Consider the following 49,389-nt stretch of genomic DNA (forward strand, 5'->3'; position numbering starts at 1 on the left):
CCGGCATCGGCATCCGGCTGCGCAATGCATCGGGTCAGCCCATGACCAACGCAGCCGGCGTGAACTGCGATACCCGCAGCGCAAACCTTGGCAACCTGGACGCCAGTCTGAACTATTCGGTGTCGGTATCGGTGGAATTCGTGAAGACCGGGCCGATCACCTCAGGCAATCTTGATCCCACCCAGACCCGGTTCGGCTTCGGCGTCTACAAGGGCAGCACGGCAGGGGGACTGGGTGGCGTCAGCAACTACATCGGCTTCAGCGGCAACGTGACCCCGCGGGAAATTGCCTGCAACACCAACTACCCCCCCGTGGTCAACCTGCCTGTCATCAGCGCCGGCACGCTCGCAAACCAGGGTGCGGGCGGCAATACGCCCTTCGCCATCCAACTGACCTGCAGTGGCGCGGCGATTGTTGGCATGACACTGGACGGGGCCATAGGCACGCCGGTAGCCTCGGCCGCGAATGGCATCCTTGGCATTGGCAATGCCGGGACGGGCGGCATGGCCAGCGGCGCAGGCGTGCAGATCGTCAATGCGAGCGGCACCGCGCCCGTACCCCTGCAGGTGCGCAATGCGATGCGCAACATCGCGCCCAACGTCCCCGCCACGTACCGCTTCGGCGCACGCTACGTCGGCCTGGGCGGCACGCCCTCCCCGGGGACGGTGTCGAGCGCGATGGTCTTTACCATGGATTATCAGTAGCGCGCAGGGAAGCCGCGCGGCGAAGGACTACAATAGGCGGTTGCAGTCCTTGAAGGCTTTCGCCATGTCTGACCATCCCCGCTTCACCATCAACCGTTCCATGGTCGCCCTGGTCCCGGAACAGCCGTTCCTGGACTGGATCCAGGCGGTCGATCCCCAGCCGGTGGCCGGCCTCACGCTAGAGCAGGTGCGCGAGGACCAGAGCGTGTTCCTGCTGCCAGAAGAACTTGCCGATACGCACGACAATGCCTTGCGCTGGGTCGAGAAGCGCTGGCAGGAATTCTTTGAATTCATGCTGGGCGAGTGGTTCGACGACTCGATGTGGCCCGAGGAACTGTCGCTGCAGATGTTCCGCGAGTGGTTCAGCGTGCGCTACCACTCGATGGTGTTCGACATGGCGCCTGACGTGCCGGTCATGCACGATGACTGGGACGACGAAGACGACGCGTCCGAGATGCTGCACTAGGAACACGGATCAGGAACCCGGCCGGCAGAGCTCCGGCCCGGGTTTCAGCGTCGCCAGGGACGCCTCAGAGGAAGCGGTCGAGGATCTTGCGGCTGTGCTTGTCCAGCGCCATCAGGTCGCGGATCAGATAGTGGATGCCGTGCGTGTCCGATATCAGCAGCGTGCTGCCGGCCAGGCGCCGGATCGCCTCTTCGCCGCGCAGCACCAGCTCGGTCTGGCCGCGATCGGTCTGCACAGTCCACACGCTGGGCGTGGCGTAGGTCGACACGCTGACGATACGCTGGATCTCCGGCATGAACTCGCGCGAGGCGAGTTCTTCTTCGATCATGCCGCGCTCGGCCGCCGGCAGATCCTCCAGCCGCGGAATCCACACCACTTCATGCCCGTCGGTGCTCATCAGGCCGATGCCGCCCTGCGGTGCGGAAATCGGGAAGGCGCGCACCGGCACCACGCCTTCGTGGACGGTGCCGTCCTCGGCGATCAGGACCAGGCGGCCAAAACGATTGCGATCTAGCGTAAACATGGGCGTCGGCGTGGTGGCGGGGATGTCATTGGGCATTGGCGGCCTCCGGCGTTTCGACCGCTTCGTCTTCGCCGTCACCGTCCTCGGTGTCGACATTGCGCGCCTGCGCCTGGTACAGCTTGTAGTACGCGCCTTCGCGCAACAGCAGCTCATCGTGGCTGCCGACTTCGACGATCTGGCCGCGGTCCATCACCACCAGCCGGTCGGCCTTGCGCAGCGTCGACAGGCGGTGCGCAATGGCGATGGTGGTACGGCCCTGCACCAGGTTGTCGAGCGCCTTCTGGATTTCCTTCTCAGTGGCGGTGTCGACCGACGAGGTGGCCTCGTCCATGATCAGGATACGCGGGTTGATCAGCAGCGCGCGCGCGATCGAGATGCGCTGGCGCTCGCCGCCCGACAGCGCCTGGCCACGTTCACCGACCAGCGAGTCATAGCCGTGCGGCAGGCGCAGGATGAACTCGTGCGCATGCGCGGCGCGCGCGGCGGCGATGATCTCTTCGCGCGTGGCGTCGGGCTTGCCGTAGGCAATGTTGTCGGCAATCGTGCCGAAGAACAGGAACGGCTCCTGCAGCACCAGGCCGATATGGCGGCGGTACTCCGACACCGGCAGCGAGCGGATATCGACGCCGTCGACGCGGATCGCGCCCTCGGAAACATCGTAGAAGCGGCAGATCAGGTTGACCAGCGTGCTCTTGCCCGAGCCACTGTGTCCCACCAGGCCAATCATCTCGCCCGGCTCGATCGACAGGTTCAGCCCGCGGATCACCGCGCGGTTGCCGTAGCGGAAGCCCAGGTCGCTCATGTCGATGGCGCCTTCGACCTTGTCCAGCTTCACCGGGCGAACCGGCTCCGGCACGCTCGACACATGGTCGAGAATGTCGAAGATGCGCTTGGCGCCGGCCGCGGCCTTCTGCGTCACCGAGACGATCCGGCTCATCGAATCCAGCCGGGTATAGAAGCGGCTGATATAGGTCAGGAACGCCACCAGCACACCCACCGTGATGGCGCTGTGCGACACCTGCCAGATGCCGAACACCCACACGATCAGCAGGCCGATCTCGGTCAGCAGGGTGACCGTCGGCGTGAACAGCGACCATACCGCGTTGACGCGGTCGTTGATCGCCAGGTTGTGCTTGTTGGCCTCGCGGAAGCGCGACACCTCACGCTTTTCCTGGGCAAAGGCCTTGACCACGCGAATGCCGGGGATCGTATCGGCCAGCACATTGGTGATCTCGGACCAGATCCGGTCGATCTTCTCGAAGCCGTGGCGCAGGCGGTCGCGCACCAGGTGGATCATCCAGGCGATAAAGGGCAACGGCACCAGTGTGACCAATGCCAGCCACGGGTTGATCGACACCAGGATCACCGCCGTCATGACGATCATCAGCACGTCGGTGGCAAAGTCCAGCAGGTGCAGCGACAGGAAGACGCAGATGCGGTCGCTTTCCGAGCCGATGCGCGCCATCAGGTCGCCGGTACGCTTGCCGCCGAAATATTCGAGCGACAGCTTTAGCAGATGTTCATATGTATTAGTACGCAGATCGGCGCCGATGCGCTCCGATACGCGCGCCAGCAGGTAGGTGCGCGCCCAACCCAGCGACCAGGCCACCAGCGCCGCGCCCACCAATCCCGCCAGGTACAGGCGCACCAGCCCGTAGTCGATCGGCACGCCGTTCTGGAACGGGATCAGCACCTTGTCCATCAGCGGCATGGTCAGGTACGGTGGCACCAGCGTGGCCGCGGTGGACAGCACTGTCAGCAGGAAGCCCGCCAGCAGCTGCCACTGGTACGGCCGGGCAAAGCGCCACAGGCGCAGCAGCGCCCAGGTCGACGGCGGGGTTTCCAGCTCCCGGCTGCATTGGGGGCACTGTTCCTCGTCCGGCGGCAGCGGCGCCTTGCAGGTCGGGCACAGCACTTCGCCCGCCTCGCCGGCCGGGCGCGCGCCGGCGGCATCGCGCTGGGCTTCGAACTGGTCGGCCAGCCGCAGCGCGGCCGGATTGTAACCAAGCGTATATCGCCAGCTGGCCAGCCGGCCCTCCGGACCGCTCAGTTCCAGCGCGCCCACCCCCGCATGGTCGGTGTGCGACAGGCGCAGGGTGGGCCCGATGTTCCATTCCCGCACATTTTTTTCACCGGGAGCCCGGGCAACGATGCGCTGGTCGGTCACAACCAGCCACCCTTGGGTAAAATGCAGCTTCGCGTCGAGGTCCAGAGCCAGTCCGGCCAGGACGGTCTCGCCGGGTCGGAGCCACGATCCGGATTCAGCCCGCCAGGGCTCGTCGGCAGCAGGGGCGGTAGGGACAGGCAGGGAGGACTGGGTCATGGATGGCGCGGCGTGCGTCCAGGGGGTACGGACATAACTTGAAACAAATTTAGGCCGGGCACGCTCTGGCGGCCCGCGAATTCGCCCGCAGTATACATAACGACGAACGCGCGGGTACTCCTGATGCACTGCACAATCACTTTTACACGAAGAAAGTCAACCCGCTCTGTGCTGTAACGTTACTGAAAGGTTAGGCTTCCATTTCTCGGGCGGTTCCGCCCACTGCCTCAAGCTAATTCAATGAAAAAGAAGGACATTGAGATTTTCGATGTCATGTCGCTGCGCGGCCCGAATATGTGGACATATCGGCCCGTCCTGGAGGCATGGGTCGATATCGGGGAACTGGAGGACTTTCCCTCCAACACGATTCCGGGGTTCTACGAGCGCCTGTCGGCCTGGCTGCCGTCGCTGATCGAGCATCGCTGCAGTATCGGCGAGCGCGGCGGCTTCCTGCAGCGCCTGAAGGAAGGCACCTGGCCCGGCCATATCCTGGAACACGTGACGCTTGAGCTGCAGAACCTGGCAGGCATGCCGGGCGGCTTCGGCAAGGCGCGCGAGACCCCGGTGCGCGGCGTCTACAAGGTGATCGTGCGCGCCTGGCACGAGGAAGTCACCCGCGTCGCCCTGTTCGCTGCCCGCGACCTGGTCATGGCCGCGATCGAGGACCGTCCCTTCGACGTCCCCGCCGCCGTGGACAACCTGCGCCGCCTGGTGGACGAGCATTGCCTGGGCCCCAGCACCGCCTGCATCGTCGATGCCGCGGACGACCGCGACATCCCGGCGCTCCGCCTGTCGGACGGCAACCTGGTGCAGCTGGGCTACGGCGCGCGCCAGCGCCGCATCTGGACCGCCGAGACCGACCGCACCAGCGCCATCGGCGAGAGCATCTCGCGCGACAAGGACCTGACCAAGAGCCTGCTGGAATCCTGCGGCGTGCCGGTCCCTGAGGGCCGCATGGTCGATTCCCCGGCAGACGCCTGGGACGCCGCCGAGGACATCGGCGTGCCGGTGGTGGTCAAGCCCTATGACGGCAACCACGGCCGCGGCGTGTTCACCAACCTGATGACCCGCGAGGAAGTCGAGACCGCCTACGGCGTGGCCATCGACGAAGGCAACGGCGTCATCGTCGAGCGCTTTATCCCCGGCAACGAGCACCGCCTGCTGGTGGTGGGCGGCCGCCTGGTGGCCGCCGCCATGGGCGAAACCGCCAGCGTGGTCGGCGACGGCAAGTCCACCATCGACGAGCTGATCGAGCTGCAGATCAATTCCGATCCGCGCCGCGGCACCACCGAGGACCATCCGCTGAACCGTGTGCGGCTGGACTCGGCCGCGCGCCTGGAACTGAAGCGCCAGGGCATGGACGCCAGCACGGTCCCGCCCGAAGGCCGCGCCGTGCTGATCCAGCGCAACGGCAATGTCGCCTTCGACGTCACCGACCGCGTGCACCCGAGCGTCGCCGCGCATGCGGCGCTGGCCGCGCGCGTGGTCGGGCTGGACATCGCCGGCGTGGACCTGGTGGCCGAGGACATCTCGCGCCCGCTGGCCGAGCAACGCGGCGCCATCGTCGAAGTCAACGCCGGCCCTGGCCTGCTGATGCATATCAAGCCGGCCGAAGGCACGCCGCGCCCGGTGGGCCGCGCCATCGTCAACCACCTGTTCCCTGAGTCCGATGACGACCAGGGCCGCATCCCGGTGGTGGGCGTGACCGGCACCAACGGCAAGACCGTGGTGGCGCGCCTGGTGGCGCGCCTGCTGCAGCTGTCGGGCAAGCATACCGGCCTGGCCTGCAGCGACGGGCTGTTCCTGGACCGCCGCCAGGTGGAAAGCGGCGATCGCGCCAACTGGGAATCGGGCCATCGCATCCTGATGAACCGCGCGGTCGAGGCCGCCGTGTTCGAGAACGACAGCGGCAGCATCCTCTCCGAAGGCCTGGTCTATGACCGCTGCCAGGTCGGCGTGGTCACCAATTTCGACCAGCCCGACCACCTCGGCGACTACTACGTCGAGGACGAGGACCGCATGTACAACGTGCTGCGCACGCAGGTCGACGTGGTGCTGGAGACCGGCGCGGCCGTGCTCAACGCGCGCGACGAACGCCTGGTGGAGATGGCCGGGCTGTGCGACGGCGACGTGATCTTCTTCGGCCTGACGCCGGAGCTGCCCGCGATCGTGTCGCACCGTGCCGCCGGCAAGCGCGCGGTGTACCTGCGCGAGGGCAAGATCGTGCTGGCCACCGGCACCAGCGAAACCGCGCTGGTGGACGTGGCCGCGGTGCCGCTGACCTATGCCGGGCGCGTCGCGTTCCAGGTCGAAAACGTGCTGGCGGCCGTGGCCGCGGGCTGGGCGCTGGGCATTTCCAACGACCTGATCCGCGCCGGCGTGGTGACCTTCGATGTCGGCCAGGTCGACGTGCCGGGCCGCTTCACGCTGTTCGAGCGCAACGGCGCCACCGTGGTGGTCGACGACGCCCACAACGCGCCCGCGCTGGAAGCCCTGGCAACCGCGCTGGACCGCTTCCCGGCCGAGCGCCGCATGGTGGTCTATGGGGCCGGCGTGCAGCGCCGCGATGAAGACCTGGTGCGCCAGGGCAAGGCGCTGGGCCAGCATTTCGACCGCGTCTTCCTGTGCGAGGACCGCAGCGTCAAGCGCGCCCTGCCCGATGCGGAGGCGCGCGCGCTGCTCAAGCAGGGCCTGTATGAAGGCCGGCGCGTGACCAAGATCATCGACGAAGGCACACGCGCCAGCGCCATTGAAACCGCGCTCGCCCAGTTGGTGCCGGGCGACCTGCTGGTATTGCAGTGCGACGAGGCCGCCACCGGCGCCACCGTCGACCTGGTGCACCACTGGATGGGCCAGCCTGCGCGCCGCGCCTGACGCGGCCCCAAGCTCAACCGCGCATAGAAGACACGGAAACCGTTCTATGGAAGTCTCACGTATCCGGGCCCTGCGGGGCCCGAACCTGTGGTGCCGCCACACCGCCATCGAGGCGATCGTGGCCTGCCAGGATGCCACCAACATGCTGTCGGCGCTGCCCGGTTTTGAAGACCGGCTGCGCGCCCGTTTCCCTGAGATCGGGCCGCTGCGCCCGGACGAGGAATCGGGTGAGCTGTCGCTGGCCCACGTGCTGGAAGTGACGGCGCTGCGCCTGCAGGCCGCCGCCGGCTGCCCGGTCACCTTCAGCCGCACCGCGCAGACGGTCGAGCCCGGCACCTACCAGGTGATCGTGCAATACAGCGAGGAAGAAGTCGGCCGGCTTGCGTTCGAGCTGGCCGAAGCCCTGTGCCGTGCCGCGCGCAATGACACCCCGTTCGATCTTATCGACGCGCTGCACCGCCTGCGCGAGCTGGACGAGGACGTGCGCCTGGGGCCCAGCACCGGCTCCATCGTCTACGCCGCCGTGGCGCGCGGCATCCCCTACCGGCGCCTGACGCAGGGCTCGATGGTGCAGTTTGGCTGGGGCAGCAAGCAGCGCCGCATCCAGGCCGCCGAGACCGACCGCACCAGCGCCGTGGCCGAATCGATCGCGCAGGACAAGGATCTGACCAAGACCCTGCTGCACGCCGCCGGCGTGCCGGTGCCGCTAGGCCGCTCGGTGCGCAGCGCCGAAGAGGCCTGGGCCGCAGCGCAGGAAATCGACGCCCCGGTGGTGGTCAAGCCGCGCGACGGCAACCAGGGCAAGGGCGTGGCGGTGCGCATCCGCACCCGCGAGGAAGTGATGACGGCCTATGAGGTCGCCTCGGACATCAGCTCGGACGTGATCGTCGAGCGCTATATCCCGGGCCATGACTTCCGCCTGCTGGTGGTCGGCAAGCAGCTGGTGGCGGCCGCGCGCCGCGATCCGCCGCAGGTCATCGGCGACGGCGTGCATACCGTGCGCCAGCTGGTCGAGGAAGTGAACCGCGACCCGCGCCGCGGCGAAGGCCATGCGACCTCGCTGACCAAGATCCGCTTTGACGACATCGCGCTGGCCACGCTGGCCAAGCAGAACCTGACCGCCGATTCCGTGCCGGCCAATGGCACGCGGGTGGTGTTGCGCAACAACGCCAACCTGTCCACCGGCGGCAGCGCCACCGACGTGACCGACGACGTCCACCCGGACATCGCCGCGCGCGCCGTGGCGGCAGCGCAGATGGTGGGCCTGGACATCGCCGGCGTCGACGCCGTGTGCGAGACCATGCTCAAGCCGTTCGAGGAACAGGCCGGCGGCATCGTCGAAGTCAACGCCGCGCCGGGCCTGCGCATGCACCTGCAGCCGTCATACGGCAAGGGCCGCGCGGTCGGCGAAGCCATCGTCTCGACCATGTTCTCCGATGGCGACGATGGCCGCATCCCGGTGGTGGCCGTGTCCGGCACCAACGGCAAGACCACCACGGTCCGGCTGATCACCCATATCATGGCCACCAGCGGCCTGCGCATGGGCATGACCGGCACCGACGGCGTGTATGTCCAGGGCGAGCGCATCGACACCGGCGACTGCAGCGGCCCGCGCAGCGCGCGCAACGTGCTGCTGCACCCGGACGTGGACGCCGCCGTGTTTGAAACCGCGCGCGGCGGCCTGCTGCGTGAAGGCCTGGCCTTCGACCGCTGCGACGTGGCAGTGGTGACCAACGTCGGCGAAGGCGACCACCTGGGCCTGTCCTTCATCAACTCGGTGGAAGACCTGGCGGTGCTCAAGAGCGTGATCGTGCAGAACGTCGCGCCGCACGGCATGGCGGTCCTGAACGCGGCCGACCCGATGGTGGTGCGCATGGCCGACGCCTGCCCTGGCAGCGTCACCTTCTTCGCCCACGATCCCAACCAGCCGGCCATGGCCACGCACCGCGCGCAGGGCAAGCGCGTGGTGTTCGTGGACGGCGCCGACATCGTGGCTTCCGAAGGCGATACTGAAGTGCGCATCGCGGTGGCCGAGATCCCGCTGACGCGCAACGGCACCATCGGCTTCCAGGTCGATAACGCGATGTCGTCGATCGCGGCCGCGTGGGCGCTGGGCATCGACTGGTCGATTATCCGCCGCGGCCTGGCCACCTTCGTCAACGACGCGCAGACCGCCCCGGGACGCTTCAACGTGTTCGACTACCGCGGCGCCACGCTGATCGCCGACTACGGCCACAACCCGGATGCCATCCTGGCGCTGTGCAACGCTGTCGAAACCATCCCCGCCAGGCGGCGCGTGGTGGTGATCAGCGGCGCGGGCGACCGCCGCGACGACGACATCCGCCGCCAGACCCAGATCCTGGGCGGCGTGTTCGATGAAGTCATCCTGTACCAGGACCAGTGCCAGCGCGGCCGCGCCGACGGCGAGGTGCTGTCGCTGCTGCGCGAAGGCCTGCAAGGCGCGCAACGCGCCGGCCAGGTCGAGGAGATCCGTGGCGAGTTCCTCGCCATCGATACCGCGCTGTCGCACCTGCAGCCGGGTGACCTGTGCCTGGTCCTGGTGGACCAGGTGGAAGAGGCGCTGGGGCATATTGCCAGCCGCATCGCGCAGGGCTGACCGGCCCGGCGATAAAAAAATGCCAGCTCCGCGGAGCTGGCATTTTTCTTTGCGGCACCGATCAGTGGCGCCCGGGCAGCGACAAGCGCCGCTCCAGCATATGCTGCACGCCCGACAGCCCCGTGCTCAGCACCCAGTAGATCGCCGCCACTGCCAGGTACAGCGGCAACGGCTGGTAGGTGGCCGCGATCACCTCCTGCGCCGTGCGCAGCAGCTCGGTCACGGTGATGACCGATACCAGCGAGGTGTCCTTGATCAGGCTGATCAGGCTGTTGGACAGGCTTGGCACCGCCAGCCGCAGCGCCTGCGGGCCGATCACGTAGCGCAGTGCCTGCGCCGGCGTCAGGCCCAGGCTGTAGGCTGCCAGCCATTGGCCGCGCGGCACGCCCAGGATGGCCCCGCGCATGCTCTCGGACAGGTAGGCGCCGACGTTCAGGCTCAGCGTCAGCACGCCCGCGGGCGTGGGCTCCAGCGCGATGCCGATGCCCGGCAGCCCGTAGTAGACGACAAAGATCTGCACCAGCAGCGGCGTGCCGCGCATGATGCTGACGTAGGTGCGCGCCACCGCCTTGAGCACACGGCTATGGCTGATGCCCATCAGCGCCACCACCGTGCCCAGCATCAGCCCGAACACCATCGACCACAACGCGAACTTGATAGTCAGCAGCGTGCCCTGCAGCAGCACTGGCAGGGAATCGGTGACAAGCTGGAGAGCGGACATGGGCGTGGCGGCGGAAAAGAATGAAAAAGAAAGCGGCGCGGCAGCCATGCAGGCCGCGGCGCCGCGACATGATACCGCCCGGCTTGCTGGCCGGCTTACCTGACTGGCTTACTTGATTGGCTTACTTGATTGGCTTACCGGCGGGCCTGGTCACGTCGGTGCCGAACCACTTCACCGAGAGCTTGCCAAGCGTGCCGTCCTTGCCCAGGTCATCCAGCGCGTGGTTGATGGCCTGCGCGAACTTGGGGTTGTCCTTGCGGAACGGGATGGCCACCTGCGTGGTGGCACCCGGCACGATTGCGCCCTGCCGCAGCGGCAGGTTGGCGGTCTTGACCAGGTAGGCGACCATCAGCCGGTCGTTCAGCGCGGCGTCGACGCGCTGTGCCGCCAGGTCGCGCAGGTACTCAGGCGCGCCGGGATAGGTCTTGACGTCGATGCCCGGCACCGACTTGGCCAGGTCGTTGAAATTGCTGCCCAGGCTGACGCCGAGCTTGTGGCCCTTCAGGTCTTCCAGCGACTTGAACTGGCGGTTGTCGTCCTTGCGCTGGATCAGCTGCGCATCCGAGTAGACGTAGGGCGTGGAGAAGTCCAGCACTTGCTGGCGCTGAGGCGTGACGTTGACCTGGTTGACGATCACGTCGAACTTGCCCGCCTGCAGGCCGGCAATGATGCCGCTCCACTCGGTGGTGACGAACTCCGGCTTCACGCCCAGCTTGCCCGCCACCGCACGCGCCACGTCCACGTCAAACCCTTCCAGCTCGTTCTTCGCGCCGCGGAAGCCGAACGGCGGATACGTGCCCTCCAGGCCGATCTTGAGCACGCCGGCCTGCTTGACAGTATCGAGCAGGTCGGCGGCCTGGGCCGCGGTGGACGCCAGCCCGGCGCCGGCAAGCAGCGAGGCAGCCAGCAGCGACTTGAGCCAGCCAGTACGAATCGATCGCATATGTTCTCCAGTGGATGCGGATAAGCAGTGTGGGGGGCAGACAGCGCCGGAGGCCGCTTGTGAGGCCCGCCGGCCAGTTGTGCTGCTATGAGCCTATATCGGGCTCAACACTACCGCAAACACTATCGAACGCTAAATATTGATTCATTATGGCTAAATAACCGCCGGACCTGACGCGTCTCGGCGGTGGCGCCCTGCCCTTACTGGTAGGCCTTGTCGTTGGGCGCCGCGAACAGCGCCTTCATGTCGGCCGACAGCGGGTAGTTCATGTTGATGCCGCGCGGCGGGATCGGCGCCATGAACCACTTGTTGTACAGCTTCTCGGCACGGCCGCTGGTCTGCAGGTCTGCGATCACGCCGTCGGCCAGCTTCTTGAACGAGGGATCGTCCTTGCGGAACATGCAGGCGTAGTTCTCGGTCTGCAGCGGTGCGCCGACCACCACCCAGTCGCCCGCGCTCTTGGCCTTGGTGCGCTCGCCGTACAGCAGCGGCTCGTCCATGACGAAGGCAGCGGCGCGGTTGGTTTCCAGGATCAGGAAGGACTGGCCGTGGTCCTTGGTGCTGATCAGGTTCATGTTCATGGCCTTCTCGCCGTTCATCTTGACCAGCAGGCGCTCGCCGGTGGTGCCGGCAGTGGTGACCACATTGCGGTCCTTCAGGTCGGTGAACTCCTTCACGCCCGAATCCTTCCTGGTCAGCATCTTGATGCCGTAGACGAACAGGCTGTTGGAGAACGCCACCTGCTTCTGGCGCTCCAGGTTGTTGGTGGTGCTGCCGCATTCGATGTCGATGGTGCCGTTCTGCACCAGCGGGATGCGGTTCTGCGAGGTGATCGGGGTCAGGCGCACCTGCAGGCTGGGCAGCTTGAGTTCGCTCTTCACCTTGTCGACGATCTGCAGCAGGATCTCGTGCGAATAGCCCATGACCTCCTTGCCGTCGGTGTACGAGAACGGGATCGACGATTCGCGATAGCCAAGCGAGATCACGCCGCTGTCCTTGATCTTCTTCAGCGTGTCGCCATCGGCGGCATGGGCGGCGCCGGTGGCCAGCAGCAGCGTGGCGGCCGCAAGCGCGTGGCGGGTGGCGGATCGGTGGGGGTGCAGTGATTTCATGTTCGCTCCTTGTAGTAGGGCTTGGTCAATGAGGCATGTTTCGTGAACGGCGTCGTGTCTTGCGCACGCACGGACACGGCATGAATCAGTACTTGCCTGCGGCGCTATGCGCGCGCAGCATCAAAATCCTCGGCTTCGATAGCCGGACGGCGCCCTGCCAGCCGGTCCGCCAGCAGCCCGGCGCTGCCCATTGCCAGCGTAAAGCCAAGCGCACCGTGGCCCAGGTTCAGCCACAGCCCGGACACCCGCGACGGCCCTACCAGCGGCAGGCTGTCCGGCGTGGCCGGGCGCAAGCCGGCCCACGGCTGCAGCTGCGCCAGCGGCAGGTCCGGCACGATGCCCTCGAACAGCTCGCGCGTCTGGGACACCAGCGTGCCGACCCGCTCCGGGTCGATGCGGGTGCCGCCGCGCACCAGGTCGGCCATGCCCGCCACCCGCAGGGTATTGCCGATGCGCGCGTAGACGATCTTGTTGGCAAAGTCCGTCACGCTGATATGCGGCGCGCGCGCGCCGCTGGCCAGCGGCACCGTGATGCTGTAGCCCTTGAGCGGCCACAGCATCGGCCGCACGCCCAGCGGGCGCAGCAGCGGCACACTGCCGATGCCGCCGGCCACGATCACCACGTCGGCCGGCACCACGCCGCTGGCGGTACGCACGCCGGTCACGCGCCCGCCCTGCTGCAACAGATCTTGCACGACGGTGCCGAAGCGCATCGACACGCCGGCGTGCGCCCCGTCTTGCAGCAACCGTGCCAGCGACAGGCAGAAGCGGTGGCAGTCGCCCACTTCCTCGCTCGGCGTGTAGATGGCGCCGGCAATCTCGTTGTGGATGCCGGCCAGCGCGGGCTCCAGCGCCACGCAGGCATCGCGATCCAGCGCCTGCTGCTCGCAACCCAGGCTGGCCTGGTAATCCAGCAGCCGGCAGGCCGCGTCGAACGCCGCCACATCGCGGTGCACAACCAGTTTGCCGCGCCGCGCAAAATCGAAACCGGCGCCCACATCATCATGCTGGTGCCGGGCCACGAAAGCCTGCATCAGGTCGCGTGAGTAGAACCCCAGCCGCAGCAGCTTGCGCGTGGTGGCTTCACTGGTGGCGGCATTGCAGGCGCCCATGAAGGCTGCCAGCCAGCGCCACTGCGCCGGGTCGGCCGCGGGCCGGAAGCGCATCGGCGAATCGCGCCGCAGCAGCCAGCCCGGCACCTTGGCCATCACGCCCGGCCCGGCCAGCGGCGCCACATAGCTGTAGCTTAGCTGCCCGCCATTGGCAAAGCTGGTCTCTTCGGCCGGCCCGTCGTGGCGCTCCAGCACCGTCACCTGGTGGCCGTCCTCGGCCAGGCGCCATGCCGTCGTCATGCCGACCACGCCGGCGCCCACGATCACTACCTGCATTGCCATCCTTTGATTGCTTCGCCCTGATCCGCCAAAGCGTAGTGCAGGCGGCGCGGATTGCCCAATGCGAATACGTGCCAGAATATGTCATCAGGCTATGGATGCCTGCCCGCTTCCCGGATTGCCATGCGCTTGCGCCAGATCGAAGTCTTCCGCGCCGTGATGCTGACCGGCACCGTCAGCGAGGCCGCGCGCCTGCTGCACGTGTCCCAGCCGGTGGTCACGCGCGTGCTGCAGCATGCCGAGGCCTCGCTCGGCTTCCGCCTCTTCGAACGGGTGCGCGGCCGGCTGCAGGCCACGCCCGAGGCCAACGCGCTCTATGGCGATGTCGAAAGGCTATATGGCGAGATCGAGCGCGTGCGCCGGGTCTCGGAAAGCCTGCGCCACAAGGGCGCCGGGCGGCTGCGCGTGGCCGCCACCCCCAGCCTGGCCAACCCGCTGCTGGTGCCGGCGGTGCGGCGCTTCTGCGCGCGCCACCCGGACACGCAGGTGCAGGTGCTGACCCACCATACCGACGAGATCGTCGGGGCGCTGCTGACCAACCAGATCGACCTGGGCTTTGCCTTTGCGCCGCCGGGCCACGAGGCCATCTCCAGCGAGCCGGTGGCCAGCGGCCGCATGCTGCTGGCGGTGCCGCGCGGCCAGCCGCTGCCTGCCGGCGGGCGCCGCCAGGTGGTGCCGATGCAGCGGCTGATGGAGCGCTCCTTCATCGGCTATGACGACAACAGCTCGCTCGGGCTGCTGGTGCGCCAGACCCTGGCCCGGCACGCGCTGGAGCCGCGCTCGACGCTGGAGGTGCAGACCTATTCGCTGGCGCTGGCCCTGGTCGATGCCGGGCTGGGCGTGACCCTGCTGGACCAGTACACCGCGCTCAGCGCCAGCCCGGAGCGGGTCGCGCTGCATGACGTGGCGCCGGTGCTGCCGTTCGAGATCCAGATGCTGCGCGCCAGCCACCGCGCCGGCTCCAGCCTGGCCGACGACCTGCGCGCGCAGTTTGCGCTGGCCGCCGGGGAACTGGCCGCAACGCTGCCGCAGCGGCTGGAAGCCCCGGCCGCCAGCTTTGACGCCGCGCCCCGGAGCCGCGATTGACAGCCGCGCTCGCCGTGCACCATCATCAAGCCGCCTGCAGGCACAACCTGCATGCGCCAAACCGCCTATGTTCGTCCTGACCCTGATCGCCCTTGTCCTTGTCAGCGCCTTTTTCTCGGTCTCCGAGATCGCGCTGACTGCCGCCCGCCGCACCAAGCTGCAAGTCCTGTCGGAGCGCGGCGATGGCCGCGCCACGCGCGTGCTGCGGCTCAAGGAAGAGCCCGGGAATTTCTTCACGATCGTGCAGATCGGCGTCAACAGCGTGGCCATCCTGGCCGGTATCCTCGGCGAGAAGCATGTGTCGGACCTGCTGCTGGAAACGCTGTCGCCCTATATGCAGGTGGTCCATGCGCAGCGCACCGCCAATATCGGCTCGTTCCTGATCGTGACGCTGCTGTTTATCCAGTTTGCCGACCTGATCCCCAAGCGCATCGCCATGACCTTCCCCGAGCGGTGCGCGCTGGCGGTGATCGACCCGATGCTGACGCTGCTGCGCGTGCTCAAGCCGCTGGTCTGGATCTTCAACGCCGCCGCCGATGCCACGCTGCGGCTGCTGCGCCTGCCGACCAAGCCGGTCGACCAGATCACTACCGAGGACATCGCCGCGATGGTCGATGCCGGCGCCGAGGCGGGTGTGCTGCACAAGCACGAGCTCCATCTGATCGAGAACGTGTTCGAGCTCGAGTTCAAGAGCATTACCGCGATCATGACGCCGCGCGACGACGTGGTCTACCTGAGTCTCGACGAACCCGCCGACAGCGTGCGCCGCAAGCTGGTCAACCAGCCGCACGCGCAATACCCGGTGTGCGGGCACGACCTCGACGACGTGCAGGGCTATATCGATTCCAAGGACATCCTGCAGCTGCTGCTGGCCGATGAAAGCGCCGCCGCGATCGGCAATATCGGCCGCCACCACGACAAGAACGTGCTGGTGATCCCCGACACGCTGACCCTGTCCGAGGCGCTCACGCGCTTCCGCGAGATGCACCAGAACTTTGCCGTGGTGATGAACGAGTACGGGCTGGTGGTGGGCATCGTCACGCTGGACGATATCGTCGGCGCGCTGATGGGAGACATCCTGTATTCCAGCGAGGACGAGCAGATCGTGCGGCGCGACGACAGCTCCTGGCTGGTCGACGGCCTCACGCCACTGGTGGACCTGAAGAAGGCGCTGGATCTCGACACCCTGCCCGGCGAAGACTATGTCGACACCGCGGCCGGGCTGGTGATCTACGCGCTCAAGCGCATCCCGAAGAAATCCGAGTCGATCACCGTGGCGGGCTTTCGCTTCGAAGTGCTGGACATCGACCATCACAAGATCGACCAGCTGCTGGTGTCGCGCCTGCCGCAAGCGCCGGAAGCTGAAGCGCCAGCGCCGCTGGCGTAGGCGCGACGGCCTGCCGGTAGCGCTCCAGCGTATCCGGCAGCCGGAACCACGCCACATAGCTGAACGCCACCACCACCGTTGCCGCCGCCACCGCGCCCAGCCGCCATGGCGCCACCGATTCCTTCGGCGCCGGCACATGCAGCGTGCGGTAAGCCGTGCCGAGCAGCGCGATCCATGCCAGCCCCAGCGCATAGCCTGCAGCGACATCCGACAGCCAGTGCATGCCCAGGTACAGCCGCGATACCCCGATCGCCGCCACCGCCACCACGGTCAGCGCCAGCACCGGGATGCGCACGCGCCACGGCTGGCGCAGGCACATCAGGAAGGCCAGGAAGCCATAGGTGACCATGCTGCTGGTGGCGTGGCCGCTAGGGAAGGAATACGATTCCAGGCCGCTGTAGATGCTGGCCGGGCGCACGCGCGCCATGCCCAGCTTGAGCGCCATCACGCAGGCGCGCGCACCCAGCAGCGCGGCGGCCCAGTACAGCGCCACCGTCCAGGCGCGCCGCCAGCACAGCCACGCGAACACCGCCACGCCCACCGCCACGGAAATGCGCGCGCCGCCCAGTTCGGTCACGGCCACCATCGCGATATCGAGCCAGTCGGTGCGCAGGGCACGCAGCCATGCAAACACGATCTGGTCGATGCGCACCACGCCCCCGCTTTCGGCGACCTCGCCGGCCAGCCAGAACAGCGCGCTGCCGCAGGCCAGCAGCACGGCGCCGGCCAGCAGCACCACCAGCAGCTCGGCCATGTCACGCTCGAGCACGCGCAGCGTGAGCGTTGTTACACGCCTGCGCCGCGGTTGTGCAGCCACGCGCGCGGACAGCGCGTCGGCGCCCCACACGCGCCACCGGTCCAGCCAGCGCACCACCGGCCGCAACAGCGCCACCAGCAGCGGCACCAGGCTCAGCAGCAGCACCGTCACCAGCGTGAACAGCGCAAGCAGCCCCAGCGCCGTGCCCGGCGTGAGCCAGGCCTCGGCGAAGGCGCTCGCGCGTGCCGGCACGTCAATCACGGGACGCGCCCGCCGCGCCGACGATGCGGGCGATATTGGCGCGAGCCGGCGCCTCGCAGTCGGCAAATGCGTCGGTCAGGAAAAGTTGCGGGCGCTGCGCCAGCTTGCCCAGGAACGCCGCGCGGCGGCGCATGAATTCAGTCTCCAGCGCCTCCCCCTGGAGACCGGTGCGCGCGGCCAGCAAGGCGCGGTTCTCGGCGAACACGTCCAGGCTATGGGCATCGAACATTGCCGGCGCCGCGGCCAGCCTGAGCAGGTCGAGATCGAGCACGGTTTCGGCGCCGGCAATGCTTGGGCCATGGCCGCGCGTATCGAGCACGATCTGCGCGGCACGGTCCAGCACCGCGCGGTCCTCGCCGGGCGCCACCGTTTCGATCAGCGCCGCCGACGCCGCCTCGTTGTGCTCGGACCCCGCCACATAGACCGCGTCGTGGCACAGCACCGCCAGCGCCTGTGCGCGGTCCAGCGCAATGCCGCGCGCGTGGGCGGTCTCGAACATCTCCAGGATATGGCGGCGGTCGTGGTAGTGCCGGTAAGGCGTGTCGTGCAGCGCCAGCACATCGAGCACCGCCTGGCGCGGCAGGAAGTCCAGGCACGCCAGCGCCGCGGGCCAGGCGGGCGCAAAGCGCGGCACCTCGCCCTGCGGCGTGGCCACCGGCTCGCTGAACACATCGGCGCGGCGCACCCACAGCAATGAGGGATCGCGCATCGCGCGATAGACCACCACCGGCGCGAGATCGGCCTCGAAGCGGCCGATGCCGACTGCCGTGTAGGCGCCGCCCTTGTAGTGCCGGTACGGCATGCCGGCGACCAGGTTGGGGTCGGCCGGCAGTTCGGCCAGATCGCCGTGGAAGACCGGTGCTGGGGGTTGGCTGGCGGGTGGCTGTGTCATGGTGCGGCATCCTGCGTTGCGGATCGCCATGATAGTGCACCCGGCAGCGCGTCCGGTATGGAGGCCAGTGCGGCAGCCCATGCCCGCCACATGAAAAACTGGCCTCGGAAAAACAAAACCGACGCGCACTGTCGTGGGTGTCGGCCGATCTCGCGTCTGTCTTGAGGCCAGGAACTGCGATTGCAGCGACGACCATATCCAGTCGGTCGACGAGGAAATCCAGCAGCACCTTTATCGGATCGAAATCCCACAGCAGATCCAACTGTCGATTCGCGGATTGTCTCACGCCCGTGAAAAGAGGACGGGGCCGGCCAGGCGCAGCCATCCTCGGATCGGCCGATCGTGCTGTAGCCGACGAAGCAGCGCTCACTCGAGACGCATCAAGTGACGCCATTCGGTACCCATATTGTCGTCGGTGACCTGCCTCAGCCCAATGGTGCGGGCCAGGATGCGCGGACAGGTTTCCATGGGATCCTCGCGATGAGAGCTATCACCGTGCAGCGAGGATTCCCACTGGGTCATCCAGGCATTTGCGACGAGGCGGTCTTGGCCGCGACCCACGTCGAGGATCGGCCGGCCATCGATGCGATAGGCTTCCAGAGTGCGGCGGAGGTGTTCGAAGTCCCAGGCCAGCGGTGCACGCGACACAACCATATGATTGCTGAAACGCGCCCCGTGGGGGAATGCCAGACAAGCCGTGCGCTGAACCCGCTCCGAATCGGTGGTGTTGTAGTAAAGGACTCCCCCTGGCGTCAAGTGGGCATCGGCCAGTTGAAGGAATTCGGCGGACAGCAGATTGGTGGCATTGGCCCTGAAATGCCAAGTCGTATTAGAGACGATAGCGTCAAAGCGCCGTTCGCGGTTCATGCGCAACCAGCGGCGTCCGTCGTCAATCACGAGAGTCACCTTGGGGTTGCTCAGTACAGATGCAACTTCCGCCGAACCCGCCACCAACTCAACGTAGCCGGGATTGATCTCCACGATTGTCAGCGATCGCACCTCCGGATTGTTGGCAATCACCTGCGCCCACGAACCGGATGAAAGTCCGATCATCAGCACGTCGCGCGGGTGGCGGTGGAACAGGTTCAGCGCATAGGGACGAAAGATGCCATTTGTGTCATGCCGCAGATCGACGTTAAAACGGCCGTCATACATACCGCCGCCATACACAGTACCCTCCCGGTCGACTGTGATGATGCCGCTGCGGTTTTCGATCACGTGGGCGAAAGGCCCCTTGGCGTCGGATGAACCTTTCCATAACAGCGTTTCCAGTACGCCGTTACTAAGCGCAGGCAGCGCCGCTACGGTCAACATGCCCATAGCGGCGGCCCAGCCGACATGCCAGCGCTTCACCACCGGTGGCAGAGGCAGCCATGCGTGCAGCAACAAGGAACATGCGACACCAGCCCCCACCAGCACCATGGAAATGCTGACCAGTCCGAGATGCTCCATCAGGACAAACCCGGTAAGGATGCTGCCCGTGACAGAGCCGACTATGTTGGCGAGATAGAGTAGCGCAATGCGCATGCCGGCATGGCCATCAGGGGACACGCCCCAATGGGCCAGGCAAGGTAGCAGCGCCCCCCAGTTGCGGGCCACCACGAACACCACCAGCAGCGAGACGCCAAACTGCGCGCCACCGGGCACGGGGAAATGCGCCAGCAGTGGAAGAAACAGCAAGCCCACCAGATTGGCCTTGAACAGCGAGCCTGCCAACTGCCGCATGCCGTCTTCGAGCGCCCCGCCGCACCACTCCCCCGCCTGGCGCGATCCCGACGCGATGCCGATCAAAAATGCTCCCAAGGTAGCCGCGAAAGCCGAGGCGCCGCTCCCGGAGGCATAAGACACCGTGCGGAAGAAGAAGATCTCATATGAGAGCGAGATCGCCCCGCCAGCACAAGCCAGGGCCAGCACCGCGCCAAAGGGCAGGGCCGGTGTAGCGGTCGGTAGAACCTGCGATTGTGCCGCGCCCGTATCGCCCCCACCACTGTCGCGCCAGTGCGCGACCAACGCCCCGACCGCCACCGCTGCATTGATGGCAACCGCCACGTACACCGCAGCCTGCATGCCGAGAAAAGGGAACAGCAACGCCGTACAGATTAGGCAAGCGACGCCAGCCCCCAAGGTATTGACGTAGTAGAGCAAGCCGACGGAGCTGCCCACGTTACCAGAGCGTCGAGCCAGATGACCGACCAGGACCGGCAGCGTGGCGCCCATGAGCAGCGTCGGCGCCAGCACCAGCGCCAACGCCACTGCCGCTGTCGCGCTTAACGGCAGACCCAGCGCAAGGGTGCCAACCCGGTCGAAAACATCAAGCGACACGAGGCCGAAGGCTCCAGTGAGAAGCTCGATGGCTGCCAGCAGCGGAAGCAAGGCAAGGCCGCGTCGTTTCGACAGCAACCCGCCCGCGAGACTGCCGAGCCCAAGCCCCAGCATGAAGGCGGTGACGACGATAGTCACCGACTCGATATTGACACCAAGAATCCGAAACAGAGCGCGTTGCCATATCAGCTGGTAAATAAGAGCCGGAAATCCGGAAAAGAAAAACAAGATGCAGAGGGTATGCTTCCAACGTAGCGCAGTGGCATCCGCCGGGGCTTTGCCGCCGTCTTGAACCCGTGTTGCCGTCGGCAATGCGGTTGCGATCAAGTTTCTCGATTTCATGGTTCCCCCCTCCAGCCGACGATTATTCTTGTCGGTCGTGCGTTCGTGGTTCGAACACATCCGAAACACACCTCCTCAGCCGCACAGCCAGCCAATGCAAAAAGGGCATGCGGCGCGCGCCGGCTCAGACCGGCTGAGGCGCTGCGGCTGGTTCCGCCCTTGCTGGCGCACCCCTGCCGGCAAGCAAGCGCAGCGCGCCTGCTGTCAGCACCCACAATCCCACGCCAGCCACAACATCGATAAGAAAGTGGCCACCCTCGGTGGGTGTTGACACGATCAACAACAGGTTAAGCAGGCCGATGATCACCACGCCCACCCGCGTCCAGCGCATCGCCTGCACAAAGAACAGCGCCATGGCCGTGTGATAGGAGGGAAGCGATACCAGGCCCTGCATTTGTGCGAGGTCGAACACCCGCATCGATCCTTCACGCAGCGCGCTGAAGTGTGAAACGGTGGCCATTTCTGCAGGACTCGCCACGCCGAAGAAAACGAAGGCCCCCGTGGCCGGCCACGGTGCCGCAATCAGCAGCAGCAGCACGGATGAGAGCATCAGATTGGAAAGGAACTCCCGCAAGTAAGCAGCCCGCCCAAGCAATCCGACTAGCATTGGCACCAGCACCAGTTGAGGCAGACCGCTGGCGTAGGCCAGCTGCAAAACGAAGTTCAGTGTCGACTGCGCCCGCACCCAGGCATAGGCACGCGGCCAATCAAAGCCTAGCATCGCATCCAATGCCGCCAGCCTGGCGTCCACCAATGGAGGGGCAAGCGTGACAAGCAAGTAGGACAAGACGCACGTGACACTGGTGAATGCGACCAACAACGCGCCACACTGCGCTACCAGTGCCAGGCGTCGGTAGTGCAATCCGCGCGAAGTCGTCGTTATGCGTGGCAGGCCCGCAATCAAACTCAGCACCAGGGAGATGGCCGCCAGCATGGCCACCGCCAGGCAACGCGAGACTAGACCGCTATGCGTCACCGAACGCCCGCTGGCCATCAGCCAGACAAAATCCAGCACCAGAATTACGAGCACAATCGCCCATCGAATAGCGTCGCTGCGGGTAAACACCCTAGTATCGATTGTCATTTTGCAGCTCCCCCCGGAACCGTACGACGGCAAACCTAGGCATGCTTGAGGACGCATGGTGCATCCACTCGCCAACCTTCGGCGAGCCGACCTGCCTGCACTTTCTCTGCTCCAATCTCGGCGTTGTGACCCCACACCCACCCCATAGCGTTCGCGGAGGGCCTTGTACTTGATCTGCTTGTGTCCGCGGCGAGGATGTCCTGGGAGAAGTTCTGGGCCTGCACGGTCTTGGACTGTGCGAGGTCACATTTCACGCTTTGGTAAAAGGCTTGCGCAGCATAGCCCTGCCGGAACTCGCGATGGATTGGCCCAATGGCCGTCCCGGAAGCGCCCGAACAGATGAGCTCTTTGCGAGAGTAATCGTCCGACATGGTTTGGGCTGTCTTCCAGCCGTCCGGCGAGTTAAGCAGTCCTGTCCAGAATCGCTGCCCGACGGCGCACCCATTCTGGTCGAAGAACATCTCGCTGCCGGTGGACGTTGTTGCCTCCCGCCCGACAACATATGACTTGTAGTCGTTGCGTTGACAGGAAGTCGTGGCGCACGCGCCCAGCAACAAGGTGGTGGCTGGAACCGCCACTTTTAAACGCCTCATGACTCCCCCCGGGTAAGGCTTCGCTAAATTTTGCGACAGTTCTGCCACGGGAGGCATCCGCCAAAAGTAGGAGGGCTGGCAAGTCTCAGGAGGAGGGGGCCCGTCATCAGCCTATCGTTTCAGCACGGCTTGATCGCTCGGGCATTTAGCAATAAGGACGTTTATCCGCTGGGCGTCTAGTCATATTCGAATTGGTTGCCAGCGAGTCGACGCACGTGCTGCACGAAACTAGGCCCGTATCGCCAGCCGGCGGCATGGATGGACTCCCCATGCAGGAGTCTATCGCGTACGTCGGCCAGCGCTTGCGCCATCCCTCGGAGCGAGGGCGCGCCAGAAAAAACAAAACCGACGCGCACTGTCGTGGGCGTCGGTCTGAGTTTTACTACACTGTTGTTGCCTGCCGGTGGTCGATTCCGACAGCTTCTTGTTATGGCGGAGAGGGTGGGATTCGAACCCACGGTACCGTCGCCGGTACGCCTGATTTCGAGTCAGGTACATTCGACCACTCTGCCACCTCTCCGGTAACTTGTTGCCGTGTGGCGAAACCGAGATTATAGCCATGTCCAGCCAGCCGATGCAAGAGGCTGGCAGCGGATTTTTTCGGTTCGCTTTACAGCTCCGGCTCCAGGCGGGTGATGCCGCCCATGTACGGCTGCAGCGCGGCCGGCACCGTGACCGAGCCGTCTGCGTTCTGGTAGTTCTCAAGGATCGCCACCAGCGTGCGGCCCACGGCCAGGCCGGAGCCGTTGAGGGTGTGCACCAGCTCCGGCTTGCCCTGTCCCGTGCGCATGCGCGCCTGCATGCGGCGCGCCTGGAAGTCGCCCATGTTCGAGCACGAACTGATCTCGCGGTAGGTGTTCTGCGCGGGGATCCACACTTCCAGGTCATAGGTCTTGGTGCTGCCAAAGCCCATGTCGCCGGTGCAAAGCACGATGGTGCGGAACGGCAGTTCCAGCTTCTTCAGGATCGCCTCGGCGTGGCCGGTCAGTTCGTCCAGCGCATCGAACGATTGCCCGGCCGGCACCACCTGCACCAGCTCGACCTTGTCGAACTGGTGCTGGCGGATCATGCCGCGCGTGTCCTTGCCGTACGAGCCGGCTTCCGAGCGGAAGCACGGCGTATGCGCGACATAGCGCAGCGGCAGCTTCTCGCCGGCGACAATGGCGTCGCGCACGATATTGGTCAGCGGCACCTCGGCGGTCGGGATCAGGTAGAAGTTCTCGATGCGCTCGCCTTCCTCGCTGCCGACCTTGCGCGGCACCTTGAACAGGTCTTCCTCGAACTTGGGCAGTTGGCCGGTGCCGCGCATCGAGGCGGCGTTGACCATGTACGGCACGTACATCTCGGTGTAGCCGTGTTCCTGCGTATGGGTGTCGAGCATCAGCTGCACCAGCGCGCGGTTCATGCGCGCGAGGCCGCCGCGCAGCATCGAGAAGCGCGAACCGGTGACCTTGACCGCGGTGTCGAAGTCCAGGCCCAGCTTCTCGCCCACGTCGACGTGGTCGCGCACGGCGAAGTCAAACTGGCGCGGCTCGCCCACGCGGCGCACTTCGACGTTCTGGGTTTCGTCATTGCCCACCGGCACGCTTTCATGCGGCAGGTTAGGGATCGACAGCATCAGCTCAGCCAGGTGCGCCTGGATCTCGTCCAGCCGCGCGGCCGAGGCCTTGAGCGTGTCGCCGATGCCGCCCACTTCCGCCATCACGGCCGAGGCGTCCTCGCCCTTGCCCTTGAGCATGCCGATCTGCTTGGACAGGCTGTTGCGGCGGGCCTGCAGTTCCTCGGTCTGGGTCTGCAGTTGCTTGCGTTCGGCCTCAAGTGCCTGGAACGCCGCAACGTCGAGTTGGTAGCCGCGCGTGGCAAGGCGTTGCGCCACGGCGTCGATGTCTTTGCGGAACAGCTGGATGTCGAGCATGTTGCTAGGGTGAAGTGCAGGGCCAGCGACATGCCGGCGGACCCGCCATTTTACTGCACCGGCCCCGTCCGGCGCGAACTGGGCGATGCCAGGCCACCGCCGTGTTGCCGGCTCACGCCACCGCTCACTCCCCGCCCTTGCCGCCGTCCTTTGCCTTGGCCACGCGCTGCTCGCGATGCCAGGCGGCATCCAGCTCGCGCAGGTGGCGCAGCTTCTCGGCGATCTTGCCCTCCAGCCCGCGCGGCACCGGCTGGTACCAGCCCTGGGCCTTCAGGTCGTCCGGGAAGTAGTGCTCGCCGGCGGCGTAGGCCTCGGGCTCGTCGTGCGCGTAGCGGTACGCGTGGCCGTGGCCAAGCTCCTTCATCAGCTTTGTCGGCGCGTTGCGCAGGTGCACCGGCACCGCGCGCGACTTGTCCTTGCCGACGAAGGCGCGCGCCGCGTTGTAGGCGTTGTAGCCGGCGTTGGACTTGGGCGCCACGGCCAGGTAGATCAGCGCCTGGCCGAGCGCCAACTCGCCCTCGGGCGAGCCGAGGCGCTCATAGGTCTCGGCCGCGTCCAGCGTGATGCGGGCGGCACGGGGATCGGCCAGGCCGATATCCTCCCACGCCATGCGCACGATGCGCCGCGCCAGGTAGCGCGGGTCAGCGCCGCCGTCGATCATGCGGCAGAACCAGTACAGCGCCGCGTCCGGGTCCGAGCCGCGCACGGACTTGTGCAGCGCGCTGATCTGGTCGTAGAAGGCATCGCCGCCCTTGTCGAAGCGGCGCAGGTTTTCCGACAGCGCGCTGCCCAAGAGCGCGGTATCGATCTGCGCGGCACCGGCGGTGCGCGCCGCACGCGCCACGATCTCGATATTGTTCAGCAGCTTGCGCCCGTCGCCATCGGCCGAGGCCACGATCAGCTGCAGCGCTTCGTCCTGCCAGGTCACTCCGCCAAGTTCTTCGCTGGCGCGCAGCGCCAGCTGGGTCAGCTCGGCATCGTCCAGGCTCTTGAGCACATAGACCGCCGCGCGCGACAGCAAGGCGCCGTTGACTTCGAACGAGGGATTCTCGGTGGTGGCGCCGATAAAGGTGAAGAGGCCGCTTTCCACATGCGGCAGGAACGCATCCTGCTGGCTCTTGTTGAAGCGGTGGACCTCGTCGACGAACACCAGCGTGCGCCGCCCGTGCGCGCGGAACTGCTCGGCGCGCTCGACCGCCTCGCGGATGTCCTTGACCCCCGACAGCACCGCCGACAGCGCGATGAACTCGGCGTCGAAGGCACTGGCCATCAGCCGCGCCAGCGTGGTCTTGCCCACGCCCGGCGGGCCCCACAGGATCATCGAATGCGGCTCGCCGGACTCGAACGCCACGCGCAGCGGCTTGCCCGCACCCAGCAGGTGCTGTTGCCCGATCACCTCGTCGATGGTGCGCGGGCGCAGGCGCTCGGCCAGCGGTTGCCGGGAACGGTCGGGAGTATCGGAAAACAGCGTGTCCGCCACGGTATTCAAGCCTTGTGAATGCAGAACGCCACAGTGTAGACCATCGGCGCCCTGCCCTTGCGTGGCGCGCTAGGCGGCGAATGCGACCACGTCCTCGATCTCGACACGGATGCCGATGCGCTCGCCCACGGCATGGTTGTGGTGGGACGGCACCAGCGCCAGCACGCGGCCGCCGCTGGCCAGGCGCAGTGTGTACAGGATCTCGGCGCCGCGGAAGGCCTTGTGGACCACCTCGGCGCGCATCGGGCTGGCGTCGTCGTGGATGATGTCGTCGGGGCGCACCAGCACGTCGACGGCTGCGCCCGCGGGCAGCGCCAGCGGCGCCGCGGGGCGCAGCAGGCCGAGTTCCAGTTCAATCTCCGCAGTCCCGCGCAGCCGCCCCGCCATCAGCACGCCCTGCCCGATAAACCCCGCGACAAAGCGCGATGTCGGCCGGTGGTAGAGGTCGTGCGCGCTGCCCCACTGCTCGATCACCCCGTCGTGCATGACGCCGATCTCGTCGGCCATGGCAAAGGCCTCGTGCTGGTCGTGCGTGACCAGGATCGCGGTGGTGCCCTGCGCCTTCAGGATCGCGCGCACCTCCAGGCTCAGGCGTTCGCGCAGGTCGACGTCGAGGTTGGAGAACGGCTCGTCGAGCAGCAGCAGTTCCGGCCGCGGTGCCAGCGCGCGCGCCAGCGCCACGCGCTGCTGCTGGCCGCCGGACAGCTCATGCGGATACTTGCGGCCCGCGCCGGCCAGGCCGACCAGCTGCAGCACCTCGTCCACGCGCGCCGCGCGCCCGGCGCGGCTGGCCCGCACCAGGCCGAAACCCACGTTGGCCGCCACGTCCAGGTGCGGGAACAGCGCATAGTCCTGGAACACCATGCCGATGCGGCGCTGCTCCGGCGCCAGCATCGCCCCGGAAGACGACACGACCTGCCCGTCCAGCACGATGCGGCCATCCTGCAGCGGCTCGAAACCGGCGATGGCGCGCAGCACCGTGGTCTTGCCGCAGCCGCTGGGCCCCAGCAGGCAGGCGATATTGCCGCGCGCCACCGAGAACGACAGTCCCTTGACCACCGCATGGCGGCCGAAGGCGTGACGGATATGGTCCACCTCGATGACAGCGGCGCCAGCGCCAGTGACGTCAGCAGCGCCTGCGCGGGTCGCCGGCCGGCTGCGGGCCTGGGCGCCGGGCAAGCGTGAATAGGAATCGGTTCGCATGTGCGCATTATAGGGATGCAACCGGGGCCGGGACCGCCTTTCGGGGCGAAAGCGTGCCCCACATTGCTAGAATGCGGCAGCCCGCACGCTGTGCGTGGCACTTCCGCCCACTTTCCGACGCATGCTCCTGTCCAGCCGCCGCCGCTTCCACCCCCTGACCCTGGCCACCCTGGCGATGGCGCTGCTGATCGCCGTGCCGGTGCTGGTGATCGCCTCGGCCGTGCTGCTGCCCGCCGGCGACACCTGGCGCCACCTGATCGACACGGTGCTGGCGGAATACGTGCTCAATACCGTCTGGCTGCTGTGCGGCGTCGCCGTGGGAGTATTGCTGCTGGGGGTGACCACCGCCTGGCTGGTATCGACCTACCGTTTCCCGGGCCACACCGTGATGGAATGGGCGCTGGTCTTGCCGATGGCGATGCCCGCCTACGTCATCGCCTATGCCTACACCGATGCGCTGCAGTTTGCCGGACCCGTGCAGGGCTGGCTGCGCGAGCTGACCGGCTGGAAGGCGCGCGAGTACTGGTTCCCCGATATCCGCTCGCTGGGCGGCGCCATCGCCCTGTTCTCGCTGGTGCTGTACCCCTACGTCTACCTGACCGCGCGCGCGGCCTTCCTGCAGCAGACCCAGAACACGCTGGAGGCCGCGCGCCTGCTCGGCCACGGCACCTGGAGCCGGCTCTGGCGCGTGGTGCTGCCGCTGGCGCGCCCCGGCATCGTTGCCGGCACCGCCCTGGCGATGATGGAAACGCTGGCCGACTTCGGCACCGTCGCCTACTTTGCCATCCCGACTTTCTCCACCGGCATCTTCCGCGCCTGGTTTTCGCTTGGCGACAAGAACGCCGCGGCGCAGCTGTCAGCGTGCATGCTGCTGTTCGTCGCCGCCATCCTGCTGATGGAGCGCGCCAGCCGCGGCCGCGCGCAGGTTTACGGCAACCAGCGCCGCGCCGTGGCCTGGGCGCTGGACGACGCGCGCGGCTGGCTTGCGCTGGCCGTGTGCATGGTGCCGGTGCTGCTGGGCTTCCTGATTCCCGCGCTGATGTTGTGCCGCATGGCCTTCACCGACGGCGATGCGCAGTTCGGCCCGCGCTTTGTCGGGCTGGTGCGCAACAGCTTCCTGCTGGCCAGCGCCACCGCGCTGGCCGCGGTGGCGGTCGCGCTGGCGGTGGGCTACGCAGCGCGCGCGGCCAACGGCAAGCGCAGCTGGCTGATGCGCGGCCTGACGCGGCTGTGCGGCATGGGTTATGCGCTGCCGGGCTCGGTCATTGCCGTGGGCGTGCTGGTGCCGGTGGCGCGGCTCGACAACGCGCTGTCGGCCTGGCTGCAGCAGCAGTTCGGGCTCTCGGTGGGGCTGCTGCTGACCGGCGGCATCGCCGCACTGGTCTATGCGCTGCTGGTGCGCTTCCTGGGCGTGGCGCTGCAGACCGTCAATGCCGGGCTGGGCAAGATCACGCCCAGCATGGACGCCGCCGCGCGCAGCCTGGGCCACGGCCCAGGCGCCACGCTGCGGCGCGTGCATTTCCCGATGCTGCGCGGCAGCCTGCTGACCGCGGCACTGATCGTCTTTGTCGACGTGATGAAGGAGTTGCCGGCCACCTTCGTGATGCGCCCGTTCAACTTCGACACGCTGGCCGTGCAAGCCTACAACCTCGCTGCCGACGAGCGCCTGGCCGAGGCCGCCACCGCCTCGCTGGTGATCGTGGCCGTGGGCCTGCTGCCGGTGATCGTGCTGTCGCGCACGATCCGGCGCGAAGCACAGCGCTGAACTTCCGCCCCTTGCCGTTCCTGCCCTAAAGTCGCGCTCCCGCGCGCCGATAGCCTTTTATGGCCCGGCGTTCGCCCGGGAGCGAACAGCGGCATGCCTGCCGCGCAAGAACCTATGCTGCGATATCACATCCTGCTGTTCAAGTTGAACCGGCTGAGCCGCAACAAGCTGAGCGGCGTGGAAGAAGTCTCGCTGGCCGGTCAGCTGGCGGAGATGGTCGATTCGGCCGACACGGCCGCGCGCGTCATCGCTGACCTGTTCGATCACGCCAACCCGCAGGTGCGCCGCGTCGCCCTCAACGCGATCCGCCGCGCGCGGCAGTTCTCGTCGCCCGAACTGCAGCCCGCGCTGGTGCGCCGCATGGCCGATGCCGAAGCGGTGCTGCGCCATGACGCCGTCTGGATCGTGCAGGAAACCCGGATGGATGGCGCCGAACTGCGCGCCGCGCTGCGCCGCCTTGCCGGCAAGGTGCAGCTGCCGTGGGACGCCGAGCGCGCCCGCGCCAATCCCGGCGACACCGCGCTGGCGGCGCAGGTGCGCGCGCGCATGGCATTGGACAAGCTGCTGGAAAAGAGTGCGGCGGAGCGCAACCAGGCGCTGGCCGCGATGACGCTGGGCGGGACGCCGGACCAGCCCTATGCCGAAGGCACCGTCGGCCACAAGGGCGTGCTGCACCGGGCACTGGTGCGGCGTCAGGCGGGGCGGCGGCTCCACAGCAGCGTGAAGCTGACGTTCCGCAAGCTGGAGCCCACGCAGGTGACGGGGAACAAGCGGTTCCTGCTGTAGCAGGAACCGCGCTACTGCAAAGACCGTGGCGGCTTACTTGAAGCCGGCGCGGTCCACCAGCTTCTGTGCCTGCGGCTGGTACTTGCCCAGTTCGGCCACGTTGATGGTGTCGGACTTGAACGTGCCCAGCGCTTCCAGCGCCGGGTTGCTGACCTTCACGCCCTGCACCACCGGCCATTCGTTATTGCCATCGGCAAAGTAGCGCTGCGCCTCGTCGCTGGCCAGGTACTCCAGGAACTTGACCGCCGCTTCCTTGTTGGGCGCATGCTTGAGCATGCCGCCGCCCGAGACGTTCATGTGCACGCCCTGGCTCGACTGGTTCGGCCACAGCACGCCCAGCTTGTCGGCCACGGCCTTGTCTTCCGGCTTGGTCGACTTCAGCAGGCGCGCGATGTAGTAGGTGTTGGCGATGGCCACGTCGCACTCGCCGGCGGCAACCGCCTTGAGCTGGTCGGTGTCGCCGCCCTTGGGCACGCGCGCCAGGTTGGCGGCCACGCCGCGCGCCCATTGCTCGGTGCGTGCCTCGCCATCGTGGGCGATCAGGCTGGAGACCAGCGACAGGTTGTAGACATGGCCGCTGGAACGCGTGCAGACCTTGCCCTTCCACTTGGGATCGGCCAGGTCTTCATAGCTGGCGATATCGCCGGCCTTGACCGCGGTCTTGTTGTAGGCGATCACGCGGCCGCGCGCCGAGAAGCCGAACCATTCGCCATTGGCGTCCCGGTAGTTGGCCGGGATGCGCGATTCCAGCACCTTCGACTTTACCGGCGCAAACACGCCAGCCTGCTGGGCGCGCCACAGACGGCCGATATCCACCGTGATGAACACGTCCGCCGGGCTGTTGGCGCCTTCATTGCGGATGCGCTCCAGCAGCGGGTCTTCCTGGCCTTCGATGCGGTTGATCTTGATGCCGGTCTGCTTGGTGAAGTTGGCGTACAGCGCTTCGTCCGTCTGGTAGTGCCGCGCGGTATAGAGGTTGAGCACCTTTTCCTGCGCCGCCGCGGCGAGCGGCAGGGTCAGCAGGGCCAGCGCCGCAGCGCGCGGCAGCAAGGTTCGGATAGTGGTCTTCACGCGGATGGCTCCCCAGCATGGTTTGGGCAGCCGCCGGGGACTCCGAGGCCGCCCGGTTATTGGATTCCGGTCAGCGGGAAACAATATTGATTCTTGTTCAGGCGGTCAAATTACATTTCTGTAATGTTGGCCGCCGCTCCGGCCTCAGCCGCGGCGCACCCAGACTACCTTGCCGGCCTTGACGCCCAGGGTGCGGCGCTGCGGGTTGTAGTCCATGGTGCCGGGGAACTGCTGGCCGTCGCGCTCGCCCAGGCGCCACGCGCAGCCCTGCAGCAGGCCGATGACCTCGGCCTCGGTCTTGCCGACCAGGGCATCGTCGGCCAGCTTGTCGGCGGCGCAGCCCTCCGGCGTGCCACGCGCGCCTTGCGGGCCGGTCGGCGCGGGCGCCGGCGGCTGCGCCGCGCAAGCGGCCAGCAGGGCCCCGCCCGCCGCCAGCGTGGCGGCCTGGCGCGTCCAACGGCGGATGGTTCGCATCGCAATCATGTCGTTCTCCTGATGGGTATGGCGAGTATGAGGATGCTGGGACACGCGGCATACCGCGGCGTTCAGCTTCTTTGCACACCGATGTGAGACTTTTACCGCATTGCAACGTATTGCGCACATATTCCGTGTGGCGTCGGCTTGATCTGGATAAACCGGGCTACAACCCATGCGTGCTATCAGTGAGCAAGCGGGCCGGCAACGTCCCGCACCACTCCACCCAACGCGCATCCCCTTGCGCCTTCCCTGGGAGCAACGCATGACCGCAATGATGAAAGCCGCCGTTTTTGTCGAGCCTGGCCGGATCGAACTGGCAGACAAGCCCATCCCGGATATCGGCCCCAACGATGCCCTGGTGCGCATCACCACCACCACCATCTGCGGCACCGACGTGCACATCCTCAAGGGCGAGTACCCGGTGGCGAAGGGCCTGACCGTGGGCCATGAACCCGTCGGCATCATCGAAAAGCTCGGCAGCGCGGTGACGGGATACCGCGAAGGCCAGCGCGTGATCGCCGGCGCAATCTGCCCCAACTTCAACTCCTACGCGGCGCAGGACGGCGTGGCCTCGCAGGATGGCAGCTACCTGATGGCCAGCGGGCAGTGCGGCTGCCTCGGCTACAAGGCGACCGCGGGCTGGCGCTTCGGCAACATGATCGACGGTACCCAGGCGGAATACGTGCTGGTGCCCGACGCCCAGGCCAACCTGGCGCCGATCCCCGATGGCCTCACCGACGAGCAGGTGCTGATGTGCCCTGACATCATGTCCACCGGCTTCAAGGGCGCGGAAAACGCCAATATCCGCATCGGCGACACCGTGGCCGTGTTCGCGCAGGGCCCGATCGGGCTATGCGCGACCGCCGGCGCGCGGCTGTGCGGCGCCACCACCATCATCGCCATCGACGGCAACGACCACCGGCTGGAGATCGCGCGCAAGATGGGCGCGGACGTGGTCCTGAACTTCCGTAACTGCGACGTGGTGGACGAGGTCATGAAGCTGACCGGCGGGCGCGGCGTCGACGCCTCGATCGAGGCGCTGGGCACGCAGGCAACCTTCGAGCAGTCGCTGCGCGTGCTCAAGCCCGGCGGCACGCTGTCCAGCCTGGGGGTCTATTCAAGCGACCTGACCATTCCGCTGTCGGCCTTCGCCGCGGGGCTGGGCGACCACAAAATCAACACCGCGCTGTGCCCCGGCGGCAAGGAACGCATGCGGCGGCTGATCAATGTGATCGAGTCGGGCCGCGTCGACCTGGGAGCGCTGGTGACGCACCAGTACCAGCTGGACGACATCGTCGCGGCCTACGACCTGTTCGCCAACCAGCGCGACGGCGTGCTGAAGATCGCCATCAAGCCGCACTGACGGCGGCGCCTCAGGTTCAGCCCTTGGCCCGGTCGGCCAGCGTCTTCATCGCATCGGCCGGCAACGGGCCGTGGCAGGTGCGCTCGCCGCCGGACTCGCTGACCACCAGCCATACCTGGTCCGGCTGGCCCTTCGGATGCAACAGCCAGGCCGGGCCGCGCGCATTGCTGCTGGGCGGCAGGTCTTCCAGCACGCCGGTGCTGGCCGATTGCAGCATCACCGCGCACTCGGCGGCGGGAACGCGCGTGGCCTTGAGGAAGCCGGGATTGCCCAGCACTTCGGGCAACCCCGAGTCCGGTGCGCGCAGGAAGGAATCGACATCGAACTTGCTGGCGCCGCCGCCGCTGCTGGCACATGCCGCCAACAGCAGCGCGCCGGCACTGGCCAGCAACACGGCGCGCTGGCGGCGCCGGGAACGGATGGTGACTGCGGGACCTTCCTGCGGATCGTTCATGGCGGGCCTCACTGCTTCATCACATCGGCGCCCTTGGGCACCGTGAACCGGAATGCATCGGCCGCCAGCGGCGGGTTTTTCTGCATGCCCGTGAAGGTCAGCAGGGTGGTGTTGCCGAAAGCGTCGCGCAGTTCCATGGCTTCAAGGTTGCCCGCCTTGAAGCCGATGCCGATGCGCTCGAACTGCGTGTCCTTGGCCTTGGGCGTCAGCTCCAGCCACTCTACGCCGTCGCGCGTCGGGCCGTTCTTGACCACGAAGTTCTTCTCCAGGTCGTTGCTGCCGAACAGGATCGCCGCCGGGCTGGAACCAAGCGCGCCGTCGAGCTTGCGCTCGGTAACCTGGTTCAGGTCCTTGTCGTAGATGTACAGGGTCTGGCCGTCGGCCTGCAGCAGCTGGTCGTAGGGCTTGGTATAGCGCCAGGTGAACTTGCCCGGGCGCGAGAATACAAAGGTGCCGCTGGAGGTGCCGGTCACCTTGCCGTTGGCGCCCTGCCCCTTGACCTGGCGCTGCGTGAACTCGCCGCGCGCGCTCTTCACGCCGGTGACAAAGCTCTGCAACTGGTCGGTGGCGGCGGCGTGGGCCGGCGCCTGGAGGGCAAACATCGCCAGCGCGGCGCAAGCCGACACGAGGATGCGATTTCGCATGGTTCGGGTCCTGGTAGTTGTAGGGTGCGTTGCCTGCGCCGCGTCGGGCACGGGCAACCTGTCCTTTTAGAGCCGCCGGCAGCCCGGGGATTCCGCGCGCCGCAAGCCGGCGGGTAACCGGATATTACGAAGGCTGCGCGAGCGGCGCTCAGTCATCTTCGCGGGCGGCACCGCCACCCTGCACCAGGATGTCGCGGTTGCCATTGCCCGACATGGCCGATACCATCCCGGCCTTTTCCATGTCTTCGAGCAGCCGCGCGGCACGGTTGTAGCCAATGCGCAGGTGGCGCTGCACCAGCGAGATCGACGCGCGCCGGTTCTTCAGCACCACCTCGACTGCCTGGTCGTACAGCGGATCGGCCTCGCCGCCGCCACCGCCAATGCCGGCACCGCCGCCAAACCCGTCGCCGCCGCCGGCGTCATCGGTCAGGCCGCCTTCGAGGATGCCCTCGATGTAGTTGGCCTCGCCGGATGCCTTGAGCTTTTCCACCACGCGGTGGACTTCCTCGTCCGAGACAAAGGCGCCGTGCACGCGCACCGGCAGGCCGGTGCCCGGCGCCAGGTAGAGCATGTCGCCCATGCCCAGCAGCGCTTCGGCGCCCTGCTGGTCGAGGATGGTGCGCGAGTCGATCTTGCTGCTGACCTGGAACGCGATCCGGGTCGGCACGTTGGCCTTGATCAGGCCGGTGATCACGTCCACCGACGGGCGCTGCGTGGCCAGCACCAGGTGCAGGCCGGCCGCGCGCGCCTTCTGCGCGATGCGGGCGATCAGCTCTTCCACCTTCTTGCCGACCACCATCATCAGGTCGGCCAGCTCGTCGATGACAATGACGATGGTGGGCAGCCGGTCCAGCGGCTCCGGGGCGTCCGGGGTCAGGCTGAACGGGTTGGGGATCTTCTCTTCGCGGGCCGCGGCCTCGTCGATCTTCTTGTTGTAGCCGGCCAGGTTGCGCACGCCCAGCTTGCTCATCAGCTTGTAGCGGCGCTCCATCTCGCCGACGGCCCAGTTCAGGGCATTGCCGGCCTGGCGCATGTCGGTCACCACCGGGCACAGCAGGTGCGGGATGCCCTCGTAGACGCTCATTTCGAGCATCTTCGGGTCGATCAGGATCAGGCGTACGCTTTCCGCCTTGGACTTGTACAGCAGCGACAGGATCATCGCGTTGATGCCGACCGACTTGCCCGAGCCGGTGGTGCCGGCCACCATGCAGTGCGGCATGCGGGCCAGGTCGGCCACCATCGGCTTGCCGGCGATGTCCTTGCCCAGCGCCATGGTCAGGCTGGACGCGCTCTCGTTGTAGACCTGCGAGCCGAGGATTTCCGACAGGCGCACCGTCTGGCGCTTCGGGTTGGGCAGCTCCAGCCCCATGTAGTTCTTGCCCGGGATGGTCTCGACCACGCGGATCGACACCAGCGACAGCGAGCGCGCCAGGTCGCGCGCCAGGTTCACCACCTGGCTGCCCTTGACGCCGGTGGCCGGCTCGATCTCATAGCGGGTGATGACCGGGCCCGGGTAGGCCGCCACCACCTTGACCTCGACGCCGAAGTCCTTGAGCTTCTTCTCGATCAGGCGCGAGGTGAACTCCAGGGTCTCGGCGCTGACGGTTTCCTGGTGCGGAGGGATCGGGTCCAGCAGCGACAACGGCGGCAGGTCCGAATCCTGGATATCGGCAAACAGCGGCTGCTGCTTCTCGCGCTCGACGCGCTCATGCTTGGGCACCGCCTGCGGGCGCACGATCTGCACCGGCGCCGCCTCTTCGATGCGCACGCGCTGCACCTCGACGGTTTCCTTGCGCTCGGTCTTGGCGGCCTCGCCGATGATGCGGTCCTGCTTGCTCTCGCGGCGGGCCTTGAAGCCCAGGAACAGGGTCTCGACAAAGCCGCCGACGTGCTCGGCCACGGTCAGCCAGGAGAAATGGAAGAACAGTGACAACCCGATCGCCAGCAGCAGCAACAGCAGCAGGGTCGCGCCGGTGAAGCCCAGCGCCACCTGCAGCCAGCCGCCCAGCAGGTCGCCCAGCACCCCGCCCGGCGCGCGCGGCAGCGCGGCGCGCAGCGGGTACATGCGGATCGCCTCCAGGCCCATGCTGGAGAACAGGGTCAGCCCGAAGCCGATCCAGCTGACGGTCACGCCCTGGCGGTGCAGGCCGTGGTCCGCGCGCTCGGGCAGCTCGGCGGTCAGCGTGCGCCAGCCGCGCCAGCAGCGGCGCACCAGCAGCACCGCCAGCCAGTAGGCGGAAAAGCCGAAGATAAAGAACAGCACGTCGGCCACCCAGGCGCCGACGCGCCCGCCCAGGTTGTGGATATCGGCCACCTGGTTGGCATGCGACCAGCCGGGATCAGTCTTGCTGTAGCTGGCCAGCACGCACAGGAAGCCCAGCGTGACGGCCAGCAGCAGGAACCAGCGGACCTCGCCCAGCAGTTTGCCGATGCGGGATGGCAAGGCTGAGGGATCGGTGCGGGTGGTCGTGGTAGCTCGGGCCATGCCTGGTTAAGACTCGCGTGTAAGGTGATTCCGGATGCGTTTCGGGCCGATGCCGGTATCGGTCAGTGGTCACTCACCGGGTGACTGACGGTCATCGTGGCGGCCATTTTAACGTGGCCCGAGACTATCGCACTCATTGGAATTTGCAACAGTGAGCAAATGCGGCTCCTCTTATAATGTCGCTTTCGAGCAATGCCGGTGGGCAGCATGCCGCACCGGCCACAGGAACGCATCATGGCAAAACACGCAAAAGTGCTGATTCTCGGTTCTGGTCCCGCCGGCTATTCCGCCGCGGTCTACGCGGCCCGCGCCAACCTGGAGCCGGTGCTGGTCACTGGCCTGGCACAGGGCGGCCAGCTGATGACCACCACGGACGTCGAGAACTGGCCGGGCGATGCCAAGGGCGTCCAGGGTCCGGAACTGATGCAGCGCATGCTGGCGCATGCCGAGGAATTCAAGACCGAAATCATCTTCGATCACATTCACACCGCCAAGCTGGTGGACGACAACGGCCAGCCGGCCCGCCCGTTCCGCCTGATCGGCGACGCCGGTGAATACACCTGCGACGCCCTGATCATCGCCACCGGCGCCTCGGCGCAGTACCTGGGCCTGCCGTCCGAAGAGTCCTTCATGGGCCGCGGCGTGTCGGCCTGCGCCACCTGCGACGGCTTCTTCTACAAGAACCAGGAAGTGGCCGTGGTCGGCGGCGGCAACACCGCCGTGGAAGAGGCGCTGTACCTGTCGCATATCGCTAGCAAGGTCACCGTGATCCACCGCCGCGACAGCTTCCGCGCCGAGCCGATCCTGGTCGACCGCCTGCTGCAGCGTGAAAAGGAAGGCCGCGTGGTGATCCGCTACGACAGCGTGCTGGATGAAGTGCTGGGCGACGATTCCGGCGTGACCGGCCTCCGCATCCGCGGCGCCAAGACCGGCCAGACGGAGGACCTGAAGCTGGCGGGCGTGTTCATCGCCATCGGCCACAAGCCCAACACCGACCTGTTCGAAGGCCAGCTGGCCATGGAAAACGGCTACCTGGTGACCAAGTCGGGCCTGCAGGGCGACGCCACCGCCACCAGCGTGCCGGGCGTGTTCGCCGCCGGCGACGTGCAGGACCATGTCTACCGCCAGGCCATCACCAGCGCCGGCACGGGCTGCATGGCCGCGCTGGACGCCCAGCGCTTTGTCGAAGCCCTGAAGTAAGCACAGCTCCCTCCGCCGGCCGGGCCGCCACGGCCCGCCGGCGCGTCCCCCCTGCGGCATCTCCTGCCGCCCCGCCAGTCGATATAATCTGCGCCGAGCCCCCGGAGATTCTCAATGACGCACGGCGCCCGCAAACCCGACCGACCGCCCCAACGTTTCGGCCTGAACGACCTTGCCAGGCTGCGCGACACCCTCAAGGCCGATACCGAGCGCCGCGAAGCCGAGCGCGTGGCCGCCGAGCAGGCCGCCCAGCGCGCCCGCGACGAGGCCGACGTCTTCCGCACCAGCGTGGGCCAGGTCAGCCAGCTGCGCGACCGCAACCGCGCCCCCGTGCCCGCCAGCAAGCCCGCCCCGGTGCCGGTGCAGTCGCGCCGCAACGACGAAGCGGTGCTGGCGGCCTCGCTGTCCGATGATTTCGACGTGGAAAGCCTGCTGGAAACCGACGAGACCCTGTCGTTCCGCCGGCCCGGCATCGGCATGGACGTGATCCGCAAGCTGCGCCGCGGCGAATGGGTGCCGCAGGACAAGGTCGACCTGCACGGCCTGCGCAGCGACGAGGCGCGCGAGGCGCTGGCCGAGTTCCTGCGCCGCTCGGTGCGCAACGGCGTGCGCTGCGTGCGCGTGATCCACGGCAAGGGCCTGGGCTCGCCCGACAAGCTGCCGGTGCTCAAGGGCAAGGTGCGCAGCTGGCTGGTGCAGAAGGAGGAAGTGCTCGCCTTCGTGCAGGCGCGCGAGGCCGAAGGCGGCGCCGGCGCACTGATGGTGCTGCTGCGCCAGCCGCGAACCTGACGCATCGCCACGGATGCACGTTCCGCTTGAGTTGCTGATGGGGCGGCTGCCCCTGATCCTCCACATCATGGAGGTGATCGGCGTGCTCGCCTTTGCGGTCTCGGGCGTGGTCGACGCGCGCAAGCAGCGCCTGGACGTGGTCGGCACCTTCGTGGTCGCGTTTGCCACCGCCTTTGGCGGCGGCACCGTGCGCGACGTGCTGCTGGACCGGCGCCCGTTCTACTGGGTCGACCACGAAGGCTACGTGCTGCTGATCTTCGTGATGTCGTTCGGCGCCTCGTTCGTGCTGCGCGTGGTCAGCCGCGTGGCGTCGGACCGGGCCATGATCGTGGCCGACGCGATCGGGCTGGGGCTGTTCTCGGTGACCGGCGCCTCGCTGGCGCTGGTGGCGCAGATGACGCCCACCGTAGCGGTGATGATGGGCATCATCTCGGCCGTGTTCGGCGGCGTGGTGCGCGACGTGCTGTGCAATGAGGTGCCGATGATCCTGCGCGACCGCTCGCCCTACGCCACCTGCTCCTTTATCGGCTGCTGGATCTATGTCGGCATGACCTGGCTGGCGGTGCAGCAGGAAGCGGCGCTGCTGACCGGGGCAGTGGCGATCATCGCCATGCGGCTGGTGTCGGTGCGCTACGGGTGGAAGCTGCCCAGCTGAAAGGTGCCCCGCCAACAAGAACGCCGCCCTGCAAGGCGGCGTCTTTCTATCCTGGCCCGTGGCTCAGACCGCGGCTTCGTCCTGCTCGCCGGTGCGGATGCGGATCACGCGCTCGATCTCGGTGACGAAGATCTTGCCGTCGCCGATCTTGCCGGTGTGGGCGGCCTTGACGATGGCGTCCAGCACGGTGTCCAGCTGGTTCTCGGCCACCACCACTTCGATCTTGATCTTGGGCAGGAAGTCGACCACGTACTCGGCGCCACGGTAGAGCTCGGTATGCCCTTTCTGGCGGCCAAATCCCTTCACTTCGGTCACCGTCAGCCCGGTCACGCCGACGTCGGCCAGGGCTTCACGCACCTCGTCGAGCTTGAACGGTTTGATGATGGCGGTAATCTGCTTCATGACTGGCCCCTGTTTATCGTTTGTTCACACGCCTGGCGGCGCATCGCCGCGGTCGCGGCGCTCTCCGGCTGGCATTTTACCAGCCCTTGGCCGCTTGCATTTCCGCCTACCCCACAGCCGGCGCGGCCGCAGCGTTGGCTAGCGCGCATCCGGGCACGCCCCCGCCCTGTGGATAAACCTGTGGACAGCCACTGGAGAAACTGTGCACAAGCCGCCACCCAAGAGCCAGGGCACGACCGGCGCTGCGCTCAATCCGGCACCTTCTCCAGGTCCGCCAGCCACACCACCGACTCTGAATCGCTCGGCGCACGCCAGTCACCCCGCGGCGACAGCGATCCGCCCGAGCCCACCTTGGGCGCGTTCGGGATGCACGAGCGCTTGAACTGGCTGGTGCGGAAGAAGCGGTCCAGGAAGATCGCCAGGTTGCGCTTGATCTCCGGCAGCCCATACTGGTTGCGCACCACATGCGGGCCATTGGGCCATACGCCGCGCTCGCGGTCGCCCCAGGCATGCAGCGCCAGGAAGGCGATCTTGGACGGCGTGAAGCCGAAGCGCAGCGTGTAGTAGAGGTTGAAGTCCTGCAGCTCATACGGGCCGATGGTGCTCTCGGTCTTCTGCTCGGGGCCGTGGTTGCTGTCGCCCGGGACCAGCTCGGGGCTGATGTCGGTGTCGAGCACGGCCAGCAGCACGTCGGAACCGCCCTCGCCCACCTGCCCGGTCTCGGCCACCCAGCGCACCAGGTGCGAGATCAGCGTCTTGGGCACGCTGGCGTTGACGTTGTAGTGCGACATATGGTCGCCCACGCCATAGGTGCACCAGCCCAGCGCCAGTTCGCTCAGGTCGCCGGTGCCGATCACGATGGCGTGGTGGAAGTTGGCCAGCCGGAACAGGTGGTTGGTGCGCTCGCCGGCCTGCACGTTCTCGAAGGTCACGTCATAGACCTTCTCGCCGGCGGCGTACGGGTGGCCCAGGTCCTTCAGCATGGCCAGGCACGACGGGCGGATATCGATCTCGGTCGCGGTGCAGCCCACCACCTGCATCAGCTGGCGCGCCTGCATCAGCGTGCGGTCGCTGGTGGCAAAGCCCGGCATGGTGTAGGCCAGGATATTGGCGCGCGGCAGCCCCAGGCGGTCCATCGCCTTGGCGCAGACCAGCAGCGCGTGGGTGGAATCCAGCCCGCCCGACACGCCGATCACCACCTTGCTGATCTTGCTGGCCGACAGGCGCTGCACCAGCGCCTGCACCTGGATGTTGTAGACCTCCATGCAGCGTTCGTCGCGCTGGCGCGGATCGGCCGGCACGTACGGGAAGCGCGCCACGTTGCGCGCCAGCGGCAGCGACTTTTCCAGCGTCAGGTCGAGCGGGAAGCGGACCACGCGGAACTTGTCCACTTCTGCCTTGTGCCGCCGCACCGAGTGGCCGAAAGTCACCTGGTGCATGCGCTCGCGCGACAGCCGCTCGACGTCGATATCGGCGCAGAGCAGGTGCGAGGTATCGGCAAAGCGCTCGGATTCGGCCAGCAGCTCACCGTTCTCACAGATCAGCGCCTGGCCGTCCCAGGCCAGGTCGGTGGAGGACTCGCCCTTGCCGGCCGAGGTGTACAGGTAGGCCGCCAGGCATCGCGCCGACTGCTGCGAGACCAGCTGGTGCCGGTAGCCGGCCTTGCCGACCACGATATTCGACGCCGACAGGTTGACCAGCACCGTCGCCCCGGCCAGCGCCGCGAACGACGACGGCGGGATCGGCACCCAGACGTCTTCGCAGATTTCCGCGTGGAAGCGGAAGTCGGGGATGTCCTCGATATCGAACAGCAGCCCGGCGCCGAACGGCACGTCCTGTCCCAGCAGCTGGATGGACTCGACCGCGGCGTTTTCGGCGGCGCTGAACTGGCGCGCCTCGTAGAACTCCGAGTAGTTCGGCAGGTAGGACTTGGGCACCACGCCCTGGACACGCCCGCGCGCCACCACCACGGCGCAGTTGAACAACTGGTGCTCGACCCGCAGCGGCATACCGACAATCAGCGCCGCCGGCAGCTTGCGCGAGGCCTCGACGATGGTGGCCAGCGCCGCCTCGCAGGCGTCCAGCAGCGCGCGCTGGTGGAACAGGTCGTCGCAGGTATAGGCGGAGATGCCCAGCTCCGGGAACGCCACCAGCACGGCGCCCTTCTGTGCCGCCTGCGTCGCCAGGGCAATGGTCTCGGCGGCGTTGAAGGCCGGGTCGGCCACCCGGCAGACGGGCACGCCCACCGCGACACGCGCAAAGCCGTGGGAATACAGGTTGAAAAACGGGTTCTTCATATCGGGCCTTGGTTATCGGACGGACCATGCCGCGCGCAGGCGGGCCGCCTGAAGCATCCCGGGATGCCTCGGCAGCACTGGTGACGAGGATGCTCCATTTTACGACGGCCGCCCCGCGCCTGCCGCGCAGCACAGCAACAGCGCATCGTTTCCGGTAGACTCGATCGATCCACAGACGGGAACTGGTGCAATGCAGTCTGAATCATGCGCGCTCGGCGAGGGCAAGGACCAGCGCCAGCCGGCACAGCACAAGCGCAAGGCGGCAGGCGACCCTGCGCAGGAATACCGTACCGAGATCATCTCCGACCTGGGCGAGATCGATGCCGCCGCCTGGGACGCCCTGGTGGCGCACCACGCCGACGCCACGCCGTTCCTGAAGCATGCCTTCCTGCACGCCCTGCACACCAGTGGCAGCGCCTGCGCCGAGACCGGGTGGAACCCGCGCTACCTGACGTTGTGGGCGCCCGCCACGGACGGCCACCCGGAACGGCTGGCTGCGGCCATGCCGCTCTACGCCAAGGCGCATTCCTATGGCGAATATGTCTTCGACTGGGCCTGGGCCGACGCCTATGCCCGCAACGGGCTCGAGTACTACCCCAAATGGCTGGCGGCAATTCCCTTCACGCCGGTGCGCGGCGCGCGGCTGCTGGCCGAAGACGCCCATGCGCGCCGCCTGCTGCTGCAGATGGCGCTGGCGCTGGCCGCTGAAAGCCAGATGTCGTCGCTGCACATCCTGTTCCCCGACGAGGCCGAGGCCGCCCTGATGCAGCAGGCCGGCATGCTGATGCGGCACGGCGTGCAGTTCCACTGGACCAATGACGGCTACGGCAGCTTCGACGACTTCCTCGCCACGCTGTCGCAGAAAAAGCGCAAGAACATCCGCGCCGAGCGCCGCCAGGTCGCGCAGGCCGGCATCACCTTCCGGCGCCTGCGTGGCACGCAGATCGACGGCGACGCGTGGAAGTTCTTCAACCGGTGCTATCGCCAGACCTACCGCGAGCATCATTCCACGCCCTACCTGAACCTGGATTTCTTCCGGCGCATCGGCGCCGCCATGCCGCAGCACCTGCTGCTGGTGATCGCCGAGCGCGAGGGCCAGCCCATCGCCAGCTCGCTGCTGGTCTATGACGATACGCCTGAAGTCAGCACGCTCTACGGGCGCTACTGGGGCGCGCTGGAGCACCACGCCTGCCTGCACTTCGAGACTGCGTACTACCAGCCGCTGGAATTCTGCATCGAGCAAGGCATAGGCACCTTCGAAGGCGGCGCCCAGGGCGAGCACAAGATGGCGCGCGGCTTCCTGCCGGTGGCCACGCGCTCGGCCCACTGGCTGGCGCATCCTGCCTTTGCCGATGCCGTCGAGCGCTTCCTGGAACGCGAGCGCCAGGGCATCGACGCCTACCTGGACGAGCTGGGCGAACGCAACCCGTTCGCCCGCGCCTGAAGACTCCGCGCAGCGATCAACGCCACATCCGCCGCAGCGTGTTGTCGCCCAGCATGTAGTGGTGGAACAGCGACGCCATCGCATGCAGCCCGATCACCAGGTAGAACGCGGTGCCCAGGGTCTCGTGGATTGCCTTGACGGTGTCCTTCAGCGCCGGGTCGGCCGCCACCAGCGCTGGCACTTCCATCCCCAGCGAAGGCAGCGCCAGCAGGTGGCCGCCGGCGTTCATCGCCAGCAGCCCCAGCAGCGGCTGGGCCAGGATATACAGGTAAAGCACCCAGTGCATGGCCTCGCCGGCCAGCTGCATCCAGCGCGCGCCCGGCTCCGGCGCGGGCGCCCCGCGCACCAGGCGCCACAGCAGGCGCGGCACCGCCAGCACCAGCACCAGCGCACCCGCCCATTCATGGACCGTCATCGCCAGTGCGCGTGGCGGCGTGCCCTTGGCGAAGTTGCCCTTCAGTTCGATGGCGGCATAGGCCAGCGCCACCAGCAGGAACACCGCCCAGTGGAAGCACACCGCCAGCCGGTCATAGCGGCGCGACGGCGACAAGGCCTGCGGCAATGCCTGGATTTCGGTGATGGAATGCATGGGGACTCCTCTTGTCAGCACCCGCACAGCGTAGCGCAAGGCACTTGCGCGGGTACTGCCGTGCGTCAAGCGCGCGGCAACAAAAAACCCCGCCGGAGCGGGGCTTCTTCAGCGGCGGTTCAGCTTACTTCTTGTAGTTGGCCACGCCGTCGGTGATTTCCTTGTGGGCTTCCTCGATGCCGGCCCAGCCTTCGACCTTGACCCACTTGCCGGCTTCCAGTGCCTTGTAGTGCTCAAAGAAGTGCTTGATCTGGTCCAGCTGGTTCTGCGGCACGTCCGACAGGCCCTTCATGTAGGCGGTGGCCGGCGACAGCTTGTCCACCGGAACAGCCACCAGCTTGGCGTCCACGCCCGCCTCGTCGGTCATCTTCAGCATGCCGAGTGCACGGCAGCGCACCACGGCGCCGGCCAGGATCGGGAACGGCGACAGCACCAGCACGTCCACCGGGTCGCCGTCGCCCGACAGCGTCTGCGGGATATAGCCGTAGTTGGCCGGATAGCGCATGCCGGTGCCGATAAAGCGGTCGACGAACAGCAGGCCGGTTTCCTTGTCGGCCTCGTACTTCACCGGATCGCTCTGGGCCGAGATCTCGATGATGACGTTGAAATCGTTGGGGATGTCCTTGCCCGGGGTTACGAGGTTGAAGCTCATGCGGTTCTCCAGATGCCTGCGCGGTGTTGTTGGATGGCGGGCATTATAGCGGCTCATGCCTGACCGCAGGCTGACAGCTGGGCCAGGCACGGCGCATTGCACGCTGGCCGGTGTCGGCGATAATGGCGCATTCTTCAGCCGTCACTGAATAGCGCAGCCGCCACGCTGCCCCCCTGTTGCACCCGCTGCCCCGGAGCCATCCATGCACGCCCAGCACTTCGTCGCCAACCGCCTGATCGCGCCCGACAACGGCCTGCGCATCAAGGTCTTCGATCCGTCCAACGGCGAGCCGTTCGCCGAGATCGCGCGCGGCAACGCCACCGATATCAACGTCGCCGTCCATGCGGCCCGCCAGGCAGCCGAAGGCGCCTGGGGCCAGATGGCCCCGGCCGAGCGGGTGCGCCTGCTCAACCGCGTCGCCGTGGCGCTGATCGCCCACGAGGACGAACTGGCCGCGCTCGAGGCCCGCGACACCGGCAAGCCGCTGCGCCAGGCGCGCGCCGATGCCCGCGCCGTGGCCCGCTATTTCGAGTTCTACGCCGGCGCGGTCGACAAGCTGCACGGCCAGACCATCCCCTACAACCCCGGCTACACCGTGCTGACGGTGCGCGAGCCGCACGGCGTGACCGGCCACATCATCCCGTGGAACTACCCGCTGCAGATCTTCGGGCGCAGCGTGGGCGCGGCGCTGGCCACCGGCAACGCCTGCGTGGTCAAGCCGGCCGAGGACGCCTGCCTGTCGCTGCTGCGCGTGGCCGAGATCGCCGCCGAGACCGGCCTGCCCGAAGGCGCGCTCAATATCATCACCGGCTACGGCCATGAAGCCGGCGCTGCGCTGGCGCGCCACCCGGGCATCAACCATATCTCGTTCACCGGCTCGCCCCAGACCGGCAAGCAGGTGGCCCAGCTGGCCGCCGAGAACCACGTGCCGGTCACGCTGGAGCTGGGCGGCAAGTCGCCGCAGATCGTCTTTGCCGATGCCGACCTGGATACGCTGGTGCCGGTGGTGGTCAACGGCATCGTGCAGAATGCCGGCCAGACCTGCTCGGCCGGCAGCCGCCTGCTGGTGGAGCGGCCAGTCTATGACGCGCTGCTCGACCGGCTGGCGTCGGTGTTCGAGTCGCTGCGCGTGGGCCCGTCCGAGCTCGACCTGGAATGCGGGCCGCTGATCAGCCGCAAGCAGCAGCAGCGCGTGTGGGACTTTGTCTCGGATGCGCAGCACGCGGGCGTGTCGGTGATGGCGCAGGGCCAGATCGTGGCCGAGGCGCCCGAGGCCGGCTACTACCAGGTGCCGATGCTGTTCCGCGACGTGCCGCCGGCGCACCGCCTGGCGCAGGAAGAAGTGTTCGGCCCGCTGCTGGCGGCGATGCCCTTCGACACCGAGGCCGACGCCATCGCGCTGGCCAACGGCACGCCCTACGGGCTGGTCGCCGGGGTCTGGACGCGCGACGGCGGGCGCCAGCTGCGCCTGGCGCACAAGCTGCGCGCGGGCCAGGTCTTTATCAACAACTACGGTGCCGGCGGCGGCGTGGAGCTGCCCTTCGGCGGCACCGGCCAGTCCGGCTACGGCCGCGAGAAGGGCTTCGAGGCCCTGTACGGATTCACCACCCTGAAAACCATCGCCATCCAACATGGGTAACATCAATTTCCTGTCCGTCGCCTTTGCCATCTTCTTTTTCTGGATGGCATGGCATGTGCGGAACAAGCGCGCCACCAATCCTTCCGGCATGCCGCGGCTGCAGGTCTTCAAGCGCAAGTGGGGCGACGTCGTCGGCGACCGCGTGCACTGGTGCCTGTATGTGGCACTGCCCTTCCTGCTGGCACTGATGATGGTTGCCAATGCACTGCGCGGCCAGGGGCCGTTCTCGCATTAGGCATTGAGCACCCTCGCAGCACGGATCACCAGAACATGACCACAACACCAGGAGACAAGCGATGAGACTGGCCAACAAGGTAGCGATCGTCACCGGCGGCGGTTCCGGGTTCGGCGAAGGCATTGCCCATACCTTTGCGCGCGAAGGCGCCAACGTGGTGGTCGCCGACCTGCGCGAAGAAGCCGCCGAACGCGTCGCCGCCGCGATCCGCGACGCCGGCGGCCGGGCCCGCGCGGTGCGCGCCGACGTCTCGCGCGAAGCCGACACCGAGGCCATGCGCGAAGCCGCGCTGGCCACCTTCGGCGACGTGCATATCGTGGTCAACAACGCCGGCACGACCCATCGCAACAAGCCCATCCTCGAAGTTACCGAGGAGGAGTTCGACCGGGTCTACGCCGTCAACGTCAAGAGCATCTACTGGTCGGCGCGCGCCTTTATCCCGCACTTCCGCCAGCGCGGCGGCGGCGTGTTCGTCAATATCGCCTCCACCGCCGGCATCCGGCCGCGCCCGGGCCTGGTCTGGTACAACGGCAGCAAGGGCGCGGTGATCACCGCCAGCAAGGCCATGGCCGCGGAACTCGGCAAGGACAATATCCGCGTCAACTGCGTCAACCCGGTGATCGGCGCCACCGCCCTGCTCGAAGAATTCATGGGCATGCCCGATACGCCCGAGAACCGCGCCAAGTTCCTTGCCACCATCCCGATGGGCCGCATGTCGACCCCGCAGGACGTGGCCAACGCCTGCCTGTACCTGGCCTCGGACGAAGCGGCCTTTATCACCGGCACCTGCATCGAAGTGGACGGCGGCCGATGCGTCTGAGCCGGTCGTACCGTAGCTGTAGAACGCGTCACACAGAAACGCCATATCCTCAGGAGACAGCATGACAACGACCGCAGTGAACCCCGGCGTCAGCGACGCCGGCTTTGAGGACGCCACCTACCGCAAGGTCAGTTGGCGCCTGGTGCCTTTCCTCTTGCTGTGCTACGTGGTGGCCTACCTGGACCGCGTCAACGTGGGCTTTGCCAAGCTGCAGATGCTCAACGACCTGCAGTTCAGCGAGACCATCTATGGCTTGGGCGCCGGCATCTTCTTTATCGGCTACTTCCTGTTCGAAGTGCCCAGCAACGTGATCCTGCACAAGGTGGGCGCGCGCATCTGGATCGCGCGCATCATGATCACCTGGGGCGCGATCTCGGCGGCGATGATGTTCGTCACCACGCCGACCATGTTCTACGTGCTGCGCTTCCTGCTGGGCATTGCCGAGGCGGGCTTCTTCCCCGGCATCATCCTGTACCTGACCTACTGGTACCCGGCCAACCGGCGCGGGCGCACCACCACCTACTTCATGACTGCGGTCGCGCTGGCAGGCGTGATCGGCGGGCCGCTGTCGGGCTGGATCATGCAGTCCTTCCACGGCCACAACGGCTGGTCCGGCTGGCAGTGGATGTTCCTGCTTGAGGGCATTCCGTCGATCCTGGTGGGCCTGTGGGTGCTGGCCTACCTGGACGACCGCATCGTCCACGCCAAGTGGCTGTCGCCGGACGAGAAGGCGCTGCTGGAGCGCAATATCGCCAGCGAGGATGCACACAAGGAAGACCCGCCGATCCGCACCGTGATGTCCAGCCCGCGCGTCTGGCTGATGAGCGCGATCTACTTCTGCTTCGTGATGGGCCTGTACGGCGTCAGCTTCTGGCTGCCGACCATCATCAAGCAGACCGGCGTCAAGGGCGCGCTCGATATCGGCCTGCTGACCGCCATCCCCTATGGCTGCGCGGTGGTCGGCATGGTGCTGGTGGCCTACAGCGCAGACCGCAGCGGCGAGCGCCGCTGGCATATCGCGCTTCCCGCGCTGGCCGGTTCGCTGGGCCTGCTGCTGTCGGTGCAATGGCATAGCGACACCACGCTGGCAATGGTGGCGCTGACGCTGGCCACCATCGGCATCCTGACCACGCTGCCGCTGTTCTGGAGCCTGCCGACTTCCTTCCTGGCCGGCACTGGCGCGGCCGCGGGCATCGCGCTGATCAACTCGCTGGGCAACCTTGCGGGCTTCCTCAGCCCCTATGCGGTGGGCTGGCTCAAGGACCTGACCCACAGCACCGATTCGGGCATGTACCTGCTGGCCGCTTGCCTGGTGGTGGGCGCGGCGCTGACGCTGTCGGTGCCCAAGCGGCTGGTGAGCCAGAAATAACCCGTCCGTCAGGATCACGCGCCGTCAACGGCCCTTCCCTTGCGGGAAGGGCCGTTTTTCTTCCGGCACCTGGGAAGTCGCTCGCACGCCGCCCGCGGGCCACAATGCGCCGTCGGCTGACGCGGATGTAGGACCAAGCCCGGCAGTGTCGCCCACCCTTGGGCCCTAGGATGGAAAAGAGAGACCCGGAGTGATCCCACGGGGTCCTCCGGGGCATCTGATTCCGAAGCTCGCCCAAGGAGGCCACGATGCTGCACCTGCCCCCGTTTGCCCCTACCCGTTCGCTGGAACTTGTCGAAGCGCGCCTGGCACGCCGCTCGCGCGTCAAGCGCCTGGTGATCGCGCTCAGCGCCGGCGTGGTCGCGCTGCTCGCCCTGGTGCCGGCGGCCAGCCATGCGCAGGCGCCGGTGGTGGACGCCAGCCCTGCGCCTGCCGCCCCGGCACCCGCTGCCCCGGGCAGCACCATGGCGCCGACCCCAGGTGCCACGATGCCGGCCGCGCCGCCGACCGACACCATGCCCCCTGCCACACAGCCCGCACCGGGCATAGCGGCGCCTGCTACGGCAGCACCGCCGCCGACGGCATCCCCGGCACCCGCGCCCACCGGCACGCCACCAACTGCGCCGGCGCCACCGCCTATGGCAGCGCCCGCGCAGCCACGCCCGCCGCTGACCACGCCGCCCCCGCCGCCGCCGCGTGATGCGATGGTCCAGCGTACGGCCGGCTCGGTTGCCTATATCTGCGGCGGCGTCGCCGAAGACGAGCAGGTCGCGCTGCAATCGGAGGCGCGCAAGTACAACATGAGCCTGCTGTTCACGCAGGGCGCGCGCGGCGAGTACCTGTCCGACGTGGACGTCAAGCTGATGCGCGGCGGCAAGGAAGTCGCCAGCTTTGTCGCAGACGGTCCGCGCTGCCTGCTGAAGGCGCCGTCGGGCACGTACAACGTGCGGGCGACTTACCAGGGCCGGACCAAGACCGCGACGGTCAGCACCGGCGGCAAGAACGCGCAGATGCGCTGGTAATCAGCTGGGCTGGTGCGCCACCTGCGGCGCAAGAAAAAGGCTCGGCATCTTGCGATGCCGAGCCTTTTTCTTGGAAGTCATTGACAGTCGCCGCAGCAAGCGCACGGCTTCCGCTTACCGATTGCGTGCTCCCTCTCCCGCTTGTGAACTGACCCCGTAAAGTTGGAGAGTCAAAGCTAGGTGGAACCGAACTGAGCCCTGTACTGTACGGGGCTCAGTCCTTTGAGCTTCAGCT

At 67.1% G+C, this 49,389-nt stretch carries 41 protein-coding genes and 1 tRNA gene (1 of these 42 only partly in view); 18 read left to right on the forward strand and 24 right to left on the reverse strand.

Going from position 1 to position 49,389, the window contains the following annotated elements:
* A protein-coding gene (locus ACW4E8_RS26705) for a fimbrial protein (protein ID WP_456807259.1) crosses the window boundary here: on the forward strand, positions 1-704 show its 3' portion. 310 nt of this gene lie to the left of the window's left edge; only the last 704 of its 1,014 coding nucleotides appear in the window; the start codon falls outside the window, past its left edge; it ends in the stop codon at positions 702-704.
* A gap of 64 nt (positions 705-768) precedes the next feature.
* Positions 769-1,170 (forward strand): hypothetical protein, encoded by a 402-nt coding sequence (locus ACW4E8_RS26710; protein ID WP_010812974.1) that lies wholly within the window; start codon positions 769-771, stop codon positions 1,168-1,170.
* Positions 1,171-1,234: 64 nt separating this feature from the next.
* On the opposite strand, the gene ACW4E8_RS26715 is transcribed toward ACW4E8_RS26710, so the two are convergent.
* Positions 1,235-1,729, reverse strand: coding sequence for a cyanophycin metabolism-associated DUF1854 family protein (locus ACW4E8_RS26715; protein WP_456807260.1), 495 nt, complete (start codon positions 1,727-1,729; stop codon positions 1,235-1,237).
* Entirely contained in the window at positions 1,719-4,016 is a 2,298-nt protein-coding gene (locus ACW4E8_RS26720; RefSeq protein ID WP_456807261.1) for a cyanophycin metabolism-associated ABC transporter, read from the reverse strand. The genes ACW4E8_RS26715 and ACW4E8_RS26720 overlap by 11 nt, the downstream gene beginning before the upstream one ends.
* 240 nt (positions 4,017-4,256) lie before the next feature.
* Between ACW4E8_RS26720 and cphA (ACW4E8_RS26725) the strand changes: the two genes are divergently transcribed.
* Complete coding sequence (cphA, locus tag ACW4E8_RS26725) at positions 4,257-6,890, forward strand: cyanophycin synthetase (RefSeq protein WP_456807262.1); 2,634 nt, start codon at positions 4,257-4,259, stop codon at positions 6,888-6,890.
* Positions 6,891-6,936: 46 nt separating this feature from the next.
* Positions 6,937-9,507: a cyanophycin synthetase gene (gene cphA, locus ACW4E8_RS26730; RefSeq protein WP_456807263.1), complete on the forward strand. Its 2,571-nt coding sequence runs from the start codon at positions 6,937-6,939 to the stop codon at positions 9,505-9,507.
* Between the two features lie 61 nt (positions 9,508-9,568).
* On the opposite strand, the gene ACW4E8_RS26735 is transcribed toward cphA (ACW4E8_RS26730), so the two are convergent.
* The 4 genes from ACW4E8_RS26735 to ACW4E8_RS26750 form a co-directional block, all read right to left on the reverse strand.
* Positions 9,569-10,228 carry an amino acid ABC transporter permease gene (locus ACW4E8_RS26735; RefSeq protein WP_456807264.1) on the reverse strand — a complete coding sequence of 220 codons (660 nt, stop codon included), beginning with the start codon at positions 10,226-10,228 and terminating at the stop codon, positions 9,569-9,571.
* 121 nt (positions 10,229-10,349) lie between these two features.
* On the reverse strand, positions 10,350-11,171 hold the full coding sequence (locus ACW4E8_RS26740) for a transporter substrate-binding domain-containing protein (RefSeq protein ID WP_456807265.1): 822 nt from the start codon (positions 11,169-11,171) through the stop codon (positions 10,350-10,352).
* A 200-nt stretch (positions 11,172-11,371) separates the two neighbouring features.
* Positions 11,372-12,283 carry a glutamate/aspartate ABC transporter substrate-binding protein gene (locus ACW4E8_RS26745; RefSeq protein WP_456807266.1) on the reverse strand — a complete coding sequence of 304 codons (912 nt, stop codon included), beginning with the start codon at positions 12,281-12,283 and terminating at the stop codon, positions 11,372-11,374.
* Between the two features lie 104 nt (positions 12,284-12,387).
* Positions 12,388-13,671: a D-amino acid dehydrogenase gene (locus tag ACW4E8_RS26750; RefSeq protein ID WP_456807295.1), complete on the reverse strand. Its 1,284-nt coding sequence runs from the start codon at positions 13,669-13,671 to the stop codon at positions 12,388-12,390.
* A gap of 126 nt (positions 13,672-13,797) precedes the next feature.
* Between ACW4E8_RS26750 and ACW4E8_RS26755 the strand changes: the two genes are divergently transcribed.
* Positions 13,798-14,760 (forward strand): LysR family transcriptional regulator, encoded by a 963-nt coding sequence (locus ACW4E8_RS26755; RefSeq protein ID WP_456807267.1) that lies wholly within the window; start codon positions 13,798-13,800, stop codon positions 14,758-14,760.
* A gap of 67 nt (positions 14,761-14,827) precedes the next feature.
* Positions 14,828-16,147, forward strand: a complete 1,320-nt coding sequence (locus ACW4E8_RS26760; protein ID WP_456807268.1) for a hemolysin family protein — start codon at positions 14,828-14,830, stop codon at positions 16,145-16,147.
* On the opposite strand, the gene ACW4E8_RS26765 is transcribed toward ACW4E8_RS26760, so the two are convergent.
* The 9 genes from ACW4E8_RS26765 to ACW4E8_RS26805 form a co-directional block, all read right to left on the reverse strand.
* Positions 16,029-17,165, reverse strand: a complete 1,137-nt coding sequence (locus tag ACW4E8_RS26765) for a phosphatase PAP2 family protein (RefSeq protein ID WP_456807269.1) — start codon at positions 17,163-17,165, stop codon at positions 16,029-16,031. The two genes, ACW4E8_RS26760 and ACW4E8_RS26765, sit on opposite strands and share 119 nt — an antisense overlap.
* Positions 17,158-18,087: a DUF1653 domain-containing protein gene (locus tag ACW4E8_RS26770; RefSeq protein WP_456807270.1), complete on the reverse strand. Its 930-nt coding sequence runs from the start codon at positions 18,085-18,087 to the stop codon at positions 17,158-17,160. Before ACW4E8_RS26770 ends, ACW4E8_RS26765 begins: the two co-directional genes overlap by 8 nt.
* A 336-nt stretch (positions 18,088-18,423) precedes the next feature.
* Positions 18,424-20,721 (reverse strand): spermine/spermidine synthase domain-containing protein, encoded by a 2,298-nt coding sequence (locus ACW4E8_RS26775; RefSeq protein WP_456807271.1) that lies wholly within the window; start codon positions 20,719-20,721, stop codon positions 18,424-18,426.
* 124 nt (positions 20,722-20,845) lie between these two features.
* On the reverse strand, positions 20,846-21,805 hold the full coding sequence (locus tag ACW4E8_RS26780; RefSeq protein ID WP_456807272.1) for a phosphatase PAP2 family protein: 960 nt from the start codon (positions 21,803-21,805) through the stop codon (positions 20,846-20,848).
* Positions 21,806-21,840: 35 nt separating this feature from the next.
* Positions 21,841-22,446 carry a hypothetical protein gene (locus ACW4E8_RS26785; protein WP_456807273.1) on the reverse strand — a complete coding sequence of 202 codons (606 nt, stop codon included), beginning with the start codon at positions 22,444-22,446 and terminating at the stop codon, positions 21,841-21,843.
* Between the two features lie 382 nt (positions 22,447-22,828).
* Positions 22,829-22,918: transfer RNA gene (locus tag ACW4E8_RS26790), tRNA-Ser, on the reverse strand.
* Positions 22,919-23,008: 90 nt separating this feature from the next.
* Positions 23,009-24,313 (reverse strand): serine--tRNA ligase, encoded by a 1,305-nt coding sequence (gene serS / locus ACW4E8_RS26795; RefSeq protein WP_456807274.1) that lies wholly within the window; start codon positions 24,311-24,313, stop codon positions 23,009-23,011.
* A gap of 124 nt (positions 24,314-24,437) precedes the next feature.
* Positions 24,438-25,793 carry a replication-associated recombination protein A gene (locus ACW4E8_RS26800; protein ID WP_051591613.1) on the reverse strand — a complete coding sequence of 452 codons (1,356 nt, stop codon included), beginning with the start codon at positions 25,791-25,793 and terminating at the stop codon, positions 24,438-24,440.
* 69 nt (positions 25,794-25,862) lie between these two features.
* Complete coding sequence (locus tag ACW4E8_RS26805; RefSeq protein ID WP_456807275.1) at positions 25,863-26,996, reverse strand: ABC transporter ATP-binding protein; 1,134 nt, start codon at positions 26,994-26,996, stop codon at positions 25,863-25,865.
* A gap of 121 nt (positions 26,997-27,117) precedes the next feature.
* On the opposite strand from ACW4E8_RS26805, the gene ACW4E8_RS26810 reads away from it, so the two are divergent.
* Together ACW4E8_RS26810 and ACW4E8_RS26815 are read left to right on the forward strand one after the other, a co-directional pair.
* Positions 27,118-28,761, forward strand: a complete 1,644-nt coding sequence (locus ACW4E8_RS26810) for an ABC transporter permease (protein ID WP_456807276.1) — start codon at positions 27,118-27,120, stop codon at positions 28,759-28,761.
* Between the two features lie 114 nt (positions 28,762-28,875).
* Entirely contained in the window at positions 28,876-29,547 is a 672-nt protein-coding gene (locus ACW4E8_RS26815) for a hypothetical protein (protein ID WP_456807277.1), read from the forward strand.
* A gap of 33 nt (positions 29,548-29,580) precedes the next feature.
* On the opposite strand, the gene ACW4E8_RS26820 is transcribed toward ACW4E8_RS26815, so the two are convergent.
* Both ACW4E8_RS26820 and ACW4E8_RS26825 read right to left on the reverse strand, forming a co-directional pair.
* Positions 29,581-30,618 (reverse strand): Fe(3+) ABC transporter substrate-binding protein, encoded by a 1,038-nt coding sequence (locus ACW4E8_RS26820; protein WP_316148660.1) that lies wholly within the window; start codon positions 30,616-30,618, stop codon positions 29,581-29,583.
* Positions 30,619-30,762: 144 nt separating this feature from the next.
* The gene (locus ACW4E8_RS26825; RefSeq protein ID WP_316148659.1) at positions 30,763-31,101 is read right to left on the reverse strand and encodes a hypothetical protein; all 339 of its coding nucleotides are present in this window, start codon (positions 31,099-31,101) and stop codon (positions 30,763-30,765) included.
* A gap of 256 nt (positions 31,102-31,357) precedes the next feature.
* Here ACW4E8_RS26825 and ACW4E8_RS26830 point away from each other — a divergent pair, with 256 nt between their 5' ends.
* Positions 31,358-32,458, forward strand: a complete 1,101-nt coding sequence (locus tag ACW4E8_RS26830) for an NAD(P)-dependent alcohol dehydrogenase (RefSeq protein WP_456807278.1) — start codon at positions 31,358-31,360, stop codon at positions 32,456-32,458.
* A 16-nt stretch (positions 32,459-32,474) separates the two neighbouring features.
* On the opposite strand, the gene ACW4E8_RS26835 is transcribed toward ACW4E8_RS26830, so the two are convergent.
* The 3 genes from ACW4E8_RS26835 to ACW4E8_RS26845 all read right to left on the reverse strand — a co-directional run bounded on the left by ACW4E8_RS26835 (position 32,475) and on the right by ACW4E8_RS26845 (position 36,041).
* Positions 32,475-32,912, reverse strand: a complete 438-nt coding sequence (locus ACW4E8_RS26835; protein ID WP_456807279.1) for a hypothetical protein — start codon at positions 32,910-32,912, stop codon at positions 32,475-32,477.
* Positions 32,913-32,920: 8 nt separating this feature from the next.
* The gene (lolA, locus tag ACW4E8_RS26840) at positions 32,921-33,556 is read right to left on the reverse strand and encodes an outer membrane lipoprotein chaperone LolA (protein WP_013955810.1); all 636 of its coding nucleotides are present in this window, start codon (positions 33,554-33,556) and stop codon (positions 32,921-32,923) included.
* A gap of 148 nt (positions 33,557-33,704) precedes the next feature.
* On the reverse strand, positions 33,705-36,041 hold the full coding sequence (locus ACW4E8_RS26845; RefSeq protein ID WP_456807280.1) for a DNA translocase FtsK: 2,337 nt from the start codon (positions 36,039-36,041) through the stop codon (positions 33,705-33,707).
* 234 nt (positions 36,042-36,275) lie between these two features.
* Here ACW4E8_RS26845 and trxB point away from each other — a divergent pair, with 234 nt between their 5' ends.
* From trxB to ACW4E8_RS26860, 3 genes are all read left to right on the forward strand, one after another.
* Complete coding sequence (trxB, locus tag ACW4E8_RS26850; RefSeq protein WP_456807281.1) at positions 36,276-37,241, forward strand: thioredoxin-disulfide reductase; 966 nt, start codon at positions 36,276-36,278, stop codon at positions 37,239-37,241.
* 114 nt (positions 37,242-37,355) lie between these two features.
* Positions 37,356-38,030, forward strand: coding sequence for a Smr/MutS family protein (locus ACW4E8_RS26855; RefSeq protein WP_456807282.1), 675 nt, complete (start codon positions 37,356-37,358; stop codon positions 38,028-38,030).
* Positions 38,031-38,043: 13 nt separating this feature from the next.
* A complete protein-coding gene (locus ACW4E8_RS26860) occupies positions 38,044-38,685 on the forward strand; it encodes a trimeric intracellular cation channel family protein (protein ID WP_456807283.1) in 642 nt (213 codons plus the stop codon).
* 63 nt (positions 38,686-38,748) lie between these two features.
* On the opposite strand, the gene glnK is transcribed toward ACW4E8_RS26860, so the two are convergent.
* Positions 38,749-39,087: a P-II family nitrogen regulator gene (glnK, locus tag ACW4E8_RS26865; RefSeq protein ID WP_006162803.1), complete on the reverse strand. Its 339-nt coding sequence runs from the start codon at positions 39,085-39,087 to the stop codon at positions 38,749-38,751.
* A gap of 248 nt (positions 39,088-39,335) precedes the next feature.
* A complete protein-coding gene (locus ACW4E8_RS26870) occupies positions 39,336-41,384 on the reverse strand; it encodes an NAD(+) synthase (RefSeq protein ID WP_456807284.1) in 2,049 nt (682 codons plus the stop codon).
* 190 nt (positions 41,385-41,574) lie between these two features.
* Between ACW4E8_RS26870 and ACW4E8_RS26875 the strand changes: the two genes are divergently transcribed.
* Positions 41,575-42,828, forward strand: a complete 1,254-nt coding sequence (locus ACW4E8_RS26875) for a GNAT family N-acetyltransferase (RefSeq protein WP_456807285.1) — start codon at positions 41,575-41,577, stop codon at positions 42,826-42,828.
* Positions 42,829-42,844: 16 nt separating this feature from the next.
* On the opposite strand, the gene ACW4E8_RS26880 is transcribed toward ACW4E8_RS26875, so the two are convergent.
* Complete coding sequence (locus ACW4E8_RS26880) at positions 42,845-43,417, reverse strand: cytochrome b (protein ID WP_456807286.1); 573 nt, start codon at positions 43,415-43,417, stop codon at positions 42,845-42,847.
* Between the two features lie 124 nt (positions 43,418-43,541).
* Positions 43,542-44,069 (reverse strand): inorganic diphosphatase, encoded by a 528-nt coding sequence (gene ppa, locus ACW4E8_RS26885; RefSeq protein ID WP_252674512.1) that lies wholly within the window; start codon positions 44,067-44,069, stop codon positions 43,542-43,544.
* Between the two features lie 202 nt (positions 44,070-44,271).
* On the opposite strand from ppa, the gene ACW4E8_RS26890 reads away from it, so the two are divergent.
* From ACW4E8_RS26890 to ACW4E8_RS26910, 5 genes are all read left to right on the forward strand, one after another.
* Positions 44,272-45,708 carry an aldehyde dehydrogenase family protein gene (locus ACW4E8_RS26890; RefSeq protein ID WP_456807287.1) on the forward strand — a complete coding sequence of 479 codons (1,437 nt, stop codon included), beginning with the start codon at positions 44,272-44,274 and terminating at the stop codon, positions 45,706-45,708.
* Positions 45,701-45,943 (forward strand): hypothetical protein, encoded by a 243-nt coding sequence (locus ACW4E8_RS26895; RefSeq protein ID WP_013955797.1) that lies wholly within the window; start codon positions 45,701-45,703, stop codon positions 45,941-45,943. Before ACW4E8_RS26890 ends, ACW4E8_RS26895 begins: the two co-directional genes overlap by 8 nt.
* Before the next feature lie 61 nt (positions 45,944-46,004).
* Positions 46,005-46,763: an SDR family oxidoreductase gene (locus ACW4E8_RS26900; protein WP_456807288.1), complete on the forward strand. Its 759-nt coding sequence runs from the start codon at positions 46,005-46,007 to the stop codon at positions 46,761-46,763.
* Positions 46,764-46,824: 61 nt separating this feature from the next.
* Complete coding sequence (locus ACW4E8_RS26905; RefSeq protein WP_456807289.1) at positions 46,825-48,132, forward strand: MFS transporter; 1,308 nt, start codon at positions 46,825-46,827, stop codon at positions 48,130-48,132.
* 638 nt (positions 48,133-48,770) lie between these two features.
* Complete coding sequence (locus ACW4E8_RS26910; RefSeq protein WP_456807296.1) at positions 48,771-49,154, forward strand: hypothetical protein; 384 nt, start codon at positions 48,771-48,773, stop codon at positions 49,152-49,154.
* The last annotated feature ends 235 nt before the right edge of the window (positions 49,155-49,389 follow it).

Source organism: Cupriavidus sp. CP313, assembly GCF_054072015.1.

Coding starts and splice junctions, on each gene's coding strand:
- ACW4E8_RS26710 (WP_010812974.1), top strand. CDS start 769: ATGTCTGACCATCCCCGCTTCACCATCAACCGTTCCATGGTCGCCCTG.
- ACW4E8_RS26715 (WP_456807260.1), bottom strand. CDS start 1,729: ATGCCCAATGACATCCCCGCCACCACGCCGACGCCCATGTTTACGCTA.
- ACW4E8_RS26720 (WP_456807261.1), bottom strand. CDS start 4,016: ATGACCCAGTCCTCCCTGCCTGTCCCTACCGCCCCTGCTGCCGACGAG.
- cphA (WP_456807262.1), top strand. CDS start 4,257: ATGAAAAAGAAGGACATTGAGATTTTCGATGTCATGTCGCTGCGCGGC.
- cphA (WP_456807263.1), top strand. CDS start 6,937: ATGGAAGTCTCACGTATCCGGGCCCTGCGGGGCCCGAACCTGTGGTGC.
- ACW4E8_RS26735 (WP_456807264.1), bottom strand. CDS start 10,228: ATGTCCGCTCTCCAGCTTGTCACCGATTCCCTGCCAGTGCTGCTGCAG.
- ACW4E8_RS26740 (WP_456807265.1), bottom strand. CDS start 11,171: ATGCGATCGATTCGTACTGGCTGGCTCAAGTCGCTGCTGGCTGCCTCG.
- ACW4E8_RS26745 (WP_456807266.1), bottom strand. CDS start 12,283: ATGAAATCACTGCACCCCCACCGATCCGCCACCCGCCACGCGCTTGCG.
- ACW4E8_RS26750 (WP_456807295.1), bottom strand. CDS start 13,671: ATGCAGGTAGTGATCGTGGGCGCCGGCGTGGTCGGCATGACGACGGCA.
- ACW4E8_RS26755 (WP_456807267.1), top strand. CDS start 13,798: ATGCGCTTGCGCCAGATCGAAGTCTTCCGCGCCGTGATGCTGACCGGC.
- ACW4E8_RS26760 (WP_456807268.1), top strand. CDS start 14,828: ATGTTCGTCCTGACCCTGATCGCCCTTGTCCTTGTCAGCGCCTTTTTC.
- ACW4E8_RS26770 (WP_456807270.1), bottom strand. CDS start 18,087: ATGGCGATCCGCAACGCAGGATGCCGCACCATGACACAGCCACCCGCC.
- ACW4E8_RS26775 (WP_456807271.1), bottom strand. CDS start 20,721: ATGAAATCGAGAAACTTGATCGCAACCGCATTGCCGACGGCAACACGG.
- ACW4E8_RS26780 (WP_456807272.1), bottom strand. CDS start 21,805: ATGACAATCGATACTAGGGTGTTTACCCGCAGCGACGCTATTCGATGG.
- serS (WP_456807274.1), bottom strand. CDS start 24,313: ATGCTCGACATCCAGCTGTTCCGCAAAGACATCGACGCCGTGGCGCAA.
- ACW4E8_RS26805 (WP_456807275.1), bottom strand. CDS start 26,996: ATGCGAACCGATTCCTATTCACGCTTGCCCGGCGCCCAGGCCCGCAGC.
- ACW4E8_RS26810 (WP_456807276.1), top strand. CDS start 27,118: ATGCTCCTGTCCAGCCGCCGCCGCTTCCACCCCCTGACCCTGGCCACC.
- ACW4E8_RS26815 (WP_456807277.1), top strand. CDS start 28,876: ATGCTGCGATATCACATCCTGCTGTTCAAGTTGAACCGGCTGAGCCGC.
- ACW4E8_RS26825 (WP_316148659.1), bottom strand. CDS start 31,101: ATGATTGCGATGCGAACCATCCGCCGTTGGACGCGCCAGGCCGCCACG.
- ACW4E8_RS26830 (WP_456807278.1), top strand. CDS start 31,358: ATGACCGCAATGATGAAAGCCGCCGTTTTTGTCGAGCCTGGCCGGATC.
- ACW4E8_RS26835 (WP_456807279.1), bottom strand. CDS start 32,912: ATGAACGATCCGCAGGAAGGTCCCGCAGTCACCATCCGTTCCCGGCGC.
- lolA (WP_013955810.1), bottom strand. CDS start 33,556: ATGCGAAATCGCATCCTCGTGTCGGCTTGCGCCGCGCTGGCGATGTTT.
- ACW4E8_RS26845 (WP_456807280.1), bottom strand. CDS start 36,041: ATGGCCCGAGCTACCACGACCACCCGCACCGATCCCTCAGCCTTGCCA.
- trxB (WP_456807281.1), top strand. CDS start 36,276: ATGGCAAAACACGCAAAAGTGCTGATTCTCGGTTCTGGTCCCGCCGGC.
- ACW4E8_RS26855 (WP_456807282.1), top strand. CDS start 37,356: ATGACGCACGGCGCCCGCAAACCCGACCGACCGCCCCAACGTTTCGGC.
- ACW4E8_RS26860 (WP_456807283.1), top strand. CDS start 38,044: ATGCACGTTCCGCTTGAGTTGCTGATGGGGCGGCTGCCCCTGATCCTC.
- glnK (WP_006162803.1), bottom strand. CDS start 39,087: ATGAAGCAGATTACCGCCATCATCAAACCGTTCAAGCTCGACGAGGTG.
- ACW4E8_RS26870 (WP_456807284.1), bottom strand. CDS start 41,384: ATGAAGAACCCGTTTTTCAACCTGTATTCCCACGGCTTTGCGCGTGTC.
- ACW4E8_RS26875 (WP_456807285.1), top strand. CDS start 41,575: ATGCAGTCTGAATCATGCGCGCTCGGCGAGGGCAAGGACCAGCGCCAG.
- ACW4E8_RS26880 (WP_456807286.1), bottom strand. CDS start 43,417: ATGCATTCCATCACCGAAATCCAGGCATTGCCGCAGGCCTTGTCGCCG.
- ppa (WP_252674512.1), bottom strand. CDS start 44,069: ATGAGCTTCAACCTCGTAACCCCGGGCAAGGACATCCCCAACGATTTC.
- ACW4E8_RS26890 (WP_456807287.1), top strand. CDS start 44,272: ATGCACGCCCAGCACTTCGTCGCCAACCGCCTGATCGCGCCCGACAAC.
- ACW4E8_RS26895 (WP_013955797.1), top strand. CDS start 45,701: ATGGGTAACATCAATTTCCTGTCCGTCGCCTTTGCCATCTTCTTTTTC.
- ACW4E8_RS26900 (WP_456807288.1), top strand. CDS start 46,005: ATGAGACTGGCCAACAAGGTAGCGATCGTCACCGGCGGCGGTTCCGGG.
- ACW4E8_RS26905 (WP_456807289.1), top strand. CDS start 46,825: ATGACAACGACCGCAGTGAACCCCGGCGTCAGCGACGCCGGCTTTGAG.
- ACW4E8_RS26910 (WP_456807296.1), top strand. CDS start 48,771: ATGGCAGCGCCCGCGCAGCCACGCCCGCCGCTGACCACGCCGCCCCCG.